General features: G+C 63.7%; 50 protein-coding genes (2 of these 50 cut by a window edge). 31 read left to right on the forward strand and 19 right to left on the reverse strand.

What is annotated here, in order from left to right; all coding sequences use genetic code 11:
* The 11 genes from CGZ66_RS19505 to CGZ66_RS19555 form a co-directional block, all read left to right on the forward strand.
* A protein-coding gene (locus CGZ66_RS19505; protein ID WP_095086947.1) for a D-alanine--D-alanine ligase crosses the window boundary here: on the forward strand, window positions 1-404 show its 3' end. The gene continues 523 nt to the left of window position 1, outside the view; only the last 404 of its 927 coding nucleotides appear in the window; its start codon lies off the left edge, out of view; it ends in the stop codon at window positions 402-404.
* Window positions 392-1,333 (forward strand): cell division protein FtsQ/DivIB, encoded by a 942-nt coding sequence (locus CGZ66_RS19510; protein ID WP_095086950.1) that lies wholly within the window; start codon window positions 392-394, stop codon window positions 1,331-1,333. The genes CGZ66_RS19505 and CGZ66_RS19510 overlap by 13 nt, the downstream gene beginning before the upstream one ends.
* The gene (gene ftsA, locus CGZ66_RS19515; RefSeq protein WP_095086953.1) at window positions 1,330-2,637 is read left to right on the forward strand and encodes a cell division protein FtsA; all 1,308 of its coding nucleotides are present in this window, start codon (window positions 1,330-1,332) and stop codon (window positions 2,635-2,637) included. Before CGZ66_RS19510 ends, ftsA begins: the two co-directional genes overlap by 4 nt.
* 66 nt (window positions 2,638-2,703) lie before the next feature.
* Window positions 2,704-4,374 carry a cell division protein FtsZ gene (gene ftsZ, locus CGZ66_RS19520; protein WP_095086956.1) on the forward strand — a complete coding sequence of 557 codons (1,671 nt, stop codon included), beginning with the start codon at window positions 2,704-2,706 and terminating at the stop codon, window positions 4,372-4,374.
* 280 nt (window positions 4,375-4,654) lie between these two features.
* Entirely contained in the window at window positions 4,655-5,605 is a 951-nt protein-coding gene (gene lpxC / locus CGZ66_RS19525; RefSeq protein ID WP_095086958.1) for a UDP-3-O-acyl-N-acetylglucosamine deacetylase, read from the forward strand.
* Window positions 5,606-5,867: 262 nt separating this feature from the next.
* The gene (locus CGZ66_RS19530; protein ID WP_095086961.1) at window positions 5,868-6,740 is read left to right on the forward strand and encodes an outer membrane protein assembly factor BamD; all 873 of its coding nucleotides are present in this window, start codon (window positions 5,868-5,870) and stop codon (window positions 6,738-6,740) included.
* A 218-nt stretch (window positions 6,741-6,958) separates the two neighbouring features.
* Window positions 6,959-8,632 carry a DNA repair protein RecN gene (recN, locus tag CGZ66_RS19535; protein ID WP_095086964.1) on the forward strand — a complete coding sequence of 558 codons (1,674 nt, stop codon included), beginning with the start codon at window positions 6,959-6,961 and terminating at the stop codon, window positions 8,630-8,632.
* A gap of 264 nt (window positions 8,633-8,896) precedes the next feature.
* Window positions 8,897-11,101, forward strand: coding sequence for an NAD-dependent DNA ligase LigA (ligA, locus tag CGZ66_RS19540; RefSeq protein ID WP_095086967.1), 2,205 nt, complete (start codon window positions 8,897-8,899; stop codon window positions 11,099-11,101).
* Window positions 11,101-11,793, forward strand: coding sequence for a DUF2461 domain-containing protein (locus CGZ66_RS19545; RefSeq protein ID WP_095086970.1), 693 nt, complete (start codon window positions 11,101-11,103; stop codon window positions 11,791-11,793). The genes ligA and CGZ66_RS19545 overlap by 1 nt, the downstream gene beginning before the upstream one ends.
* A gap of 111 nt (window positions 11,794-11,904) precedes the next feature.
* Entirely contained in the window at window positions 11,905-12,633 is a 729-nt protein-coding gene (locus CGZ66_RS19550; RefSeq protein WP_095086973.1) for an AzlC family ABC transporter permease, read from the forward strand.
* Complete coding sequence (locus CGZ66_RS19555; protein WP_027057957.1) at window positions 12,630-12,926, forward strand: AzlD family protein; 297 nt, start codon at window positions 12,630-12,632, stop codon at window positions 12,924-12,926. Before CGZ66_RS19550 ends, CGZ66_RS19555 begins: the two co-directional genes overlap by 4 nt.
* Before the next feature lie 233 nt (window positions 12,927-13,159).
* On the opposite strand, the gene CGZ66_RS19565 is transcribed toward CGZ66_RS19555, so the two are convergent.
* The 3 genes from CGZ66_RS19565 to CGZ66_RS19575 form a co-directional block, all read right to left on the reverse strand.
* The gene (locus tag CGZ66_RS19565) at window positions 13,160-15,004 is read right to left on the reverse strand and encodes an aminopeptidase P family protein (protein WP_095086976.1); all 1,845 of its coding nucleotides are present in this window, start codon (window positions 15,002-15,004) and stop codon (window positions 13,160-13,162) included.
* 146 nt (window positions 15,005-15,150) lie between these two features.
* Entirely contained in the window at window positions 15,151-16,023 is an 873-nt protein-coding gene (locus CGZ66_RS19570; protein ID WP_095086979.1) for a 50S ribosomal protein L11 methyltransferase, read from the reverse strand.
* 80 nt (window positions 16,024-16,103) lie between these two features.
* Window positions 16,104-16,682: an SCO family protein gene (locus CGZ66_RS19575; protein ID WP_095086982.1), complete on the reverse strand. Its 579-nt coding sequence runs from the start codon at window positions 16,680-16,682 to the stop codon at window positions 16,104-16,106.
* 189 nt (window positions 16,683-16,871) lie between these two features.
* Here CGZ66_RS19575 and CGZ66_RS19580 point away from each other — a divergent pair, with 189 nt between their 5' ends.
* The 3 genes from CGZ66_RS19580 (at window position 16,872) to CGZ66_RS19590 (ending at window position 18,771) form a co-directional block, all read left to right on the forward strand.
* A complete protein-coding gene (locus tag CGZ66_RS19580; protein ID WP_095087943.1) occupies window positions 16,872-17,375 on the forward strand; it encodes a CreA family protein in 504 nt (167 codons plus the stop codon).
* A 77-nt stretch (window positions 17,376-17,452) separates the two neighbouring features.
* Complete coding sequence (locus tag CGZ66_RS19585) at window positions 17,453-18,094, forward strand: DapH/DapD/GlmU-related protein (protein ID WP_095086985.1); 642 nt, start codon at window positions 17,453-17,455, stop codon at window positions 18,092-18,094.
* Between the two features lie 251 nt (window positions 18,095-18,345).
* Window positions 18,346-18,771, forward strand: a complete 426-nt coding sequence (locus CGZ66_RS19590; RefSeq protein WP_095086988.1) for a low affinity iron permease family protein — start codon at window positions 18,346-18,348, stop codon at window positions 18,769-18,771.
* 41 nt (window positions 18,772-18,812) lie between these two features.
* Here the strand turns inward: CGZ66_RS19590 and CGZ66_RS19595 are convergent, their stop codons facing one another.
* Window positions 18,813-19,679 (reverse strand): SDR family NAD(P)-dependent oxidoreductase, encoded by an 867-nt coding sequence (locus CGZ66_RS19595; RefSeq protein WP_095086991.1) that lies wholly within the window; start codon window positions 19,677-19,679, stop codon window positions 18,813-18,815.
* Window positions 19,680-19,941: 262 nt separating this feature from the next.
* Between CGZ66_RS19595 and CGZ66_RS19600 the strand changes: the two genes are divergently transcribed.
* Complete coding sequence (locus CGZ66_RS19600; RefSeq protein WP_095086994.1) at window positions 19,942-20,226, forward strand: hypothetical protein; 285 nt, start codon at window positions 19,942-19,944, stop codon at window positions 20,224-20,226.
* 87 nt (window positions 20,227-20,313) lie between these two features.
* Here CGZ66_RS19600 and CGZ66_RS19605 read toward each other — a convergent pair whose 3' ends face one another.
* Both CGZ66_RS19605 and CGZ66_RS19610 read right to left on the reverse strand, forming a co-directional pair.
* A complete protein-coding gene (locus CGZ66_RS19605) occupies window positions 20,314-20,889 on the reverse strand; it encodes a TMEM175 family protein (protein WP_095086996.1) in 576 nt (191 codons plus the stop codon).
* Between the two features lie 167 nt (window positions 20,890-21,056).
* Window positions 21,057-22,529 carry an MATE family efflux transporter gene (locus CGZ66_RS19610; protein WP_095086999.1) on the reverse strand — a complete coding sequence of 491 codons (1,473 nt, stop codon included), beginning with the start codon at window positions 22,527-22,529 and terminating at the stop codon, window positions 21,057-21,059.
* Window positions 22,530-22,671: 142 nt separating this feature from the next.
* Here CGZ66_RS19610 and CGZ66_RS19615 point away from each other — a divergent pair, with 142 nt between their 5' ends.
* Entirely contained in the window at window positions 22,672-23,460 is a 789-nt protein-coding gene (locus tag CGZ66_RS19615; RefSeq protein ID WP_095087002.1) for a L,D-transpeptidase, read from the forward strand.
* Between the two features lie 57 nt (window positions 23,461-23,517).
* Here CGZ66_RS19615 and CGZ66_RS19620 read toward each other — a convergent pair whose 3' ends face one another.
* Complete coding sequence (locus tag CGZ66_RS19620) at window positions 23,518-24,999, reverse strand: esterase-like activity of phytase family protein (protein WP_095087004.1); 1,482 nt, start codon at window positions 24,997-24,999, stop codon at window positions 23,518-23,520.
* A gap of 310 nt (window positions 25,000-25,309) precedes the next feature.
* Here CGZ66_RS19620 and CGZ66_RS19625 point away from each other — a divergent pair, with 310 nt between their 5' ends.
* The 4 genes from CGZ66_RS19625 to CGZ66_RS19640 all read left to right on the forward strand — a co-directional run bounded on the left by CGZ66_RS19625 (window position 25,310) and on the right by CGZ66_RS19640 (window position 30,511).
* Window positions 25,310-27,721, forward strand: coding sequence for a GcvT family protein (locus tag CGZ66_RS19625; protein WP_095087007.1), 2,412 nt, complete (start codon window positions 25,310-25,312; stop codon window positions 27,719-27,721).
* A gap of 12 nt (window positions 27,722-27,733) precedes the next feature.
* Window positions 27,734-29,287: a trimethylamine methyltransferase family protein gene (locus CGZ66_RS19630; RefSeq protein ID WP_095087010.1), complete on the forward strand. Its 1,554-nt coding sequence runs from the start codon at window positions 27,734-27,736 to the stop codon at window positions 29,285-29,287.
* Between the two features lie 98 nt (window positions 29,288-29,385).
* On the forward strand, window positions 29,386-30,141 hold the full coding sequence (locus tag CGZ66_RS19635; protein ID WP_095087013.1) for a bestrophin-like domain: 756 nt from the start codon (window positions 29,386-29,388) through the stop codon (window positions 30,139-30,141).
* Window positions 30,142-30,196: 55 nt separating this feature from the next.
* On the forward strand, window positions 30,197-30,511 hold the full coding sequence (locus tag CGZ66_RS19640; RefSeq protein ID WP_095087016.1) for a ferritin family protein: 315 nt from the start codon (window positions 30,197-30,199) through the stop codon (window positions 30,509-30,511).
* Window positions 30,512-30,554: 43 nt separating this feature from the next.
* On the opposite strand, the gene CGZ66_RS19645 is transcribed toward CGZ66_RS19640, so the two are convergent.
* Window positions 30,555-31,580 (reverse strand): LacI family DNA-binding transcriptional regulator, encoded by a 1,026-nt coding sequence (locus CGZ66_RS19645; RefSeq protein WP_095087019.1) that lies wholly within the window; start codon window positions 31,578-31,580, stop codon window positions 30,555-30,557.
* A gap of 198 nt (window positions 31,581-31,778) precedes the next feature.
* Between CGZ66_RS19645 and CGZ66_RS19650 the strand changes: the two genes are divergently transcribed.
* The 5 genes from CGZ66_RS19650 (at window position 31,779) to CGZ66_RS19670 (ending at window position 36,742) form a co-directional block, all read left to right on the forward strand.
* On the forward strand, window positions 31,779-32,813 hold the full coding sequence (locus tag CGZ66_RS19650) for a Gfo/Idh/MocA family protein (protein ID WP_095087022.1): 1,035 nt from the start codon (window positions 31,779-31,781) through the stop codon (window positions 32,811-32,813).
* Complete coding sequence (locus CGZ66_RS19655; RefSeq protein ID WP_206073730.1) at window positions 32,813-33,718, forward strand: sugar phosphate isomerase/epimerase family protein; 906 nt, start codon at window positions 32,813-32,815, stop codon at window positions 33,716-33,718. The genes CGZ66_RS19650 and CGZ66_RS19655 overlap by 1 nt, the downstream gene beginning before the upstream one ends.
* 105 nt (window positions 33,719-33,823) lie before the next feature.
* Window positions 33,824-34,831 (forward strand): substrate-binding domain-containing protein, encoded by a 1,008-nt coding sequence (locus CGZ66_RS19660; RefSeq protein ID WP_095087028.1) that lies wholly within the window; start codon window positions 33,824-33,826, stop codon window positions 34,829-34,831.
* A gap of 73 nt (window positions 34,832-34,904) precedes the next feature.
* Window positions 34,905-35,702, forward strand: a complete 798-nt coding sequence (locus CGZ66_RS19665) for an ATP-binding cassette domain-containing protein (RefSeq protein WP_095087031.1) — start codon at window positions 34,905-34,907, stop codon at window positions 35,700-35,702.
* On the forward strand, window positions 35,699-36,742 hold the full coding sequence (locus CGZ66_RS19670) for an ABC transporter permease (RefSeq protein WP_095087034.1): 1,044 nt from the start codon (window positions 35,699-35,701) through the stop codon (window positions 36,740-36,742). The genes CGZ66_RS19665 and CGZ66_RS19670 overlap by 4 nt, the downstream gene beginning before the upstream one ends.
* 57 nt (window positions 36,743-36,799) lie before the next feature.
* Here CGZ66_RS19670 and CGZ66_RS19675 read toward each other — a convergent pair whose 3' ends face one another.
* Window positions 36,800-39,463 carry an ATP-dependent helicase gene (locus CGZ66_RS19675; protein ID WP_095087037.1) on the reverse strand — a complete coding sequence of 888 codons (2,664 nt, stop codon included), beginning with the start codon at window positions 39,461-39,463 and terminating at the stop codon, window positions 36,800-36,802.
* An 81-nt stretch (window positions 39,464-39,544) separates the two neighbouring features.
* Window positions 39,545-40,372: a DUF2059 domain-containing protein gene (locus CGZ66_RS19680; RefSeq protein WP_095087040.1), complete on the reverse strand. Its 828-nt coding sequence runs from the start codon at window positions 40,370-40,372 to the stop codon at window positions 39,545-39,547.
* A gap of 189 nt (window positions 40,373-40,561) precedes the next feature.
* Between CGZ66_RS19680 and CGZ66_RS19685 the strand changes: the two genes are divergently transcribed.
* Complete coding sequence (locus CGZ66_RS19685; RefSeq protein WP_095087043.1) at window positions 40,562-42,880, forward strand: glucose/quinate/shikimate family membrane-bound PQQ-dependent dehydrogenase; 2,319 nt, start codon at window positions 40,562-40,564, stop codon at window positions 42,878-42,880.
* A gap of 42 nt (window positions 42,881-42,922) precedes the next feature.
* Here the strand turns inward: CGZ66_RS19685 and CGZ66_RS41360 are convergent, their stop codons facing one another.
* A complete protein-coding gene (locus tag CGZ66_RS41360) occupies window positions 42,923-43,048 on the reverse strand; it encodes a hypothetical protein (RefSeq protein WP_280952816.1) in 126 nt (41 codons plus the stop codon).
* Between the two features lies 1 nt (window position 43,049).
* A complete protein-coding gene (locus CGZ66_RS19690) occupies window positions 43,050-43,352 on the reverse strand; it encodes a hypothetical protein (RefSeq protein ID WP_245331147.1) in 303 nt (100 codons plus the stop codon).
* A gap of 416 nt (window positions 43,353-43,768) precedes the next feature.
* On the opposite strand from CGZ66_RS19690, the gene CGZ66_RS19700 reads away from it, so the two are divergent.
* Window positions 43,769-44,644 (forward strand): dienelactone hydrolase family protein, encoded by an 876-nt coding sequence (locus CGZ66_RS19700; RefSeq protein ID WP_095087046.1) that lies wholly within the window; start codon window positions 43,769-43,771, stop codon window positions 44,642-44,644.
* A gap of 86 nt (window positions 44,645-44,730) precedes the next feature.
* On the opposite strand, the gene CGZ66_RS19705 is transcribed toward CGZ66_RS19700, so the two are convergent.
* From CGZ66_RS19705 to CGZ66_RS19715, 3 genes are all read right to left on the reverse strand, one after another.
* Window positions 44,731-45,180, reverse strand: a complete 450-nt coding sequence (locus CGZ66_RS19705; RefSeq protein WP_095087049.1) for a response regulator — start codon at window positions 45,178-45,180, stop codon at window positions 44,731-44,733.
* Window positions 45,177-46,325 (reverse strand): histidine kinase dimerization/phosphoacceptor domain -containing protein, encoded by a 1,149-nt coding sequence (locus CGZ66_RS19710; protein ID WP_095087053.1) that lies wholly within the window; start codon window positions 46,323-46,325, stop codon window positions 45,177-45,179. The genes CGZ66_RS19705 and CGZ66_RS19710 overlap by 4 nt, the downstream gene beginning before the upstream one ends.
* Window positions 46,326-46,472: 147 nt before the next feature.
* Window positions 46,473-47,381 carry an EamA family transporter gene (locus CGZ66_RS19715; RefSeq protein WP_095087056.1) on the reverse strand — a complete coding sequence of 303 codons (909 nt, stop codon included), beginning with the start codon at window positions 47,379-47,381 and terminating at the stop codon, window positions 46,473-46,475.
* An 89-nt stretch (window positions 47,382-47,470) separates the two neighbouring features.
* Here CGZ66_RS19715 and CGZ66_RS19720 point away from each other — a divergent pair, with 89 nt between their 5' ends.
* A complete protein-coding gene (locus CGZ66_RS19720) occupies window positions 47,471-47,950 on the forward strand; it encodes an Lrp/AsnC family transcriptional regulator (protein ID WP_095087059.1) in 480 nt (159 codons plus the stop codon).
* A 41-nt stretch (window positions 47,951-47,991) separates the two neighbouring features.
* Here CGZ66_RS19720 and CGZ66_RS19725 read toward each other — a convergent pair whose 3' ends face one another.
* Entirely contained in the window at window positions 47,992-48,189 is a 198-nt protein-coding gene (locus tag CGZ66_RS19725) for a hypothetical protein (RefSeq protein ID WP_095087062.1), read from the reverse strand.
* A gap of 143 nt (window positions 48,190-48,332) precedes the next feature.
* On the reverse strand, window positions 48,333-48,818 hold the full coding sequence (locus tag CGZ66_RS19730; protein ID WP_095087065.1) for a thioesterase family protein: 486 nt from the start codon (window positions 48,816-48,818) through the stop codon (window positions 48,333-48,335).
* A 205-nt stretch (window positions 48,819-49,023) separates the two neighbouring features.
* Here CGZ66_RS19730 and CGZ66_RS19735 point away from each other — a divergent pair, with 205 nt between their 5' ends.
* Window positions 49,024-50,436 (forward strand): FAD-binding oxidoreductase, encoded by a 1,413-nt coding sequence (locus tag CGZ66_RS19735; protein WP_095087945.1) that lies wholly within the window; start codon window positions 49,024-49,026, stop codon window positions 50,434-50,436.
* A 77-nt stretch (window positions 50,437-50,513) separates the two neighbouring features.
* Here the strand turns inward: CGZ66_RS19735 and CGZ66_RS19740 are convergent, their stop codons facing one another.
* A complete protein-coding gene (locus tag CGZ66_RS19740) occupies window positions 50,514-50,732 on the reverse strand; it encodes a hypothetical protein (protein ID WP_095087068.1) in 219 nt (72 codons plus the stop codon).
* A 143-nt stretch (window positions 50,733-50,875) separates the two neighbouring features.
* On the opposite strand from CGZ66_RS19740, the gene CGZ66_RS19745 reads away from it, so the two are divergent.
* On the forward strand, window positions 50,876-52,363 hold the full coding sequence (locus CGZ66_RS19745) for a winged helix-turn-helix domain-containing tetratricopeptide repeat protein (RefSeq protein WP_095087071.1): 1,488 nt from the start codon (window positions 50,876-50,878) through the stop codon (window positions 52,361-52,363).
* A gap of 142 nt (window positions 52,364-52,505) precedes the next feature.
* Here the strand turns inward: CGZ66_RS19745 and CGZ66_RS19755 are convergent, their stop codons facing one another.
* The gene (locus tag CGZ66_RS19755) at window positions 52,506-53,492 is read right to left on the reverse strand and encodes a Dyp-type peroxidase (protein ID WP_095087074.1); all 987 of its coding nucleotides are present in this window, start codon (window positions 53,490-53,492) and stop codon (window positions 52,506-52,508) included.
* A gap of 178 nt (window positions 53,493-53,670) precedes the next feature.
* On the opposite strand from CGZ66_RS19755, the gene CGZ66_RS19760 reads away from it, so the two are divergent.
* Window positions 53,671-57,161: the 5' portion of an AsmA family protein gene (locus CGZ66_RS19760; RefSeq protein WP_095087947.1), read on the forward strand. It continues 424 nt past the right edge of the window; only the first 3,491 of its 3,915 coding nucleotides appear in the window; it begins with the start codon at window positions 53,671-53,673; the stop codon falls past the right edge of the window.

A 57,161-nucleotide genomic window follows, 5' to 3' on the forward strand; every position in this document is an offset into this window, starting at 1 on the left:
GCTACATCCATGGCCGCGAGCTGACCTGCGCCGTGATGGGCGATGTCGCTCTGGGGGTCTGCGAGATCATCCCGACCGGCCATTCCTTCTATGACTATGATTCAAAATATGTCGCGGGGGGATCAAAGCACGAATGCCCCGCAAAAGTTTCACCGAATATTTACCAAAAAATACAAACACTGGCGCTCAAGGCTCATCAAGCGATCGGCTGTCGGGGCGTTTCCCGGTCGGACTTCCGTTATGACGATCGGCATTCCGAAAACGGCGAGGTTGTCTGGCTCGAGGTCAACACCCAGCCAGGTATGACGCCGACGTCCTTGGTGCCTGAAATCGCCGCCCAGGCCGGGCATTCGTTTGGCGATTTGTTGAGTTGGATGGTGGAGGACGCTTCGTGTCTGCGTTGAAATGGGGACAAGGTAAGGGGAAAGGCGCGGCCGGGCCGGCGCTGTTCGGCCTGCCGTTGTCATCGGGCCATTTCGTGCTGCCGCGTGTGCTTCGCCGCCCGGTGCGCGTTCTTGCGCGACTGGGCGTGGGTGAATTCCAGGCGCCGCGCTTCTCCGCGGCCATGATGTCTGCCGTGCTGCTTGTCTCGAGCAGTGCCTATGGCGCCTATCTCGGCGGTCATGTCGACGGCATCGTGCAAAGCATCACTGCCCGCACCGGCTTTGCCGTCGATCAGGTCAAGGTGGTCGGCAATCGCCAGACCTCCGAGATCGACATTCTCGACAGGCTCGAGCTCGACGGCTGGACCTCGCTGATCGGTTTCGATGCCGAGGCCGCGCGGGAGCGCATTGCTACCTTGCCCTGGATCGAGGTCGCCGCGGTGCGCAAGGTCTATCCGCACACGCTGGAAGTGCGCGTCGAAGAGCGCGAGCCCTTCGCTCTCTGGCAGCAGGGCGATGCGCTCTCTGTTATCGAGAAGAATGGCGCCGTGATCGCGCCGTTCTCCGGCGGCAAGCAGGTGCTTCTGCCTTTGCTGATCGGCGTCGGTGCGCCGGCCAAGGCGCCGGACTTCCTGGTCAAGGTCGAAAAATATCCTGAACTCGCGAGCCGGATCAAAGGCTATGTCCGCGTTGGCGAGCGGCGCTGGGACCTGAAGCTGGACAACGGCATCACCGTCAAGCTTCCCGAGGATGGCGAGGATCAGGCGATCGCCGAGCTCGTCAAGATGGACCAGGACAAGGGGCTGTTGTCGCGCGATATCGCCGCCATCGACATGCGCCTGACGGACAGGCTGGTCGTGCAGTTGACGCCCGAGGCGGCGACGCAGCGCGAAGCCGCCCTCAACGAAAAACCCAAAAGCCTGAAGCGCAAGCCGGAGACGAAGATATGAGCTGGCTTGGCGGTCATGGCGACGCCGCGTCGCGCCGGTCCGGCACCCTGACGGTGCTGGATGTCGGTTCCAGCAAGGTCTGCTGCATGGTGGCCAAGCTGAAGCCGAGCGATGACGGCAAGCTGTTGCGCGGCCGCTCGCACCGGATCCAGGTGATCGGCATCGGCCATCAGAAGTCGCAGGGCGTGAAGTCGGGTGTCGTCGTCGATCTCGATCGCGCCGAGCATGCCATCCGTCTGTCCGTCGACGCGGCCGAGCGCATGGCTGGGCTTACGGTCGATTCACTGATCGTCAACATGACCGCCGGCCGGCTGAAGAGCGAAGCCTTCTCGGCTACCATCAACCTTGGCGGCCACGAGGCCGACGAGGCCGATATCAAGCGCGTTCTCGGCGCCGGCGCCAAGCAGGCACTGAAGGCCGAGCGCGAGGTGATCCATTCGCTCCCGGTCGGCTTTTCGCTCGATGCCGAGCGCGGCGTGCGCGATCCGCGCGGCATGGTCGGCGACGCACTTGGCGTCGACATGCATGTGCTGACGGGCGACGCCGCGCCGATGCGCAACCTGGAGCTTTCCATCAACCGGTCGCACCTGTCGGTCGAGCGCATGGTGGCGACGCCCTATGCCAGCGGGCTGGCCGCCCTGGTCGACGACGAACTGGAAATGGGCGCCGCCTGCATCGACATGGGCGGCGGCACGACCACGATCTCGGTGTTTTCGGACGGCAAGTTCGTCCATGGCGACGCCATCGCAATCGGCGGCAACCATGTCACGCTGGACATGGCCAAGGGCCTGTCGACCTCGCTCGACGCCGCCGAGCGGCTGAAGGTGATGCATGGCTCGGCATTGCCGGGCAGCGCCGACGACCGGGACCTGGTCTCGATCCAACCGATCGGCGACGATGGCGACGTGCCCCTGCAGATCCCGCGCTCGGTGATGACGCGCATCGTGCGCGCCCGCATCGACGAGACGCTCGAACTGCTGCGCGACCGGCTGAACAAGTCCGGCTACGGCAATGCAGTGGGCAAGCGCGTCGTCTTGACCGGCGGCGCCAGCCAGCTTGCCGGCCTGCCGGAGGCCGCTCGCCGGATCCTCGGACGCAACGTGCGCATCGGCCGCCCGCTTGGCGTGGCCGGCCTGCCGGAAGCGGCGAAGGGACCGGCCTTCTCGGCTGCGGTGGGGCTTCTGATCTATCCGCAGATGGCGAGCTTCGAGAGCCATCCGGCGAAAGGAATTTCCGGTCTCAGAATGACCGGAACGGGTGGAAAACTGCATCGCATGAGTCAGTGGTTGAGAGACAGTTTCTAATTGACGGGGACAGCCCCATAGGCGGCCGCGGCGGCGAAGCGGCGTGAAAGGCAAAGGACGGAGACAATGACGATCAATCTGCAGAAGCCGGACATCACCGAGCTTAAGCCGCGGATCACCGTGTTCGGTGTCGGCGGCGGCGGCGGCAATGCCGTCAACAACATGATCACCGCCGGTCTGCGCGGTGTCGAGTTCGTGGTGGCCAACACCGACGCTCAGGCGCTGACCATGTCGAAGGCCGATCGACTGATCCAGCTCGGCGCGCATGTCACCGAAGGCCTTGGCGCCGGATCGCAGCCGGAAGTCGGCCGCGCGGCGGCGGAGGAATGCATCGACGAGATCATCGATCATCTGTCTAACACCCATATGTGCTTCGTCACCGCCGGCATGGGCGGAGGCACCGGCACGGGTGCGGCTCCAGTCGTGGCGCGTGCCGCACGCGAAAAGGGCATCCTCACCGTCGGCGTCGTCACCAAGCCGTTCCATTTCGAAGGCCAGCGCCGCATGAAGACGGCGGATTTTGGCATCGAAGAGCTGCAGAAATGCGTCGATACGCTGATCGTCATCCCCAACCAGAACCTGTTCCGGCTGGCCAATGACAAGACGACCTTCGCCGACGCCTTCGCCATGGCCGACCAGGTGCTCTATTCCGGTGTTGCCTGCATCACCGACCTGATGGTCAAGGAAGGCCTGATCAACCTCGACTTCGCCGACGTGCGTTCGGTCATGCGCGAGATGGGCAAGGCTATGATGGGCACCGGCGAGGCTTCGGGCGAGGGCCGTGCGATGGCCGCAGCCGAGGCTGCCATTGCCAACCCGCTGCTCGACGAGACCTCGATGAAGGGCGCCAAGGGCCTGCTGATCTCGATTACCGGCGGCCGCGACCTGACCCTGTTCGAGGTTGACGAAGCGGCGACCCGCATCCGCGAGGAAGTCGACCAGGATGCCAACATCATCCTCGGCGCCACCTTCGACGAAGAACTCGAAGGCGTCATCCGAGTCTCGGTGGTTGCCACGGGTATCGACAAGTCGGCGGCGGAAATCGCCGCAGCGCCGATCTCGATCCGCACCGCTCCGCAGAAGCCGGTCAGCCGCCCGGCCGTTGCCGCTGTGGAAAGCCGCCCGACGCCGGTCCAGCAGGCAGCTTACGAACCGCGCGCCGTCGACCCGGTCGCAGAAGCCATCCAGTTGGCGGAAGCAAATGCAGCGGCGATGGCGCAGGCTCGTCCGGCTCCCGTTGCCCATACGGAGGATTTCCGCCCGCAGAGCAAGATCTTCCAGGCACCGCCAGCACAGCCGATGCCACAGCCCGTGGCACAGCCGGCCCCGCAGCCGCGCGAAATGCTGCGTGAAGCGCCGCAACCGGTTGCGATGGCGCCGCAGCGGATGCCGCGCGTCGAGGACTTTCCGCCTGTCGTCAAGGCCGAGGTGGATGCCAAGAACCGCCCGGCCGACCACGAGAACAGCAGCGGACCGATGGGCCTGCTGAAGCGCCTGACCAACGGCCTGACCCGTCGCGAGGAAGAGCCTGCACGGCTGCAGCCGGCGCAGCCGCGCGAACCCAAGCTGCGCCAGGCAGCGCCTGAGGTGCGCCGTCTTGCCAGCCAGGATGCGCAGCTCTACGCACCGCGCCGCGGTCAACTCGACGAGCAGGGCCGCCTGACCCCGCAGGTGAGGGCGACTCAGGACGATGATCAGCTGGAGATTCCGGCGTTCCTGCGTCGCCAGGCCAACTGATCGGTAAACGGGCTTTAAGAATTGTTAACAGGCAAGCAAGGAATTGCTTGCCTGTTAACGTTTAAAATGATGAGATTTCAATAGCTTATCGAGATCAACCGGATCCGGCTCGCAGTTACAAAGAGTAAGAAACCGTGATTTGGAGTCTCCCAGCCGCGACATTATCTTCCGGCCACCATAGTCGGTTTGTCAGGATTTCGGGGGAAGTCGCCCTGCCTGCCGATTTCAACAAGAGCCGCGCCCTCGGGCTGGAGAAGCGGACCTTAGGCATTACGGGCTTATGGGGATTGTCTTGCACGACTATCAGACGACAGTGAAGACGCGCGCGTCGCTTACCGGCACCGGCGTCCACAGCGGCAAGGAAGTTTCCATCAGCTTCGTGCCGGCAGATGCCGATACCGGCATCGTGTTCCAGCTTTTCCATAGCGCAGAACAAGGCCGCGAGGTTCGTGCCCTGGTTTCCGAAGTCGGCGCCACAGACCTGTGCACCATGCTTGGTGATCCCGCTGGTGAGCACATCGCCACGGTAGAGCACATCATGGCGGCGCTGTTCGGGCTCGGCATCGACAATGTCGCCATCGAGATCGACGGTTCCGAGGTTCCCATCTTCGACGGCAGCGCCATGGCGTTCGTCGAAGCCATCGACCAGGCCGGCGTCGAGACGCTGTCGGTCAAGCGCCGTTATATCAGGGTCATCAAGCCGGTTCGCATCGAGAACGGCGCCTCGTGGGCAGAGTTCAAGCCTTATGACGGCACCCGTTTCGAGATCGAGATCGACTTCGAGAGCCCGGCGATCGGCCGTCAGTTGTTCGCGTCCGACCTCAACGCCGATATTTTCCGCCGCGACCTCGCGCGCGCGCGCACCTTCGGCTTCATGAAGGACGTCGAGCGCCTGTGGGCCGCCGGCTACGCGCTCGGCTCCTCGCTGGAGAATTCGCTGGTGATCGGCGACGACAACCGCGTCATCAACATGGGCGGCCTGCGTTATCCCAACGAATTCGTGCGCCACAAGACGCTTGACGCCATGGGCGACCTGGCGCTGGCCGGCGCTCGTTTCATCGGCTGCTTCCGCTCCTATCGCGGCGGCCACAGGATGAATGCCGCCGCGCTGCGCCGTCTGCTGTCGGATCGCACGGCATTCGAGATCGTCGAGACGACACGGCGCGAGCGCGGCCGCAGCGCCGAGATGAACGCCGTCAACGCGCCGCTCTACGCGCCTTGGATGATCTGATTTACTTAACTTTTTTCGGATTCCTGGCAGATAGAGGTGTTGCACGAATGCATCACCTGTTGGTGAAATTGCACTGATTTTCAAGCAGCGTCCGGCTGCCACAAAAATGTGCGATTGGCCGGCGATAGCGTTGCCGGGCAAGGCGGTTATGGTTTATGGCTGCTGCCGTGGATTAGGGCATGTCGCTCAAAAGTGGGGATCAAGTTTGGGACCACGGCATGCAACACGCATTGAAATAACGCCGAAAGGGCGGAATCCAATCATGTTCTTCAAGCGAGTTGGTCAATCGAAAGCGCCGCAGCGGGCTGTTTTCCTGGCGCTTTCGGTGGTTGTTCCATCGCTCTTCCTGTCGGCCTGCATGTCGTCGGAGAAAGATATCGACCTGTCGACCTATGTCGACCAGACCGAGCCGGCCGATGTTCTCTACAATCAAGGTCTTGCCAATCTGAATGCCGGGCGCCTGCAAGAGGCGAGCCGCAAATTCGATGCCGTCGACCGCCAGCATCCTTATTCGGAATTCGCCCGCAAATCGATGGTGATGGGCGCTTTCGCCGACTATCGCCAGGGCAACTACGACGAGGCGATCGGCTCGGCCAAACGCTACCTCACGCTCTATCCGTCGACTGACGACGCCGCTTACGCGCAGTACATCATCGGCTTGAGCTACTACCGCCAGATCAAGGACGTGACGCAGGACCAGAAGGAAGCGCGCCAGACCCTTCAGACGATGCAGGACCTGGTGACGCGCTGGCCGACATCGGAATATGTCGATGACGCCAAGGAAAAGATGCGCTTCGCCAACGACCAGCTGGCCGGCAAGGAAATGCAGATCGGCCGCTACTATCTCGAGCGGCGCGAATACATCGCCGCCGTCAAGCGCTTCCGCACCGTGGTGGAGAACTACTCAAACACACGCCACGTAGAGGAGGCGCTCGCCCGCCTGACCGAAAGCTACTACGCGATGGGGCTGACCTCGGAGGCACAGACCGCCGCTGCGGTGCTCGGCACCAACTACCCCGACAGTTCGTGGTACAAGGATTCCTACAAGCTGCTGCAGAGCAATGGACTTGCACCGCGCGAGAATGCCGGCTCGTGGATATCCAAGGCCGGGAAGATGATCACCGGCGGCGCCTGACCCCAGAGCATCGGACCGAAAGGGCATTGGACCGAAGCGTGCGCAACGCTTTTTCGGATTGATCCGATGCTCAAACAAAAAGATAGTGCGGCGCTGCGACTCCTGATGGTCGCGTGCCGCCTTAAGGCGCGTCGCGCTTTAAGTCTTTTGTTTTTGTGCATGTCGTTATCCCAAAACCGGGTCCACTTTTGGGCGGCATGCAATAGGTCCGGGTTCTGATGCTTTCCAGACTGTCGATCCGCGATATCGTCCTGATCGAGAAGCTGGATATCGACTTCCAGCCGGGTCTTTCCGTGCTGACCGGCGAAACCGGCGCCGGCAAATCCATCCTGCTCGATGCCCTGTCGCTGGCGCTCGGCGCGCGCGGCGACGCGTCGCTTGTGCGCCATGGCGCGGCGCAGGGCCAGGTGATCGCCGTCTTCGACGTGCCGCGCAACCATCCGGCCCGTGCACTGCTTGCCGTAAACGCCATCGACGACGACGGCGACATCATCCTGCGCCGCCTGCAGACGGCGGATGGCCGCACCCGCGTCTTCGTCAACGATCAGCCTTCGAGCGTCACGCTGATGCGCGATGTCGGCCGCGCGCTGGTCGAGATCCACGGCCAGCACGACGAACGCGCTCTGGTCGATCCCGGCGCACACCGCGATGTGCTTGACGCTTTCGGCGGCCATCTCGGCGCTGTCCGCTCGACCGGCGAGGCGTGGCGGCACTGGCGCGCCTGCGAGCAGGAGCTGTCGCGTCACAGCGCCAAGGTGGCGGCGGCCGCGCGCGAGGCCGACTATCTGCGTGCGGCGGTGGCGGAACTGACGAAGCTCGATCCGCAGCCGGGCGAGGAGACCGATCTCGCCGAGCTGCGCGCATCGATGATGCGGGCGGAGAAGATCGCTTCCGAAATCCATGACGCGCAAGATGTGCTGTCCGGTCCGTCCTCGCCCTTGCCGCAGCTGGCGAGCCTGCTCAGACGGCTGCAGCGCAAGGTGACGGAAGCGCCGGGCCTGCTTGATGACGTGGTCAAGTCGCTCGACGAGGCAATGCTGTCGCTCGATGCCGCGCAATCGGGCGTCGAGGCCGCGCTGCGCGCCACCGAATATGATCCACAGCGGCTGGAGAAGGCCGAGGAGCGGTTGTTTTCGCTGCGCGCCGCTTCGCGCAAGCACACTGTCGCCGTCGACGACCTGGCGCAATTGCGCGACACGATGTCGGCCGATCTCGCCGACCTCGATGCCGGCGAGGAACGCTTGCATGGGCTCGAAAAGCAGGCTGCCGCGGCGCGCGAGACCTATGACATTGCCGCCGCACAGCTGTCCTCGCTGCGCCATGCGGCGGCGGTCGGCCTGACCAAGGCGGTCATGGCCGAGTTGCCGGCTCTAAAGCTCGAACGCGCCGCCTTCATCGTCGAGATGAAGAGCGAGGCCGAGGGCCGCATGGAAGAAGGCATCGACCAGATCGAATTCTGGGTGCGCACCAATCCAGGCACACGGCCCGGGCCGATGATGAAGGTCGCTTCCGGCGGTGAGCTGTCGCGCTTCCTGTTGGCGCTGAAGGTGGCGCTGGCCGACCGTGGTTCGGCGCCAACGCTGGTTTTCGATGAAATCGACACCGGCGTGGGCGGCGCGGTCGCCGACGCCATCGGCCAGCGGCTGGCGCGATTGTCGAAGGGCGTCCAGGTGCTGTCGGTCACGCATGCGCCGCAGGTGGCAGCGCGTGCGGCGACGCATTTCCTGATCTCCAAGTCGGGCAGCACCGACCGCGTCGCGACCGGCATTGCCGAGATGGACCGGCCGGCGCGGCAGGAAGAGATCGCGCGCATGCTGGCCGGCGCCACCATCACCGACGAGGCGCGCGCCGCCGCCGAGCGGCTGCTGCGCGAGAACACTGCCGCGTCCTGACGATGCACGGTTCGCCAGGCTGGCAAAAATCCCGGCTTCGCAACAGAGTCAGCTTGTGGCGCCATCCCGCTGTTTCGGCGCGGTTTTATTAGAATTTTGCTCCCTTGAATCCGAAAGCTGATCTATGGTCGCGGACCACCAAAGCGCGTCGCGCCGAATCGGATTTGCGCGACGTGCTCTGGGTCTTTGTCGCTATGCGTGTCGTTGTCCCAAAACCGCTGCGCATTTTTGGGCGGCATACATCTATGAGCCGGGTCTGAAACCATGTTCGAAAAACCAGTCGATGCCCTGACAGACAGCGAAGCCGAAGCCGAGCTGAAGCGCCTGGCGGAAGAGATCGCCGAGCATGACCGGCGCTACCATACCGAGGATGCGCCGGTAATCTCCGATGCGGAATATGATGCGCTGGCACGGCGCAATCTTGCCATCGAGCAGCGTTTTCCGGCGCTGGTGCGCGAGGATTCGCCGTCGCGCAGGGTTGGCGCGGCGCCGGCGGAAGGCTTCGCCAAGGTGCGCCATGCGGTGCCGATGCTCAGCCTCGCCAAGGCCTATACCGACGAGGATGTCGCGGATTTCATCGAACGCGGCCGGCGGTTCTTCGATCGCGACAAGGATCTCGACATCGCCTTCACGGCCGAGCCGAAGATCGACGGTCTGTCGGCTTCGCTGCGTTATGAAAGCGGCGTGTTCGTGCAGGGCGCAACGCGCGGCGACGGTGCCGTCGGCGAGGACATCACCGCCAATCTCAGGACGATCGCCGACATCCCCGCGAAGCTGAAGGGTTCGGGCTGGCCCGAAATCATCGAGATACGCGGCGAGGTCTATATGACCTACGCGGAATTCGAGGCGTTGAAGCAACGCTCGGCGGCGGTTGGCGGGCAGGACTACGTCAATCCGCGCAACACCGCGGCCGGTTCCCTGCGCCAGAAGGATCCATCCGTCACCGCCAGCCGCAACCTCAAATTCTTCGCCTATGCCTGGGGCTATACGTCGGAGGATCCCGCTCCGACCCAGTACGGCGCCGTGCAGAAGTTCAAGGATTGGGGTTTCGCGATCAGCCCGCTGATGGTGCGGGCGAAGTCGGCCGAGGAGTTGATCGCGCATTATCATCGGATCGAGGAGCAGCGCTCCTCGTTGGGCTACGACATTGATGGCGTCGTCTACAAGGTCGACCAGCTGGAGCTGCAGCGCAGATGGGGTTTCGTCACGGGCGAGCCGCGCTGGGCGGTTGCGCATAAATTCCCCGCCGAACAGGCGATGACGACCGTGCAGAAGATCGACATCCAGGTCGGCCGCACCGGCACGCTGGCGCCGGTTGCGCGGCTGGCGCCGGTCACGGTCGGCGGCGTCGTGGTCGAAAACGTCACGCTGCACAATGAGGACTATATCAAGGGCCTGGACAGCACGGGCCAACCGATCCGCGACGGCATCGACGTGCGCATCGGCGACACGGTGGTGATCCAGCGGGCAGGGGACGTCATTCCGCAGATCGTCAGCGTCGTCATCGACAAGCGTCCGCCCGACGCCGTGCCATACGAATTCCCGCACACCTGTCCGATCTGCGGCTCGCCTGCGACGCGCGAAATCAACGAGAAGACAGGCAAGGAAGATTCCCGCCGCCGTTGCACCGGCGAACTGATCTGCCCCGCGCAGGCCGTGGAAGGATTGCGGCACTTCGTGTCACGCGGTGCCTTGGACATCGAAGGCCTGGGCGCCGAGAACATAGACACTTTCTTCAATGCGGGATTGATCAAGACAGCCGCCGATATCTTCACGCTCAGGGATCGCCGTCCGGCCGTCACCAAGGCGTTGGCCGAGCGGCGTGAGGAGCAGGCCAGGCAGCGCGAGGCGGCATCGGGCAAGACGCGCAAGAATGTGCGCAGCGTCGAGGATCGCAATTACGAAGGCCTCGACAAACTGTTTGCTGCCATCGACTCGCGCCGCGAACCGGAACTGGACCGCTTCATCTTCGCGCTCGGCATCCGCCATATCGGCGAAACCACGGCCGCAGTGCTTGCCAAAACCTTCTCGACCATCGAGGAACTGATCCGCGTCGGCAAGGAGACAGCGGCGGCCGACGATCCGCACAGCGTTTTCCCATCGGTCAACGGCATCGGCGACACGGTCATCGATGCGCTACGCGACTTCTTCGGCAACGAACGCAACGACGACGTGCTGGACGCGCTGCTCAAACAGGTCAAGCCGAAGCCGTATATCGTGACCATCTCGGCCGACAGCGCGGTGGCCGGCAAGACGATCGTGTTCACAGGCACGCTGGAAAAGATGACCCGCCCCGAAGCCAAGGCAATGGCCGAACGCCTCGGCGCGAAGGTCGCGGGTTCTGTTTCGGCGAAGACGGATCTGGTGGTCGCCGGGCCGGGCGCCGGCTCGAAGCTCAAGCTTGCCAGCGAGCTCGGCGTCGAAGTGATCGACGAGGACGCCTGGCTGGTGCGGATCGGCAAGGCGTGATGGAAGGTGCATTCAAGGGTTTCGGGCCGAAGGCCATTCCGTTCCTGAAGGCACTGGATTTCCATCAGAGCCGGGAGTGGTTCCTGGAAAACCGCGACCTGTTCGAGAAGGAGTTGCGCGACCCCTTCGGCGATCTGGTCGAAACGCTCACGGAGCGTTTCACGCAAGCTGGGCTCGGCCTGCGCGGCGATCGCAAGAAGTCGCTGTTCCGTATCAACCGCGACGTGCGCTTCGCCAAGGACAAGCGACCTTACAACCGGCATCTGTCGGCGATCCTGTCGCCCGACGGCACCAAGATGGCGCACGGCGTGTTCTACGTTCATGTCGGGCTTGAGGGTTGCTTTGCCGACGTTGCCTGGTGGCAGCCGGAGCCGGCACTGCTGCTGGCTATGCGCAAAGCCATCGCGACGCAGCCTGACAAATTCCGCGCCATGGTAAAGGCGCTGAAGAAGAACGGCCTTGAGCTTGAGACGGAAGGCCGCATGAAGCGTACCCCACGCGGTTTCGAGCAGATCAGCGAACCCGATCTGACTGACGCCATCCGCAACCGGCATTTTGTCGTCCAGCATGTGATCGACCCGGCGGGGATCCATGGTGCGCAGCTGGTCGGCGAACTCGTCGATTTCACCTTGCGCGCCAGGCCGCTTCTCGACTGGGGCAGGGCGATCGAGGGCAAAGCCCTCGCCGCCTAGCCTTCGACAAGCATCACGACGATCATTTCCGCTGATCATTTGGCTCAAGCAAATTTGTGTGACAGACCGGGCTGCGCCACCTACATACCGCCCTTCGCAAGGGAGTGATTGATGGCGACGGACGCAATCTCCGAGAGTGGTGCAAGGAGCGATTTCTGGCAGGGCGTACGGCTCTCGATGCCTGTCGTGGTGGCGTCGGCGCCATTCGCGGTGCTGTTCGGGGCGCTTGCGGTCGACAATGGCTTCTCGGTCCTCGACGCCTTTCTGATGAGCGCGCTGGTCTATGGCGGCGCCAGCCAGATGGTCGGTATCCAACTGTTCGGCCAGCATGTCGCGCCTTGGCTGATCGTGCTGTCGATCTTTGCCGTCAACTTCCGCCATGTGCTCTATTCCGCCGGCATCGGCCGGCGCATCGCGCACTGGCCCATCATCGAGCAGGCGCTCGGCTATTTCATCCTCACCGATCCGCAGTTCGCGGTGGCCGAGGCGAGGGCGCAGTCTGGCCAGACGGTCGGCTTCGCCTGGTATCTCGGGCTCGGTCTTCCGGTTTATGTGTTCTGGGTGATCGAAAGCGCGCTTGGCGCGGTGTTCGGCAAGCTGATCCCCGACACGCATGCGCTGGGCATCGATTTCCTGCTGCCGATCTATTTTCTTGGTCTTGTCCTGGGCTTTCGCAAGCGGCCACTGTGGCTGCCGGTGGTCATTGCCAGTACAGCTGCCTCCATCATCGCCTACAAGACGGTGGGCTCGCCCTGGCATGTCTCGATCGGTGCAATTGCCGGTGTGCTGCTTGCGGTCATCCTGCCGCCCCACCACTCAGGCGTGAAGGCCCGGCCATGAGCACGACATTCTGGATCATCATCGCCGGTGCGATCGCGACCTATCTGACGCGCATTGGCGGGCATCTGGTCATCTCCCGTTTCGACAACATCCATCCGCGCGTCGAGGCCGGCCTCAATGCCGTGCCGGCGGCGGTGCTGACGACGCTGGTGGCGCCCGAACTGTTGAACGCCGGACCGGCAGAATGGGCAGCACTGGTCGTCACCGCCGTGGTGTCGCTGCGCGGCGGGCTGATGGCGATGTTTCTGGCGGGAGCGGCGGTGCTGATCTTGGCGCGGCAGTTCGTCGGGTAGGAATTCTGCCGCGCGGTCCTTTTCGTACGGTTGGCGCCGCCCCTCATTGCCCTGCCGGGCATTTCTCCCCGTATAGAGACGGGGAGAAAGACGCTGTCATTGAGGGTTTCGCCAATCGCCAGCGTTGCAGAAAAGGGCGCCGAGGTCGCAACGGCCCCTTCTCCCCGTCACTATACGGGAAGAAGATGCCGGCAGGCAGATGAGGGGTAGCGCCAGCTTTCCAAGACCAGCCCCTAAATCTTCGCGTCGTGCGGTAGCGGCGCGGTCGCCTTTTCCAGCCAGGCCAGCGTTTCGCCGTCGATCATCGGTCCGATCTCAGCCAGCACGCGGGCATGGTATGCGTCGAGCCAGTGCAATTCGTCGCGCGTCAGCAGATCGGTGCGCACCAGGCGGATGTCGATCGGCGCCAGCGTCAGCGTCTCGAAGCCGTGCATGGCGATGTCGCCGCCCTCGACCTGTTCCGCCGGCGTCACCAGGATCAGGTTCTCGATGCGGATGCCGTAGGAGCCTTCCTTGTAGTAGCCGGGCTCGTTGGACAGCATCATGCCTTCGAGCAGCTTTTCGGTGCCGGTGCGGGCAATGCGCTGCGGCCCCTCATGCACGGCCAGGTACGAGCCGACGCCATGGCCGGTGCCGTGGGCAAAGTCGCAGCCGTGCTTCCACAGCGCCATGCGGGCGACGGCGTCGATTTCCGAGCCGCGCGTGCCGGCGGGGAAACGCAGCGTCGAAATGCCGATCATGCCTTTCAGCACCAGCGTGAATCGTTCGCGCATTTCCTCGGTCGGCTGGCCGATCGGCACAGTGCGGGTGATGTCGGTGGTGCCGTCCTGATACTGGCCGCCGGAATCGAGCAGGAACAACTCGCCGGCCTGCAGCTTGCGGCTGGTGGCGCGTGACACACGGTAATGCATGATGGCGCCGTTCGGGCCGGCGCCGGAAATGGTGTCGAAAGAGATGTCGCGCAGCGGCATCTGGGTTTCCTCGCCCGTCTGCCGGCGCGTCTCTTCAAGCCTGGTCACCACGGCAATCTCATCGAGCGAGCCTGGTTTCTGGCGCTCCAGCCAGCACAAAAGCTTCGCCACTGCAGCGCCATCGCGCCGATGCGCGGCGCGGGAACCGTTGATCTCGGCCTGGTTCTTGGTGGCGCGCGGAATGCGGGCGGGGTCGGCTGCGGCAACCACCGTGCCGCCATTGTCTTCGAGCAACATGCGCAGCCTGTCGGCCGCCAGCACCGGGTCGAGCGCGATCTTCGCGCCACCCTTGGCAAGGGCCACGATCGCCGCTTCGAATTCGCTGGGCTCATGCGGCTCGGCGAGCTGCGTGAGATAGGCCTCGACCTGGCGCGAGAATTTGCGCCCGTCCATGAACAGCTGATGCGATCCGTCGGCTGCGAGGATGGCGAAGCCGAGCGCCAGCGGTGTATGCGGCACGTCACCGCCACGGATGTTGAAGGCCCAGGCGATGGAGGAGGGGTCGGTCAGCACCGCATGGGTGGCGCCGTCCTTGGCGATCGCCGTTGCCAACCGCGCCAGCTTGTCCTTGGCGAGTTCGCCGGCAAAGCCGATCGGGTGGAGCTCGACCGGCGCCACCGGCGCCTCGGGCTGGTCCTTCCAGATGATGTCGATCGGGTTCTTGTCGAGCGGCACCAGCACAGCGCCGGTCTTGTCGGCCGAAGCCTGCAGTGCCTTGACCTCACTGATGGTGTGCAGCCACGGGTCAAATCCGAGCCGTGCGCCCTTGCCCAGATTGTCCCTGAGCCAGGCGGCTGGCGGGTTGTCGACCAGGCTTTCGATCGAAAAGATGTTGAGATCGACCTCGTGGCGCACCTGCAGGGTGTAGCGCCCGTCGACAAAGACGAAGGCGCGGTCGCGCAGCACGATGGCGACACCGGCCGAGCCGCTGAAACCGGTCAGCCATTTCAGCCGCGCCGAGCGATCGGCGACATACTCGCCCTGATGTTCGTCGGCGCGCGGCACGATGAAGCCGTCCAGCCCGTTGGCGGCCAGCCACTGGCGCAGCAGCGCGACGCGCGGCTTGCCGACTGCCGGATCGCCCGCGGAATCGAAGGTCTGGAACATCGTGGCCCTCCCTGAATTCCGCGCGACCGTAGCGCACGGGCTTGAAAATCGGAATCGATTTCCGGCTGGCGCAACCTGCTACAGCATCGCTTGACTGACAACCGGCCGGGCTTGGTCCAAGCTGGGTCGTTGCCGGCGTGTCGGCCTCAATGCTTGAGGTGGATCGTCACCCAGCCCTCGCGGTGCAAGGTGCGCACGTGGCGGAAGTTCTGGCCGACATAGGCCGAGACGACGGCGTCGCGCTGGCGCTCGAGGATGCCTGACAGCACGATCGAGCCACCAAGTGCGATGTGATCGGCCATTTGCGGTGCAAGCCGCATCAGCGGCCGCGCCAATATGTTGGCGACGATGAGATCGAAGGGCGCGCGCTTGCCAAAGATCGGGTGGTGAAAGCCCGGCGCGGTCACCGTCTCCACCAGCGCCTTGACGTGGTTGAGCCGCGCGTTGGCGGCAGCCACTCTCACCGCCACCGGATCGATGTCGGTGGCCAGCACCGGAATGTGCGCCAGCTTGGCGACGGCGATGGCCAACACCGCGCTGCCGGTGCCGAGGTCGAGCGCATTGCGCGGGTGCTCGCGGCGCATGACCTTTTCCAGCATTTCGAGGCAGCCGGCGGTGGTGCCGTGGTGGCCGGTGCCGAAGGCAAGGCCCGCCTCGATCTCGATCGCGAGTTCGCCGCTGTGGCGCTTCCTGCGGTCATGTGCGCCGTGGACGAAGAAACGGCCGGCGCGCACCGGCTTCAAGCCTTCTAGCGAGCGCGCCACCCAGTCGATGTCGGGCAGGGCCTCGCGGCCGATTGGCTTGGCTATGGAAAGGCCGGCAAGGATGTCCTTGGCCCGCGCCTCGACGGCATCGACGTCGCCATCGGCATAGAGCGACACTTCGTAAATGTCGCGATCTTCATCGACCTCCAGCACGGCGATCGGCAGGCCTTCATCCTCGAAGGCCGCCTCGAACGCCGCGAAAATGCTGATGGATTCGAGCTTTCCGGTAATGAAATGAAGCCGCGTCTGGGTCATCGATTATGTGTCTTGCTTGAGCATGATCTTGTTCGAAAACCGGTTCCCACTTTTCGCTGACGCGGTCCTTCGGTTCGGGATCATGCGCCCGCGGCCAGTCGCTTCAACTTGGCGACGGCCGTGTCAGGGCTTTCGCCATAGGCGATGGTGCCGGCAAAGTCGCCCTTGGCGTTGAGCAGCAGCACCGAGGCGGTATGGTCCATCGTATAGTCGCCGTCGCCAGTGTCGACTTTCTTCCAGTAGATGCCGAACGATTTGGCCATGGCATGGACCTTGTCCGGATCGCCGGTGATGCCGACGATGCGGTCGGAGAAATTGCTGACATAGGCCTTCATCACATCGGGCGTGTCGCGCTCCGGATCGACCGAGACGAAATAGGCATGCAGGTTCTTGCCGTCGTCGCCGAGCGTCTTCAGCCAGCCGGCCAGTTCAAACAGTGTGGTCGGGCAGACTTCGGGGCAATGGGTGAAACCGAAGAAGACGACGCTGGGCTGGCCCCTGAAGGCGGCCTCGGTGATCGGCGCGCCTTTCTGGTCGACCAGCGTGAAGGCAGCGCCAAAGGGCTCGCCGCCATAGTGGCCGCGGTACCAGTCGAAGGTCAGCCAGCCGATGCCGGCCGCCATCAGGACGAGAATGCCGACCAGAATAGAACGCATCATCAGTAAGGTCCGTCCGCAGAATCATCGGGGCGCCGGCCCATCGGCCGCGCCAGTACGACAGTCTTACCGGTTCGACCCCGTCCAGGCAAAGTGCCGCGTTGCCGCAACCGCAGTGGTGTTGACGTATATGCTTGCAAAGCGGGGTTCGTCGCCCCACCTGTGACCGGCAACTCGAAGCAGGAGGCTCCCTTGCAAGCACTGATTGGGCGGAAACTGATCGGCGGCGCGTTGGCCGCGTGCGTTGTCCTTGGCGCTGGCACGGCCTTGGCCGAGGAAGTCGGCAAGGTCGGTGTCGACTGGCTGGGCAACGACATCATCGTCGAGGCGATCAAGGATCCGAAGGTGGAGGGCGTCACCTGCCACGTCGCCTATTTCGATCGCGGCATCATCGACCGCCTGCACAAGGGCAACTGGTTCGAGGATCCGTCCGACTCCTCGATCTCCTGCCGCCAGACCGGCCCAATCACCATCGGCGACATCGATATGAGCGAAGGCGGCGAGGAAGTGTTCAAGCAAGGCATCAGCCTGATCTGGAAGAAGCAGGTGGTGAACCGCATCTACGACAAGGCCAACGAAACGCTGATCTACCTGTCGCATTCGCGCCAGGTGCAGAACGGCTCGGCCAAGATGTCGGTCACCACCGTGCCGCTCTACGGCCAGAACGTGGTGTGGACCAGCGGCAAACCGAAATAGGTGGGTCGGTGGAACCGAGCTTACGGACGGGTTGGTCCCGCTTGCGGGACCAACCGCCTGGGGGTAAAGCCGCCCGCATGGACCGTTCCGAAAATCTCGTCCCCAAGGATTCCGAGCCGCGCATCCATCCGACCGCGGAACTGAAGGCCTGCAAGCTCGGCCGTTATGCCTCGATCGGCGAGCGGGTCGTGCTGCGCGAGGTGACCGTCGGCGACTTCTCCTATTTCGAGCGCCACGCCGAAGCGATCTACACGACGATCGGCAAATTCTGTTCGATCGCTTCAAACAGCCGCATCAACGCGCTGGAGCATCCCATCGAGCGGCTGACCCAGCACAAGGTCAGTTACCGGCCGAACGAGTATTTTCGCTGGCTGGGCGTCGACGCCGCATTCCGCGAGCGGCGGCAGGCGAAAGCAGTGACCATCGGCCATGATGTCTGGATCGGCCATGGCGCGGTGATCATGCCCGGGGTCACCATCGGCAATGGCGCCGTCATCGGCGCCAATGCGGTGGTGACGCATGACGTACCGTCCTACGCCATCGTCGCCGGGGTGCCGGCCAGACCGCTCAGATCACGCTTCTCGGCCACTGTCGCGGCTCGGATCGAAGCGCTCGCCTGGTGGGACTGGCCGGTCGAAAAGCTCGCCAGGGCGGTTCCCGACATGCAGGCATTGCCGATCGAGGCGTTCCTCGACCGCTGGGAAAACGACGCCGCCTGACCGGACTGAAACCCCTTCCGCCATGCGGGGGTGGCGCGGCGGAAGGGGCTGGAGATAACCCGCTGGGTAGCGGAAGGAACAGGCACTCTTGCCTGTGCCGCTATTGTGGCATTGAAGCCATAAGGCGTGTTTTCCGCCTTGTTCTCTTTATGCGTGTAGCCAATTGCGCCTGGCGTATTTGTTTGCGCCGGGAACCTGAAGCGGTCGCCGGTTGTTTCTCATCGCGCCGCTGCGTTGAGGGATTTCGACACATGGAAAAGCTTTTCACCAAGATCGCCAACTGGGTCGCCCACGTCACCGGCCTGCCGCTGACATTTGCCGCCTGCTGCCTGATCGTCCTCGTCTGGGCAGTGACCGGGCCGTTCTTCGGCTTTTCGGACACCTGGCAGCTCGTCATCAACACCGGCACGACCATCATCACCTTCCTGATGGTCTTTCTCATCCAGAACACCCAGAACCGCGACGGCGCGGCGATCCAGGCCAAGCTCGACGAGCTGATCCGCGTCAGCGAGGGCCACAACAACTTCATCGGCATCGAACATCTGACCGAATCGGAGGTCGAGGAGATCCGTGACAAATGCGAGCGTGCGGCCAGGCGGCATGACGAGAAGATCGCTGCCATGGCGGCAAAGAAGGCCGTGGCCCAGAAGCGCGGACCGAAAAAGCACATGGCCTGAAGCGTCCGCGGTTTAGTTCGGGATCAACCGTGCGGTCATGCTCATTGCTTCATGAACGCCGCGAAATTCTCCTTGTAGTCCGGATGCCAGCGCGACAGGGCCGGGCGGTTCTCGATGATGTCGCCGATCGCCCAGGCCATGCGCTTTTCATCCAGCGGCCGCGCCGCCTCATTGTCCGGGCACAGGATGTAGAAATCGCCCCTGGTCAGGGATTCCAGCATGAAATCAATGACCTGTTCGCCGCTCCAGGCGCCGGCGGGTTTTTCGGTCGCGCCCTCGGTGAGGCCGGTAAAGGTGAAGCCGGGGATCAGCAGATGGGCGGCGAGATGGGCGCCGGGTTCGTTGCGCAGCGCGTGCGCCAAGCCTTCGGTGTAGGTCTTCACCCCGGCCTTGGAGACATTGTAGGCGAGGTTGCCGGGCGGCGTGGTGATGCCTTGCTTGGAGCCGGTGTTGACGATCAGGCCGGGCTTGGCCGAGGCCAGCATGCGCGGCGCGAAGGCCTCGACGCCATGCACGACGCCCCAGAAATTGATGTCCAGAAGCCGCCTCCAGGCATCGCGGTTTTCCCAGGGCTTTCCGGGGTTGTTGCCAACGCCGGCATTGTTCATCAGCAGCGACACGTCGCCGAAGGCGCCGAACGCTCTTTCGGCGAGACGGTCCACTTCATCCGCGTTCGAAACGTCGGCGGCAACGGCAAGCACGGCATCCTCGCCCGCAATCGCGGAAACGGCGCGGGAGGCGTCGTCAAGGCGTGCGCTGCCGATGTCTGCCAGCACGATCTTCATGCCCATCAATGCAAGCCGCTTGGCGGCCGCAAGACCAATACCGCTGGCGGCGCCGGTGATGACGGCGGTGTTGTCCGGGCCAAGCGCGGGCAGGGCGGTCTGGATTTCGGCGTCGGTGATCATGGGCTATGGGGTCCTTCTTTCGATGGCGCAGAACTTAGCGCTGGAACGGGCCAGCGCAAGCCTCACTCGCACGTAAAGCGTATTGGGTTTGAAGGGATTTATGCGGCGCGCTTCGGGCCTTGTTTTCATGCATGTCGTCGTCCCAAAGCCACTGCGCCCATTCGGGCGACATGCATTGGCCCGGGTTGACCAGCCCGGCCGAGGCTGCGCATGTTGCCTCGGCAAAAGGAGACTTTTGCCGTGAGAGATGGAGATTTCCTGATTGACGGACTGGGTCGCAATTCTGAAGGAACAGACCGCCACCGGCGATCAGATGAGCCGCGAGGTGCCGCAGATGCTGGCCAACCCCGACATCAGCGAAGCGCAGGTGAAAACGCTCTTTTCCGCCCTGGAGAAACAAGCCGAGTTCGTCGAGAAGCTGCGCATGGCGCTGGAGAAATTTGGCCATGATTTTTCGATCATCAAGGCGGCGGAACGGCTGGAGGAGCGCTATGCCGACCTTGCCGCCTCGGTGGCGGAAAAACTGAAGGCGATGCGTAAGACATAAGTAGAGCAATTCCAGGAAAAGTGTGAGGCGGTTTTCCCGGGAAAAGCGCGTAGCGCTTTCCCTGGGAATCGCCTCAGACAAAAAGCGCTATTTTTCGATCACCCGGGCGAAGCGCCTGTCCGGCACAAACCAGATCATCGCAACCAGCACATAAAGCGCGACGCCGATCCACTGACTGACGAAGGTCAGCAGGACGCCTGCGATGTAGAGGCTCAGCGAGATCTTGCCCTTGCGGTCATTGCCCAGCGCCTTGGCAAACGCGGTCTCGTTGCCATGCAGGCGATGCAGTGCTGCGGCCAGTATCGTATAGGCGACGGCGCATAGCACGAGATCGATGCCATAGACGGCGACCGGCACCGGTGCGAAGTGGTTCTCGCCCATGAAGGCCGTCGTCACCGGCATCAGCGACAGCCAGAATAAAAGATTGAGGTTCGCCCACAGCACGCGGCCGTCGACGCGCTGCACGGTGTGGAACATGTTGTGCAGATTGTTCCAGTAGATGCCCACGTTGATGAAGGACAGCACATAGCTGAAGAAGATCGGCCACAACGGCAACAGGGCGGAAACATCCTCGCCATGCGGCACTTTCAGCTCGAGCACCATGATGGTGATGATGATGGCGACGACGCCATCGGTGAATGCCTCGACCCTGCCTTTGCCCATAAGTCCGCCCCCCACTGTCGGCGAAATCTACGCGATGGCGGGACGGGCGGCTACCCGCCATGTGGCTGGGCGACCACCTCTGAGGACGGAACAGATCGGGGCGGTTCGGATGGAAGAAGATCAATACGCCGCCGTTGCCGGCGAAGTGCGGAGGTATCGCCTATCTCTCACCCGTTCGGCGTCTCGGGCGCCATATACGCGCGCTGGCGCGGCACGCCAAGGCCGGTATCCGGCGGCTCGCCGGCAGCCGGCCTGCCCTCGATCATGTGGATGGTGCGCCAGCGGCCGAAGCGGTAGTAGGCCGCGGCCAGCACCAGCGAGGTGATCGAGCCGGCCGGGAAACTCCACCACAGCGCTTCCTCCCCGATTGCGCCGCGCATGAAATAGGCAAAGCCGGTGCGCACGACCAGCACCGAAATCACCAGGATGATGAGTGGCGGCATCACCGCGCCGGTGGCGCGCACGGTGGCGAACAGCACGATGGTGATGCCGAACAGGATGAACGACCATGACGCGACATTGTTGATGTGGGCGGCGATGTCGATCGCAGCGCTGTCGCTGCTCAGGAACAGGCTCAGCACCGAACGGTCGAAAAGCCAAAGCACGGCGACCAGTGCGCCGGTCAGCATCAGGTTGAAGCCGACACCGGAGGCGGCGATGCGGCCGATCCGGTCCCAGCGGCCGGCGCCGACATTCTGCGCCGCCATCGAGGAGACCGCCGCACCGATGGCGAGCGCCGGCATCTGGATGTAGGTCCAAAGCTGCGCGGCGATGCCGTAGGCGGCGGCGACCTGCGAACCGTAGGAGTTGACGATGCCCATCACCGTCAGCGCCGCCACCGAGATGACGATCATCTGCAGGCCCATCGGCACGCCCTTGAACACGATGATGCGCAGCAAGGTAGGGTCGAGCCGCAGCAGAGCGAGGTTGGCGCCGGCCAGCCGCAGCGGGTGCTTGCGCACATAGAGCACGATCAGAATGGCGATTGCGCTGACCGTCTGGCCGATCAGCGTCGCGGTGGCGGAGCCGGCGATGCCGAGTTCCGGGAATGGCCCGATGCCACGGATAAGCAACGGGTTGAGCACAATGTCGAGGACGACGGCGAGCGCCATGAACAAAAAGGGCGTGCGTGAATCGCCGGCGCCACGCAGCACGGTCATGACGAAGGACAGAAGGTTCATCATCGGCACGGCGACAAAGATGATGCGCAGATAGGAGCGCGCCAGCGGCAAGGCATCGGCCGGAGTGCCGAGCGTGTTGAGGATGGCGTCGACCCATATCCAGCCGCAGACCGCGAAGATGACCGAGACGAAGAAGAAGAAGGTCGCGCTGGTGCCGACGATGCGGCGCGCCTCGGGCAGGTCGCGGGCGCCGACCGACTGTGCCACCAGGATGGTGGCGGCCATCCCGACGCCGAACACCGTGCCGAGGATGAGGAACAGGACGAGGTTGGCGTTGGAGGTGGCAGTCAGCGCCGATTCGCCGAGAAAACGGCCAACCCAGACGGCGTTGATCGAGCCGTTGAGCGACTGCAGCACGTTGGAGCCGAGCACCGGCAAGGCGAACAGCAGCAGCGTGCGCGGGATCGGGCCACTGGTCAGGTCGCCGGTGCGCCGGCGCGTGGGCATCTTGTCGTCCATGGCAAGGCAACTCGGCGAAGGCTTATTCAGGTCCGGTCCGTGCCCTGATCTAATCATGTTCTCAAAGCTTCCGTAATCGGATAGTGGTTCTGGGCGCGTGGGGCGCGTTCCTTACTTGATCAAACTCGTAAGCCGGGGGTTCATGTCCGATATTCCGCTGTTTTTTGAGCGCCTGAACAGGCGCGCGTTTCTCGGTGCCTCCGCTTTGGGCGCGGCCTCCGTGGCTCTTTCGGCGTGCACCACGACGGAGGTGGTGACGCCGCCAGTGGCAGCGCCGCCAAGCGATCCGGCTTTCGGCGATGTCGCAAGCATGTATGCGGCGCGCGTCGACGAGGGCTATCAGCTGCCGGCGATCCCGGTGGCCAAGATGGATCCGAAGTTCGTCCGTCAGATCGTGTCCGACCCGACCGGAGAAAAACCCGGCACGATCGTCGTCGATGTCTCCGAGCACTTCTTCTATCTGGTGCACGATGGCGGCAAGGCTATCCGCTATGGCGTCAGCCTCGGCAAGGCCGGTTTCGGATGGACCGGCAGCGCCGTGGTCCAGGCGAGGAAGAAGTGGCCGGTCTGGACGCCGCCGCCGGAAATGATCCAGCGCCGGCCGGAACTGGCGAAATACAAGGACGGCATGCCGCCCGGCCCGCAGAGCCCGCTAGGCGCCCGCGCGCTGTATCTCTTCCGCGACGGCAAGGACACGATGTACCGGCTGCACGGAACGCCGGAGTGGGATTCGATCGGGAAGAACGCTTCGTCCGGCTGTGTGCGCTTCATGAACCAGGACATCATCGACCTCTACGGCCGCGTCAACGGACCCGCGCCGGTCTTCGTGCGCGCGAACCTGTCGGCCGCCGCAAAGAACACCGCCGTGTCGAACAGGACGGCCGAGCCGATCGACGCGGGCGTACCGAAGGACGCGGAGATGTTGCAGTAAGTGTGCCTTCACGATCTGTAGGCGGACGCGCTCGGCGCGTCCGCCTGGGTGGTGGCATTACTTCTTGGCGAGGCCGGGAAGCGTGACCTGATAGACCGTGAACATGGTGTCAACGTCGGCGCCGTCCTCGGCCTTGTAGGGTGCGCCGACCTGGAAGCCGTCCTGGGTGAGGAAGTCGTTGTCATTGGCGACGAACAGGAAATAGTCGTCGGGCAGCTTGGGATCGAGCACGCTGACCACCGACATCGCCTCCCACTTTTCCGAGAGGTTGTTCTTGTCGTTCGGCGCGCCATTGTGCAGGCCAAAGCGGCCAAGTTCGCCCTTGTCGTTGAGGTCGATGAAGGGCGTCAGCTTGGCCGGCGTCACCGATGGGTCGAGCACGCCCTTGGGCGCCACCGGCTTGTCGGCGGCGTCGAAGGCGCCACCGGCGATGTCGGTCGCGGCAGAGAGATCGACGATGTTGATCTGGCGAAGCAGCGAGGTGTCGCCCTTCAACCCCTGGCCGTTGCCGCTGTCGCGGGTCAGCATCAGGAAGGTCTGGTCGGACAAGGCGACGATCTCGCTCTGCGCCGCCACCTTGGTCTTGCCCTTGGCATCCTTGAACACCGGCAGCGGCACAACATATTCGTGCGCCAGCTTGAGATGGGCGAGGTCGGAAGCGTCATAGACCAGCGCGCGGGTGTTCTGGCGCGTTGCGCCGGAATCGCCGCCATCCTGCCGGGGCGCCGACTGCAGCACGGCGATCAGGAACTTGCCGTCCGGCGTCATCGCCATGCCTTCGAGGCCCTGGTTGTTCTGTCGGCCGGTATCGGGATCCTTCGGATCGGGCTCGGCAGCACCCGGGCCTGGATTGTCCGAGGCGAAGTTCGGCGCGCCATGGCGCATCGGCACGAGGGCAGCCGGCGGCTGGGTCGCCGACAGCAGGCGGCCTTCGGCGGAAAACCGATAGATGTTCGGGCCGTATTCGTCGGAGATGAACATCGAGCCGTCGGGTAGCCGCACGATCGCCTCGTTGTCGAGCGCCAGCTTGCCGTTGGCCTCGGGCAGGATCGGCATGTCGCCGCTTGCTGCGCGCACGCCGTTGAGCGGGTCGAGGCCCGTGGCATCAGCGCCCTTGTCGTCGGTCAGGAGCATGGTGTCGGCGAGTGTCGCCTTGACGCCGGACTGCTCCTGGCCGGCAGCGGGTGCCGCACCAGGCGCGGTTGGCGCGAACTCGATGCCGATCGTGTTGAGGCGCGGCCGGTAGTCGGTGGTGCCGACGACGTTGTAGCCGCGGTCCGGCAGCAGCCAGAGCGAACCCTTGTAACCGTCGGCGCCATGCGTCCAGCCGGCGGTGTCGATCGCCATGCCGGAACCTGAGCCGAACGTCTCGCCGAACTTGTCCTTCTGGCTGGCCGGGATGCGGCCGACGCCGACCAGTCCCTTGTTGACGAAGCTGGTGCCGCCGACGGTCGCGGTGCTGTCGGCCAGCGCCGGCGTCAAGGCGGTGAACATTGCCAGCGCGACGCTGAGCGACACGGTTCGGTACAGGTGTTTCATGGATGATCCTCTTTGTGACAAAGCGTGCCGGAGCGGCCGATGGCGAAAAAGCTGTAAGAGGTGCGGCATCGATGATGCCGCGCGCGCCTCCCCGAAAGCGGTCTACGGCGCGAACATGATGCTTGCGTGACAGCGCGCAATGCCCGCCCGTCGGCTTCTTCACACGCCGATAAGAACGTGTGGTCGCACGAAAGAATTGATCACTCCCTTCTGGCTCAAGTCGACAAAGCGTGGTGTGTGCGCATCGTACTAGACACATATGTCCAGTGCGTATATGGTGCAGCCTTCGGACGAACCTGGGAGGGAAGCCTTGAAGTCGCACTACCGCGCAGTCGTCATCGGGGGTGGCGTGGTCGGAGCCTCGGTGCTCTATCATCTGACACGGTTCGGCTGGAGCGATGTGGCGCTGATCGAGCGGGCCGAACTGACCGCCGGTTCGACCTGGCACGCGGCGGCCGGGTTCCACGCGCTCAATGCCGATCCCAACGTCGCGGCGCTGCAGGACTACACCATCAAGCTCTATCGCGAGATCGAGGCCGAATCCGGCCAGAACGCGGGCCTGCACATGACGGGCGGCGTCAACATGGCCAGTGATCCCCATCGCTGGGAGTGGCTGAAATCGGCCTGGGCCGTGTTCCAGTCGGTCGGCATCGAAACGGCTCGCCTGGTGACGCCGGAGGAGATCAAGGAGATCTGCCCGATCGTCGATGTCAGCGACGTACTCGGCGGCCTCTATGATTCCAATGAAGGTCATCTCGACCCCTACGGAGCGACGCATGCCTATGCCGGCGCCGCGAAAAAGCGTGGTGCCGATGTGATCCTGCGCAACCGCGTGGTCGCGTTGAAGGCGCGTGCCGACGGGCACTGGGATGTCGTCACCGAGCAAGGCACGATCGTGGCCGAGCATGTCGTCAACGCCGGCGGGCTGTGGGCAAAGCAGCTCGGCCGCATGGCCGGCGTCGACTTGCCGGTGACGCCGATGGAGCATCACTATTTCATCACCGAGGACATTCCGGAGGTTGCCGCTCTCGACAAGGAACTCGGTCTTGCGGTCGACCTCGACGGCTTTTCCTACCTCAGGCAAGAGCGCAAGGGCGTGCTGCTCGGCGTCTACGAGCAGAACCCGAAGCACTGGAACATGGATGGCGCGCCATGGGATTACGGCATCGAGCTAATCCCGGAAGACATCGACCGCATCAGCCCGGAACTGTCCAAGGCCTATGAGCGCTTTCCGTGCCTGAGGACGGCCGGTATCCGCAAATGGGTCAACGGCGCCTTCACTTTCACCCCCGACGGCAATCCGATCGTCGGGCCGGTGCGCGGGCTGAAGAATTACTGGCTTGCCTGTGGCGTCATGGCCGGCTTCAGCCAGGGTGGCGGCGTCGGCAAGTCGCTGGCCGAGTGGATGATCTATGGTGAGCCGCAGGCCGACATCTTCGGCATGGATATTGCCCGCTATGGCGCCTTCGCCGCCAACCGCGAATATCTCAGGCAGACGACGCGCCAGTTCTATTCGCGCCGCTTCGTCATGACCTTTCCCAATGAGCGGCTACCCGCCGGCCGGCCGCTGAAACGCCCCGGCGCCTACGACGGCATGACGGCGGCGGGTTGCGAATGGACGGCGTCCTGGGGTCTGGAAATCCCGGCCTATTTCGCGCCGATGGGGTTTCGCGAGAACACCACGCTGCGGCGTTCCAACGCCTTCGACATCGTCGGCGACGAGGCGCTGCAGGTTCGGCGTGCCGCCGGTCTCGTCGATATCTCGGCCTATGCGCGCTATGCGGTTTCCGGGCCTGGGGCCGATGCATGGCTTGACCGGCTGCTTGCCTGCAAGCTGCCGAAACCGGGGCAGGCGAGGCTGGCGCCGATGCTCGGCCATGACGGGCGGCTGAAGGGCGACCTCACGGTCATCAACTGGGGTGGCGGCGACTATTGGCTGATGGGCTCGTACTATCTCAGGGAATTCCACATGCGCTGGTTCGAGAGCCATGCGGCGGAGGGGATCACTGTCACAGACCTTTCCGACACGATGAGCGGCTTCCTGCTGACCGGGCCGAATGCACGCAAGATCCTGGCGCGCACGACGCATCAGGACGTGTCGGGCGCGGCACTGCCGTTCATGGCCTGCGGGGCATTCGACATCGGTATGGTGCCCGCGCGGGTTACCCGCCTTTCGATCGCCGGTGAGCTCGGTTTCGAGATCAGTTGTCCGGTCACCATGCATGCCAGCTTGCGCGAAACGCTGCTGGCGGCCGGCGAAGACCTCGGCCTTGCCGAGATCGGCTATTACGCGCTGAACGCGCTGCGGCTGGAGAAGAGTTTCGGCATCTGGTCGCGTGAATTCACCCAGGGCTACACACCCGATCAGGCCGGGCTCGACCGCTTCGTCGCGTTTGGGAAGGGTGACTTCACCGGCCGCGAGGCGGCATTGAAACAGCGGGAGGCCGGCAGCGGCCAACACCTGGTGACGCTGGAGATCGATGCCCTCGACGCCGACGCCAGCGGCTTCGAGCCGGTCTGGCATCAAGGCCGGCGCGTCGGCTTCGTCACTTCGGGCGGCTATGGCTATACGGTCGGCAAAAGCCTGGCGCTGGCGCTCGTCGACCGTGATTTCGCAGGCGAGGGCACCGCGCTCTCGGTGCACGTCGTCGGCACGGAGCGGCCGGCGCGCGTCATCGCGGCCTCCCCCTACGACCCCGGAGGCAAGGCGATGCGGCAATGAGGAGGATTTCTGATGGTCGATGAGGCGGCACGTGATAGCAGGCGCGAGCGCCGGCGTGGACGGACGGGCGAAGCCGGCTCGGAAACCAGCCGCCGCCCCAATTACCGTTCGCTGAGGAACCCGTTCCTGCCGCAGCCGATCTTTTCGGATGATCAGGTTGCCGCCATCCATGACACGGCGCTGCGTGTGCTGGAAGAGCTCGGCATCAAGGTGCTGTTGCCACAGGCGCGTGAGCATTTCGCCCGCGCCGGCGCCCTGGTCGATCCGGACACCGACATGGTGCGCATCGGCCGCGATATGGTGACGGCTGCGCTGGCCTCGGCGCCGAAGTCGATCCATGCTCATGGCGGTGCCCACGCCCGCGATCTGACGCTCGAACTCGGCTCGATGACTTTCCTGGCCGGATGCGGGGCGCCGAACGTCACCGATCTCGAGCGCGGCCGGAGGCCGGGCACACTGGCCGATTTCGAGGATCTGATACGGCTGGTGCAGCATTTCGATGTGCTGCATATGCTGGGACCCTGCATCGAGCCGCAGGACGTCGACAACCGCTTTCGCCACTATGCGGTCAACCGTGCCCAGCTGACGCTCTCCGACAAGCTTCCGTTCGTCTTCGCGCGCGGCACGCCGCAGGTCGAGGACGGCTTCGAGATGCTGCGACTGGCGCGCGGCCTGTCGCAGGACGAATTCCTTGCCGGCGCGCACTGCTACACCGTCATCAACACCAACTCGCCGCGCCAGCTCGACATCCCGATGGCGCAAGGCATCATCGATTTCGCCAGGGCCGGGCAGATCTCCGTCATCACGCCGTTCTGCCTTGCGGGCGCGATGGCGCCGATCACGGTCGCCGGTGCGCTGACGTTGCAGCATGCCGAAGCGCTGGCGGGACTGACGCTGGCGCAGATCGTGCGGCCCGGTGCACCGGTCGTCTATGGCTCCTTCTCCTCCAATGTCGACATGAAATCAGGCGCGCCCGCCTTCGGCACGCCGGAGCATGTCAAGGCGACGCTTGGCGCCGGCCAACTGGCGCGTTTCACCGGGCTGCCATGGCGGTCCGGCGGCGGCAGCGCGGCCAACATTTCGGACGCTCAGGCGGCGCACGAGACGCAGTTCGCGCTGTGGGGCTCGGTGCTGGCCGGGGCGACGATGTGCATCCATGCCGCCGGCTGGCTGGAAGGCGGCTTGAGTGTTTCCTTCGAGAAGCTGGTCACCGATATCGAGGCGCTGCAGACGGTGGCTGAACTCTGCGCCCCGACGCCCGGCGACAGCGAGTCCATCGGCTTCGAGGCAATCGCCGAGGTACAGCCGGGCGGTCACTTCTTCTCGGCCGGCCACACCATGACGCGCTACCGCACCGCCTTCTACGAACCGCTGGTCGCCGACTGGTCGAATTTCGGCAATTGGACGCAAGGCGGGTCGAAGACGGCGAGCGAGCGCGCCACTGGTGTCTGGAGACGGGCGCTGGCCGATTTCGTGCCGCCGGAATCGGCTGTCGCGACCGCCGGCGTTCTCGACGCGTTCATCGCCCGGCGCACGCAAGAGGGCGGCGCAGCACCGGTGTCCTGAGGGCGGGAGCCGTCGCGCAAGACGCGTGACGCAGCTTTCGCGACGTGATCGGTGCCGGGGTCATTGGCAATCGGCGCATCCCGTGCAGAAATGGGCGCATGCGCGAAGCTTTGATCGCAGTGATGATCTTCCTGTGCCTGACGGCGGCGCCGCTGGCCAGCATGGCCATCTGGCCCAGGCTGCCGGTCAGACATCGCGACGAAGATACGAACAATGTGGTTCGGCTCGCCGCGAACCTGTTTGGGGTCATGACCTCGCTTGTGCTCGGCCTGATGATCAACTCGGCCAAGAACACGTTCGAATCGATTGATCACAACGTGCACGACTATGCGACGGAGCTGATCCTGCTCGACAGGACCATGCGCGAGTATGGCCCGGAGACCGACGAGGCGCGCCAGCTGCTGGTCGTCTATGTGCAGAGGGTGGCGGGCGACGCTTCGCCGACCGGTGAAACTCCGGTCGTCGCCAACCGGCTGTCCGAACATCTGCTGACGGAGATCGGCACCCGGCTGAGGGCGCTGGAGCCGGCCGACGCGGCGCACAGCGCCCTTCTGCAGGATGCCGGTCAGCGTCTGCAGAAAGTGGTGGAGTTGCGATGGATTCTGATCGAGCAGTCGGAGGGCACGATCCCTGCGCCGCTGATCGCCATGCTGGTTGCGTGGCTGGTGCTGATCTTCGCCAGCTTCGGGTTCAGGGCACCGCGCAACGCCATCACGGTTTCGACCTTCGTGGTTTCGGCCGTGCTGATCGCCGGTGCGATCTACCTCATCCTGGATATGGACATACCGTTCTCCGGCCCGATCCAGATTTCGCCGGCGCCCCTGCAGAGGGCATTGGCGGAATTGCAGCGATGATACGGAACCGGCGTCGATCCCGGGCATTCTGTGAGATGGCTCCACGGAGGACGACATGGGATTCGACCAGTATCACGAACCGCCTGAAGAACTGTCGCAGAAGGTGCGGACCTTTGCCCGCATGATCACCTCGCTGATCGAGGAGGCGGAAGCGATAGGCTGGTACGAACAGCGCATCTCGGTGGAGAAGGACCCGCAGGCCCGCGCCATCATGAAGAACGCGCAAGGCGAGGAGTTCAAGCATTTCGGCATGGATCTCGAATTCCTGTTGCGCCAGAAGAAGGACTGGCGGGCGGAACTGAAGGAAATCCTGTTCACCACCGGCGACATCGTCAAGGCCGGCGAGAGGGGTGAGAAGAAGGTGGATTGAGGCCTGATAGGTCGCGACTGATCTGCCTCTGCTTTCGGCCAGATCAATCGCTGTCGCGCGCCACAAGCTCCAGCGGCCAGACCTCGCGCATGATCCGCGGACCCTCCGGGCCGGCAAAGGCCGGGATCGAGGCCAGCAGCATTTCGGCGAGCCGCTGACCCATCGGCTCCAGGGCCGGGCGGAAGGCTGTCAGCGCCGGCGAGAAGTAACGGCAGAGCGGCGTGTCGACGATGACGGTCACCGCCATGTCGTGGCCTGGCCTGATCCCCATTTCGGCCAGCGCCTTGCAGCCGCCAAGCGCCATCGCGTCGTTGTTGAAGATGATGGCGGTCGGCGGATCCTTGGAGCGCATGACCTGCGGCGTCACCTCGTAGCCGCCGGCCTCGTTGATGAAGCCGGACGCTATCAGCTCGGGGTCGACCTCGATGCCGTGCCGCCGCAAGGCCTTGCGATAGCCATCGAGGAACAGGTAGCCAAAATTGAGATTGAGCGACGGGCGGATGGCGGCAATGCGGCGGTGGCCGCGCGCCACCAGGCGGTCGACCGCGTCGGCACCGGCCTTTTCGAAATCGAGGTCGAGCGAAGGGTAGGACTTGGCTCCGGAGCGGCTGCGACCGAGCGTGGCGAACGGGAAGCCGGCCTGGGTGAGATAGTCGATGCGCTCGTCCTCGCGCCGCGTCCAGGCCAGCACCACGGCATCGGCGCGGCGCGTCTCGACGACACGGCGCAGGCGTTCCTGCTGGTAGTCGCCCGGCGCGCCCATGACCACGATCAGGTCGAGGCCGCTCTCGGCGAGCTTCGCCTGCAGCCCGATCAGGAACGGAATGAAGAACGGCTCGCCATATTGCTGGTCGCCCGGATGCGGCTGCAGCATGAAGGCGATCGAATGGGTGGCGCCCTGCCGAAGGCTGCGGCCGGACTGGTTCGGCGAATAGTTCAGCGTCCTGGCCGCCTCGAGCACGCGCTGGCGCGTGTCGGCATTGACGTCGGCGCGGCCGTTGAGGGCGCGCGACACGGTGCCGATCGAAATGTTCAGGTGACGGGCAAGGTCATGAATGCTGGACGCCAAGTGACTGTTCTCCCCCTTGTTTGGCTAGCACCGGTAACCGCTCAGGCCAAGGCGACAAGACAATTTTTTGCGAGCGGCCAATTGACATTCTACACCTTCGGGTGTGTTCTCGTAAACGTTTACGGAAAAACGTTTACGGCCATGCCGTGAATGCCGTGACGATCGGTCTGGAGGGACCGAGCGGAGGAGGAGTGCTGGATGATCAATGTCGTCCTGGCCGGCTGCGGAGCGATGAGCAAGCAGTGGCTCGATGCCGTGAGGCAGATCGATGGGCTTGCCGTCGTCGGCCTTGTCGACCTGGACGCCGACAGGGCGAGGGCGAGGGCGCGCGAATACGACCTCACCAGCGCCGTCATCGGCACCAGCCTCGATGTGGTGCTCGACCAGACCAGGCCCGACGCAGTGTTCGACGTGGTGGTTCCCGCCGCCCGGCGCGAGGTCGCGTTCTCGGCCTTTGCCCATCATTGCCATCTCCTGACGGAAAAGCCGCTCGCCGACAGCCCCGAGAATGCGCGCGCAATCGTCGAGGCCGCCCGCCAGGCCGGGCGTATCCATGCCGTCGTCCAGAACCGCCGCTATGTCGCCAATGTCAGGCGTATCCGGCGCTTTCTCTCTTCCGGCGCCATCGGTGCCGCGACCAGCATCCATGCCGACTTCTTCGTCGCGCCGCATTTCGGCGGTTTTCGCGAGGAGATGGCCCACGTCCTGCTGCTCGATATGGCGATCCACACATTCGACGCCGCCCGCTACATGGTGAATGGCGAGCCGGTCGGCGTCTACTGCCAGGAATGGGAGCCGGCGAGTTCCTGGTACCGGCAGGGATCGTCGGCCAGCGCCGTCTTCGATCTCGGCGGCGGCAAGGTCTTCACCTATGCCGGCTCCTGGTGCGCCGCCGGCTTCCGCACCAGCTGGGAGAGCACGTGGCGCATCGTCGCCGAGCGCGGCAGCCTGGTCTGGGACGGCAGCGACGAATTGAAGGCAGAGGTTGTCCTGGCAGCGCGTGAAGGCCTGTTCGACCGTACCGAGCCGATCGCCGTGCCGCCGCTCGATCCCGCCGACCGCGTCGGCGGCCATCTTGGCATCATCCAGGATTTCATGCGCGCGATCGAGACCGGCACCCAGCCGGAGACGCACGGCGCCGACAACATCAAGAGCCTGGCCATGGTCTTCGGCGCTATCGAAAGCGCCGAGACCGGGCGCCGGGTGACGATCTCTTCGCAGGAAGGACAGTGATGCCAAACCCGCTTCTCGACATCAGGATCGGCACCATGGTGCGGGCCAATCTCGATGACCCGGCCGCCTATATCAAGGCGATCCTGCCGCTCGGTTTCGAGTGCATCCAGCCCTTCTTCTGGCAGACGCTGGGCGGCAAGGATCTGCCGCGGCTTGCCGGCCAGATCCGCGAGGCGATCGGCGATGCCGACGTCACGGTCTCCTCGATCGGCGTGTTCGGCAATCCGCTGGAGAGCGGCGACGTCGATCGCGGCGTGCTCCAGGCCTGGGAAACGGTGATCGACAACGCGCATCTGTTCGGCACCTCGATCGTCAGCGGCTTCACAGGCCGCCTCCGTGGCAAGCCGTTGCCCGACAGCCTGCCACGCTTCAAGGAAGTCTGGGGTCCGCTGGCCAGGCGCGCCGCCGACAAGGGCGTGCGCATCGCTTTCGAGAATTGCGCCATGGACGGCAACTGGGCTGGTGGAGACTGGAACATCGCCCACAACCCGGACGCCTGGGAGCTGATGTTCAATGAATTGCCAGACGATAATCTCGGCCTCGAATGGGAGCCCTGCCACCAACTCGTCTACCTGATCGATCCCCTGCCGCAGATCCGCAAATGGGCGCCGCGCATCTTCCATGTCCACGGCAAGGACGCGACGGTGCGCTGGGATGTGATCCGCGAACACGGCGTGTTCGGCCGGCTGCCGTTCGTACAGATGCGCACGCCGGGCTTCGGCGACAGCGACTGGACGAGGGTGATCAGCGAACTGCGGCTGGCCGGCTACAAGGGCGCCATCGACATCGAAGGCTGGCACGATCCGGTCTATCGCAACGAGCTGGAGATCACCGGGCAGGTACGCGCCCTGGACTATCTGAAGCAATGCCGGGGAGGTGCCAGCTACCTGCCTAACCCGGTGTGAGAGCGAGCCGGCGGGAGGTGCCGGCTGGCCAAGATTGCGGCGCACTGCCGAAGCGATCGTCGAAAACCCCTCGGCCTGGCCAGGGAAAAAAGGGAGGATAAGTGCATGAGCATGACGATGAGAAGGACACTTCTGCGCTCGACCATCGTGGCCGCCGCCACGACGCTCGCCGCTGCGATCTCGACCTTGCCGGCGCAGGCGCTCGACGCCCAATGGTGCAAGGACGTCCACATCCGCTTCTTCGTCGGCGGCGCCGAGGGCGACGCCTTCGGCACCATCGTCTACAACGGCGCCAAGCAGGCGGCAGCCGACCTCGGACCCAAGGTCGATTACATCTTCTCGGGCTGGGACGTCGAAAAGATGGTGCAGCAACTGCGCGAGGCGGTCGCGGTGAAGCCAGGCGGTATCGCCATGATGGGCCACCCGGGCGACGCGGCGATCATGCCGCTGGCCGAACAGGCGCATAAGGACGGCATCAAGATGATGTACCAGAATGTGCCGGTGCCGACGGTGACGGCGGCGTTCGGCGGCGGCTATGTCGGCGCCCAGCAGGAGCAGCAGGGCCGCGCGCTCGGCGCCGAGGCGTTCAAGCTGGCCAAGCTGAAGGCCGGCGACAAGGCGATCATGATCGGCCCGTTCGAAAATGAGAGTCGCGGCGCGCGCGAGCGTGGGACAGTCGCCGCGCTGAAAGAGGCCGGCATCGATGTCATTCAAATCAATTCTCAAACCGAGTGGGCAGCCGATCCGAATCTCGCGATCCCGTTGATCACCGCCGCGTTGCTCAACAATCCCGACGTCAAGGCAGTCGGCTATCCCGGCGGGCAGATGCTCGGCAACGTGCCGACATACATGCAGGCCGCAGGGAGGAAGGCCGGCGACATCTTCAACTTCGGCTTCGACACCAGCCCGCAGATCGTCGAGGCCTTCAAGGGCGGCTGGGTACAGCTGACGGCCGACCAGCAGCCGTTCCTGCAGGGCTATCTGCCGATCCTGAGCCTCTGCCAGCAGGTGGTGCTCGGTCTGGCGCCGATGAATGTCGACACCGGCGCCGGCTTCGTCACGGTTGAAAATTACGAGATCGTCGCCGAACTCGCCAAGCAGGCACTGCGCTGACCTCCCAAGCTGCCGGCCGGGGCTGAGCCCGGCCGGCAGAGACGCCGGCAGCGACAACAGAGGTGAGGATCCGATGGCCGAACGCATCATCGAACTGCGCGATATCAGCAAGTCCTATGGCCAGGTCTATGCACTGGGCGGGGTCAATCTCAGCGTCGATCGTGGCGAAGTGGTTGGCCTGATCGGTGACAATGGCGCCGGCAAGTCGACGCTGATCAAGATCCTGTCCGGCGTGGTCAGGCCGACCAGCGGCGAGATCCTCGTGCGCGGCAAGGCGGTGACGGGATGGAGTGCGGCGCGTTCGCGCGACGCGGGCATCGAGACGGTGTTCCAGGACCGGGCGCTGGCCGTGCAGCAGACGATCGTGCGCAACATCTTCATGGGCCGAGAACTCACTGGCTTTCTCGGCTGGCTGAAGGTCAACAAGGAGATCGAGGAAGCCAGCCGGCTGATGCGCGAGATCGGCTTCACCTCGAAAGTGTTCACGCCGCAGTCGATCGTCGGCCAACTGTCGGGCGGCGAGCGCCAGGGCGTCGCAATCGCGCGCGCCATCTACAAGCAGGCGGAACTGATCATCCTCGACGAGCCGACGACGGCGCTGTCGCTGACCGAAACCGCCAAGGTCTTCCATTTCGTGCGCCAGGTGCGGGCGAGCGGCCGCTCGATCCTATTCATCGGCCACAACATCCACCATGTCTTCGACATCGCCGACCGCTTCGTGGTGCTCGACCGCGGCAAGGTCGCGCTCACCGCCGACCGCAGCGAGGTCAAGTCGGCCGAGGACCTCATCAACTTCATGGAGGATGTCGCACATCCCGGCGGGTTGGCCGGGTTGCACGACACCGGCGACGCCGAAAGGGCAGTGCGATGAGCAAGACCATGGAACCCGATCTGCACGAGCCGTCCACCGCCATTCCCCGCCCACAGAAAGAGTGGAAACACCCATCCGATCAATGGCTGCGCGGGTTCATCCTCGACAATCGTGCTTCGCTCGGCACGCTCGGCGTGTTCATCGTCATGATGGCGGTGTTCATGATCGCAAACCCGACCGTGTTCACCACCTGGTATCTCTACAGTTCGGTGCTGACCACGCTGCCGGTGGCGCTGTTCGTGGTGGTGCCGCTGGTCTTCGTCGTTACCTGCGGCGAGATCGATCTGTCGTTTCCGGCGACGATGGGTTTTGCCTCATGGGTCTTCGCGCTGGTCGTGCAAGCCGGCTACGATCCGTTTCTCGGCATTGCCGCAGCACTCGTCACCGGCATACTGCTCGGCTTCCTGGTGGGCTCGCTGGTGGTCTATGGCGGGCTGTCGTCGCTGATTGCCACGCTCGGCATGAATTTCCTGCTGCGCGGTCTGATCCAGATCATCAACGAAGGCAAGTCGATGGCGCTGACCAACCTTGCCGACAGCTGGGCATATAAGATTTTCTCCAGCCAGGTTTATGGCATCCCGGTGCAGATCTTCTGGGCCATCGCCTTCGTCGTGCTGTCGGCGATGCTCTACAACCGCCACCGCTTCGGCGCGCAGGTGAGGGTGGTCGGCGACAATCCCGACAGCGCCCAGCAGATGGGCATCGACGTCAAGCGTGTGCGGGTGAAAGTGTTCGTCTTCGTCGGCATCGGTGCGGCGATCGCCGGCACCTTCTCGGTGATGATCAACTTCACCTGGTGGCCGACTGCCGGCGACGGCTATCTCTTGCCGGTGCTGGCATCGGTGTTCGTCGGCGGTACGCCGACCTGGGGCGGCATCGGCACCGTCGTCGGTGGCGCCATCGGTGCCGTCACCGTGTCCTTCATCCAGACCGGCGTCGTGGCGGCCGGCCTGAGCGGCTTCTACGTGCAGTTCTTCAACGGGCTGATCATCATCCTGTCGCTGCTCGGCCACAAATGGAACCAGGCGCGGTATCGGTGACGGGTGGAGATTTCTGGCTGGGGCAGTCGCTTGTAGGACAACGGGACAAGCGGGCGCTCAAACCGCCGCGACAAACCCGTCCAGCACGCGCTTCTGGCCAGCCTTGTCGAAGTCGATCGTCAGCTTGTTGCCTTCGATGGCGGAAATGTTGCCGTTGCCGAATTTCTGGTGGAAGACGCGATCTCCGACGCTGAAGGCGGATGGCGTATCTGAGACGGATTTGGCGACCAACTCACCGTCGATGGTGCGGCCTTTGACGCTGGTGCGGCCGGCGCCGTAGCCGGAGTCGGTCTCGCCGTAGCCGATGCGCTCGACCTGATGGCCGGAGCGCGAGCCCCAGTTGCGGTCGGTCGCTTCGGTGCGGTTTTGTTGCGCGCGCTGCCAGCCCGGCGTCGCGTAGGTGTTGGAGAAGGCGCCGGATTTTTCGGCATTGGCGCCGACATTGTCGAAGCGCGAGGCGCCATAGGGATTTTGCCGGCCACCGCGACCGGAGGCGAAAGAACCGCCGCCATAGGAATTGCCATAGCCACCATAGGAATTGCCGCTCTCGGCGACATCGACATGGGCTTCCGGCAGTTCTTCGAGAAAGCGCGACGGGATGGTCGACTGCCACAGGCCATGGATGCGACGGTTGGAGACGAACCACAAATGCAGGTTCTTCTTGGCGCGGGTCAGGCCGACATAGGCCAGACGCCGTTCTTCCTCCAGCCCGGAGCGGCCGCCTTCGTCGAGCGCGCGCTGGTGCGGGAACAGGCCTTCCTCCCAGCCGGGCAGGAAGACGGTCTCGAATTCGAGGCCCTTGGCCGAATGCAGCGTCATGATGTTGACGGCGTCGAGCTCGGCATTCTGCTCGGCGTCCATGACCAGCGCGACATGCTCGAGGAAGGAGCGCAGCGACTCGTATTCCTCCATGGAGCGGATCAGCTCCTTCAAATTTTCCAACCGGCCGGGCGCTTCGACCGAGCGGTCGTTCTTCCACATGTCGGTGTAACCGCTCTCTTCCAGAATGGTCTCGGCGAGTTCGGTGTGTGGCGTGGTCTCCAGCGCCTTCTGCCAGCGCTCGAAATTGGCCGCGACCTCGCGCAAGGCGGCGCGCGGCTTCGGCTTCAACTCGTCGCTTTCGGCGAGCTTGGCGGCGGCTTCCAGCATCGGCACGCGCAGCGCGCGCGCCGTGTCGTGAATCTGGCGGATGGTGGTTTCGCCCAGCCCGCGCTTCGGCACGTTGACGATGCGTTCGAAGGCGAGGTCGTCGGCGCCTTGCGCGACGACGCGGAAGAAGGCCAGCGCATCGCGGATTTCCATGCGCTCGTAGAAGCGCGGACCGCCGATGACCCGGTAGTTGAGGCCGAGCGTGACAAAGCGGTCCTCGAACTCGCGCATCTGGAACGAGGCGCGGACCAGAATGGCCATGTCGTTGAGATTGTGCTTCCGGCGCTGGTAGGCCTCGATGGTCTCGCCGACGGCGCGGGCTTCCTCCTCGGAATCCCAAGCGGCGTGGACATGCACCTTGTCGTCCTCGGGCTCGTCGCGGTCGGTGAACAACGTCTTGCCGAAGCGGCCCTCATTGTGGGCGATGAGGTGGGAGGCAGCCCCCAGGATATGCGCCGTGGAGCGGTAGTTGCGTTCCAGCCGGATGATGGTGGCGCCCGGAAAATCCTTGTCGAAGCGCAGGATGTTGTCGATCTCGGCGCCCCGCCAGCCATAGATGGATTGATCGTCGTCGCCGACACAGCAGATGTTGACTTTGTTGTCGCTCACGGGCTGTTCCGCGCCTACCGGCGCGGGCCCTCCGCGGGGGCCTCGCAACGGCTCGGACGGACGGTCGTCCTTGCGGCCTTCGGCCGACTGCAGACCGGCGGTCGACGAAGATTGGCGCGACGGTTGCGGCCGCTGTGCCAGCAGGCGCAGCCACATGTACTGGGCGGTGTTGGTGTCCTGATATTCGTCGACGAGGATGTATTTGAAGCGCTTGTGATATTCCTTCAGCACATCCGGATTGGCGCGGAAGATGCGGATCGGATGGCACAAAAGGTCGCCGAAGTCGCAGGCGTTCAGCGTTTGCAGCCGCGCCTGGTAGGCCTTGTAGAGTTCGCGGCCCTTGCCGTTGGCGAAGGCGCGGGCGTCGCCCTCGGCGATGTCGGCCGGGCCTTGTCCCTTGTTCTTCCAGCCGTCGATCATCTGGGCGAACTGCTTGGCCGGCCAGCGCTTGTCGTCCAGGCCCTCGGCCTGGATCAACTGCTTGATCAGCCGCACGACATCGTCGGTGTCGAGGATGGTGAAGTCGGACCGCAAGCCGGCAAGTTCGGCATGTCTGCGAAGCAGCTTCACTCCAATCGAGTGGAAGGTGCCGAGCCACGGCATGCCTTCGACGTTGCCTTCGCCGATCAGGATGCCGATGCGCTGCTTCATCTCGCGCGCGGCCTTGTTGGTGAAGGTGACGGCGAGAATCTCCGAAGGCCAGGCTCTTTTGGTGTCGAGGATATAGGCGATGCGGGTGGTCAAGACGCGCGTCTTGCCGGTGCCGGCGCCGGCCAGCACCAGAACCGGACCTTCCGTGGTTTCCACCGCCAGCCTCTGCTCGGGGTTCAGCCCCTTCAGATAGTCCGGCGCATTGTTGTGGCCGCTGCGGGCAGCCATGGCGCGCGCGGCGATGCCCGACGGGGCAGTTGGCCGCGCATTGGGTTCATCGAAAAAGGGCATGTCTTCGGAAAAGCCGGACATCTCCCCCGAATGTAGTGATTCGGCGGCGAAAGGCCAGAAGTGTCTACGTTTTGTTCCGCTAAAGTGCCTGATATGGGCTGTTCAGGCCTTGCGGTAACCGAGGGCGACGAAAAATCGATGTCCGAATGAGCGCGCCTCGTTCGTCATCACGGCGCCGAGAGCGACCTGCATCTGGTCGTAATAGTGGCTGCCGGCGGGCGATGTCAGGAAAGTCTTGTAGAGCTTGAGATCGTCAAGCGGCAGATCCCGGTAGATGTAGGCCACCGATGCCATGACGTCCGTTTCGATGTCATGGCGAAGGCCTTCGGATCGTTGACGCAGCAGGGCCATGATCTGGTCGTCGGGCAGGGGCTTACCGGCCGCTCCAAGCATCTCGGAAAGCATTGCATAGCCCATGTTCAAGGCCACGGCTTCTCCGGTGTCGACAGCGCTGAGATCGTCCACGAGCTTCTTGTACAGTGCGAGCCGAGCCGGATCCCTGGATGGAAGTTCGCCCATGATCTTGGGACCTTCGATCGTCTTGCGTTGCCTTTCTTCCGGAGTTGAAGCCTGGATTTCCAGCGCCGTGACATGTTTGCCAAGGGGCGACGCATAGAACGAGGCCAGGTCGGACAGGTCTTGGGCGGGCAGTTTGTCCGCCATGCGCGATTCGATGGCTGCCTCCATCTTGTTCGCGTCAAAAGCGCCTTCCATGGCCGCCGCCAGGGCGTCCTGGACTTTTTGCGGCGGCGTTTCCGGCGCCGATTTCACGGCTGCGATGAAACCCGGGCCGATAGCCATCAGCATCTCGTGAAAGCCGTTCGCCTTGTTGATCTCATGCAGCGTCTGCGCAGGCGCAGCCACGGCGACAGAGACAAGGCAACAGAGTGCAAGCATCAGGCGCGTCAGCGGCGGAACGAATGACGTCATTTGCTTGCTCCTCGGAGAGATGATTGAGACTGCTGGAAAACCCGGCCGCAGGCAAGATGGATTGCCACCTTGGCGTGTGCGTCGCCTTGACAGGCGGGGCGGGCGGGAGAAAGCTGTGCGGAGGGCAGGAACGGGTGCATCGGGCTGTCCTTGGGCGTCGCAAAACGCAACAGTCGAAGGAGTATCATCTTGGCTGTCACCATCACCTCCCTCATACTTTTTCTGATCGGTCTGGTGCTTGGCGGCGGCGGCATCCGCTTGGCTTCGCTGGGCGGCAGCTGGTACTATATTGTCGTCGGCCTCGCCTTCCTGATCGCCGCCTGGCTGCTCTACCGGCGCCGGTCCACCGCGCTGTGGCTCTACGCGGCGATCGTGATCGGCACACTGGCCTGGGCAGTCTGGGAAACCGGCTTCGACTGGTGGGAACTCGGCCCGCGCGGCGGCATCATCGTGCTGGTTGCACTGTGGCTGCTGACGCCGTGGGCGCGGCGGGGGATTACCGGCCCTGACGCACGCGCGCCGCTGATCCTTGCCGTGCTGGCGTCGCTGGCGGTCGCCGGTTATTCAATGACAGCGGATCCGAAGGACATTGCCGGCGAGCTCGACACCGACAAGGTGATCCCCAATGCCAATCTCGGCAACGATGTGCCGGCCGGTGAGTGGCACTATTACGGACGCACGCAGTTTGGCCAACGCTATTCGCCGCTCGACCAGATCACGCCTGACAATGTCGCCAAGCTGCAGCCGGCCTGGACCTATCGCACCGGCGACGTGAAAGGGCCGGACGATATCAGCGAGACAACGTATCAGGTGACACCGCTGAAGATTGGCGACACGCTCTACATCTGCACGCCGCACAATTTCGCCATCGCGGTCGATGCGGCGAGCGGCAAGGAGAAATGGCGCTACGATCCCAAGATCAAGCTCGACAAGGACCGCCAGCACCAGACTTGCCGCGGCGTGTCCTATTATGCCGACGCCGCCATCGCCGCCGGCCAGCCCTGCGCGACCCGGGTCTACCTGCCGACCTCGGATGCGCGGCTGATCGCGCTCGACGCCGCCAACGGGCAGGTCTGTCCGGCCTTCGCCGAGGGCGGCACGCTGAACCTGCTGACCAACATGCCCTATCCGAAGTCGGGCTATTACTATTCGACCTCGGCGCCGTTGGTATCGGGCGGCAAGATCATCGTCGGCGGCGCCGTCAACGACAATTATTCGACGCAGGAGCCGTCCGGCGTCATCCGCGCCTACGATGTCAACACCGGCGCCCTGGTGTGGAACTGGGATTCCGGCAATCCGGACCAGACGACGCCGCTGGGGGCGGGCCAGACCTATACCGCCAACTCGCCCAACATGTGGTCAACGCCCAGCGCCGACGAGAAGCTCGGCCTGCTCTACGTGCCGCTCGGCAACCAGACGCCGGACCAGCTCGGTGCCGGGCGCGGCGACAATGTCGAGAAGTTCTCGTCCTCGATCACCGCGCTCGACCTCAACACCGGGCAGTTGCGCTGGGTGCGGCAGACCGTGCACCACGACCTGTGGGACATGGACGTGCCGGCGCAGCCAAGCCTGATCGACATCACCAAGGCCGACGGCACGGTGGTGCCGGCGCTGGTCGGGCCGACCAAGCAGGGCGACCTCTATGTGCTTGACCGCCGCACCGGCGAGCCGGTGGTTGCGGTCAAGGAAGTGCCGGCGCCCGGCGGCGCCGTCGAGGGTGACCACAGCGCGCCAACGCAGCCATCTTCGGACCTCTCCTTCAATCCGAAGCCGCTGACCGACGCTGACATGTGGGGCATCACCATGTTCGACCAGCTGGCCTGCCGGATCGCGTTGCACAAATTGCGCTATGAAGGCCGTTACACACCACCTTCGGTGCAGGGGTCGCTGATCTATCCCGGCAATTTCGGCACCTTCAACTGGGGTGGCGTCGCGGTCGATCCGGTGCGGCAGGTGCTGTTCGGCATGCCGACCTATCTGGCCTTCACGTCGAGACTCGTCCCGCGCGCGGACGTGCCGCCGCCCGGCAGCGACACCAAGGGCAGCGAGCAGGGGCTGAACCGCAATGACGGCGCTCCCTATGCCGTGGTGATGGGGCCGTTCCTGTCGCCGCTCGGCATTCCCTGCCAGGCGCCGCCCTGGGGCTATGTCGCGGGTGTGGATTTGCGGACCGGCACCATCGCCTACAAGCATCGCAACGGCACCGTCTACGACATGACGCCGCTGCCATTGCCACTGAAGGTCGGTGTGCCGGGCATTGGCGGACCGATGATCACCGCCGGCGGCGTCGCCTTCCTGGGTGCCGCGGTCGACGATTATCTGCGCGCCTATGACCTGACATCGGGCAAGCAGCTCTGGCAGGCGCGGCTGCCGGCCGGCGGGCAATCGACGCCGATGACCTACACCGTCGCCGACGGACGCCAGTTCGTGGTCATCGTTGCCGGCGGCCACGGCTCGGTCGGCACAAAGCCGGGCGACTATGTGATGGCCTACGCGCTGCCGAAGTAGGGGAGACTACTTCAGGACGGTATGTCTTGACGGATCGACGCCTCAGCTGATCCCGAGATGGCTCTTCAGGCTGGGCACCGAGCCGAGCACCTCGTTCGTCAGGTCGGGGCCGGCGGCGGCCTCGGCCTGCTGGATCAGGGTCGCACCCGCCTTCTGGATCTGCGCCATGTCAAGGCCGGATGCCTTGAGCGCCGCAATACCGTTGACCAATGCGCCGGCTTTCTCGCCGAGAACGCCGCCGAGCGCGCCCTGCAGTCAAAAAGCCGCCACCGCCGGCCGGAGCGGCGGCCATGACGTCATACTTCTGGGCCAATGCATCGGCGCCGGGGATCTTGGCGAAGAACGAGGAGGCGCTGGTGCCTTCCGCTTCGTGCTCGAGCACCGAGAAAATGGTGCCGACGACCTTTTCCGTCGTCGCCTGGTCGAGACCGGCCTTCTGCGAAACAGTGTTCACAATGTCCTGTACGTCCATGACTTCACCTCAACCGTGAGTTTTCGTGTTTGCCGGATGGCGCTGATGGCTGCGAACCTTGATCATGGACCTTCGACTTGCGGCAACGATCGTCGCACGCAACGCTGGAATGGCGGTCGCGGCAAACAAGAAGGCGGTAGGATTGGCGAGGGCATGGTCATCGGCGTCGTTCCTTTCCAGATCGGGCCTTTCAGATCAGGACCGTGACCGCGCCAAGGCGCGGCCGACGTCTGTCAGTTTCCCCCACTATTGTGGCAGCGCCATCAGGATTTGTGGCCGATGACCAAAACGTGATGATGCTGGAAGCCTCCAGGGCATTCGCGAGGGAGGACGAGGGTCACCGAGCCGTGACTGGACGACGGGAGCCTCGCCCCTATCTTGCGAACGATGCCAAAGCGGATCGAAGGAGCGCGCCCATGACGAAACCAGCCATCACCCAGGCTATGATCGACGCCTATGATGAATACACCCATCTGACGCTGGACCGCCGCCGCTTCATGGAGCAACTGACCCGGCTTGCCGGATCGGGTGCTGCCGCGGCCGCGATCGCACCGCTTTTGGCGGCAAATTCGGCGCAAGCGGCAATCGTTGCCGACAACGATCCACGCGTGAAGGGCGAGGACATCACATATGCCGGCAGCAGCGGTGAGATGAAGGGCTATCTGGTCAAGCCTGCGAACCTGCCCGGCAAGCTCGGCACCGTCATCGTCATCCACGAGAACAGGGGGCTCAACCCGCATATTCGCGATGTGGCGCGGCGCGTCGCGCTGGAAGGGTTCGTGGCGCTGGCGCCGGACTTCCTGTCGCCGTTAGGCGGCACGCCTGACGACGAGGACAAGGCGCGCGACTTGTTCACCAAACTGGATTCCGCGCAGACCGTCGCCAACGGCGTGGCAACGGTCGCTTTCCTCAAGGCCGAAAAGGACGGCAACGGCAAGGTCGGCGCCGTTGGCTTCTGCTGGGGCGGTGGCACGGCAAACATGTTGGCCGTGAGCGCGCCCGACCTCAGCGCCTCCGTCGCCTATTACGGCATGCAGCCGAAGGCTGCCGATGTGTCGAAGATCAAGGCTGCATTGCTGCTGCACTATGCCGGGCTGGACGAGCGCACCAATGCCGGCACCGACGCCTTCAAGAAGGAACTCGATGCCGCGCATGTCGAATACACGGTCTATGTCTATGAAGGTGCCAACCACGCCTTCAACAATGACACCTCGGCAGCGCGGTACGACAAGAAGGCGGCCGATCTCGCCTGGGGGCGCACGATCGCTTTCCTCAAGGAGAAGCTGGCGTAGAGCGTTTCATCGCGGTAACGCCGCTCCGCTCGGATTCCCTTAGGGAAAGCGCTACGCGCGCTTTTCCCGTGCTCCAGCTTTTGGAGTCAGGCACCTGAGGACGCCCAGACGGTTTCGAAGGCCGGCGACAGCGTGAAGCCGGACGGCAGCACCGAAACGGGCGGCGGACGGCGCACGCCTTCCTGCAGATAGCGTAACGCGGAGGTCAGCCCGTTCATCGTATAAGGCTTGGCAATCACGCCGATCGCGCCGGCGAAATGATCGGGAATGCGTTTCGGGTTGGCAGTCATGAACACCACCATGGCGTTCTTCTTCTGGCCGATATATTCGGCCACTTCGACGCCGGTCGGCCCGTCGGTCAGATGAATGTCGACAAAGGCGATGTCGGCGGCCGTTGTATCCACCATGGTCCTTGCTTCAGTCAGGGAGGTCGCCCAGCCAACGACGCTGTGGCCGGCGTCCTCGACAAGGCCTTCCAGTTCCATTGCCAGCAGCGCTTCGTCTTCGACGATCAGGACCTTGAGCGGTTCAATCATGACACATTCCCTTTTTGCTGCGGTTCGTTCGGCATCGAGATGATAACTTTGGTGCCGGGGCCGGCGTCGCGCCATTCGATGTCGGCGCGCAGCTGACGGGCGAGCGACTTGATCAGCCGCATGCCGAAAGACGCGTCGCCGCTGGCATCAGCCATGCCGACCCCATCATCGGACACCTCGATGTTGAAGTGGCCGTCAGGCTGGCTCATCTTGATGCCGATGCGTCCCGCCCTGGTGCCGTCGGGCTTTTCCTTGAAAGCATGTTTTAGCGCGTTGGTGACAAGCTCGTTGACCATCAGGGCGACGGGCGTTGCCTTTTCAGCCGAAATGACGATGGGTTCGAGGTCGAGGGTCGACTTGATCTCCGAACGTCCCGAAGCCGTCAGCAGGTCGGATACGAGATCCCTGGCGAAATCCGAGACGTCGAACCGGCTAACGTCCTTCGACTGGTAGAGCCGGCGGTGGACGGTGCTCAGCGCCTCGATGCGCGCCAGCATGGTAGACAGCGACTGCTTGGTCGATTCGTCCTTCATGGTCCGGCTCTGCATGATGATCAGTGAGGAGATCATCTGCAGGTTGTTCTTCACCCGATGGTCGACCTCGTGGAGAAGGGTTGTCTGCGCCTCGAGTGCGGCTTCAAGCTCGCTGGTGCGTTCCTGTACTGCCTTCTCGAAGCGGTCCTTGTCCGCTTTTACGCGATGCTCCGAGCTCTTGCGGTCCGAGACGTCCAGTTGCGAGGCGAAAAAGAACTGCAATTCGCCTTTGTCGTTGGAAACCGGACTGATGTAGAGCGCATTCCAGAAGCTGGAACCGTCCTTGCGGTAGTTCAGAAGATCGACGGCGATGTCGGCTCGATCTTCGATCGCGGCGCGCACCTTGTCGACGGCGGCCTTGTCGGTCTTGGGTCCTTGCAGGAAACGGCAGTTCTTACCCATGACCTCGTCGCGCTCATAGCCGGTCAGGCGCAGGAACGCGTCATTTGCAAAGACGATCGGATTGTCCTGTTGCCGGGGATCGGTGATGATCATCGACATGCGGGTGGCGCGAATGGCGGCGGCGAACGGATCGCCCTTGCCGTGTTCTGCATGCAGATCGTCTGTCATGCGCCAGGCGTCAGCCGGTTCCCTGGTCCGTTTCCAGTCCATTTCTTTCTAACTCCAAGCCGTTTCGTGGGGACCAACGGCTCAGGAGTGGAAATAGTTCAATCTTGAGCCGTTTTATCGCGGTCTGGCGAATCGCGGAACTCAAGAGTTGTTGATTTAAGTCTTTGATAATAAACTGTTTTATTCAGCTTATCTGACGCCTGCGGGTTTATGCAAGGCAACGCCAGCGACGACCAAAATGATGCCGAAGCAGTCAATGAGGCTCGGAATCTGGCGCAAGACGATGACGCCGATCAGCGTCGCGGTAACCGGCAGCAGCGACAGCATCAGCGCAAAGCTGGCGCGCGGCAGCCGCGACATGGCGAGCTGGTCGCAGATGTAGGGAATGACCGACGAGCAAATGCCGACGCCGATGGCGGCGAGCAACAGCAATGGTGAGAAAAGAGCGGGCAACGCGTCGGTGAGGCCGATCGGCAGCACGACGATGAAGGCAATGGCCATCGCCGCGCCGAGGCCCGCGATGCCGTCGCCTGCGCCGGCGCGGGCGACGCGGTGGCCGAGCACGATGTAGCCGACGAACAGCGCGCCGTTGAGGAAGGCCCAGAACAGGCCAAGCGGATCGCTCGACCACTTGACGTCGATGAGCAGCAATGTGCCGGTGACGGCAATGGCAAGCGCTGCGAGATTGCGCGAGCTCCTGAGGCCGATCAGCGCGATGCCGATGGTGCCGACGAATTCGATTGCCGCGACCAGCGAGATCGGCAGGCGGTCGAGCGCTAGGTAGAACGAACAGTTCATCACCGCCAGGCAGGCGCCGAAGGCCAGCAACAGCAGCCGCGTCGAGCGATCGGCGCGGGCGAAGGTTCGCCATGGACGGGTCAGTGGCGCGAAGACCAGGGCCGCGGTGGCGATGCGCAGCCACGCCATGCCGAGCACGCCGACATGCGGAAACAGCAGCACGGCGAATGCCGGCCCGAGATAGTGGAAGACGGCGCTGATGCCGAACCAGACATGTGGCGGCAGTCTCGTCGCCAGCCCGCTCTGTGCTGAGTCGGCAGGGGCAGGGCTTGCCGCAAGAGATTGCGTTTGATCATCCATCGGATCAGTATCGCAGGCGGTTTTGTCGATTTATATGGGTGATGATTGGCTCCTCTGGATAGCTTTCGCCCGGAAGCAAGGAGATTTCCTTGAAACGCCTTCGAACTGAAAGCGCCGACCTCGATGCGGCGGACATGAAGATCCTGCGCCTGCTGGAGAAGGACGCGCGCATCAGCACGGCGGAGCTTGCACGCTCGGTCGGCCTGTCGGCACCGAGTGTCGCCGAGCGGATCAAGCGGCTGCAGGAGAGCGGCGTCATCGAGGCCTATTCTGTCAGGATCAACCCTGCCGCACTTGGCCTGCCGCTATCGGCATGGCTGCGCATCCGTCCGGTGCCAGGGCAACTGGCTGTGGTGGCCGAGATCATCCGCGAGCTGCCGGAGATCGCGCAATGCGACCGGGTGACCGGTGAGGACTGTTTCATCGCGCTGGCGCATGTCGGCTCCGTGGCCGAGCTCGAACGGGTGATCGACCGCATCATTCCCTACGCGATGACCAACACGGCGATCATCCAGTCGTCGCCGGTGGTGCCGCGCTCGCCGCTGGGAGCGGTGAAGCGCCAATCTTGAGGGCGAGGCAGTCTTGAAGGCGAGGATGTCGGTCGAAGGCTCTAGGCGTGGCCGCGCTTCATGCGCGCCTGCTTCAGGATGGCGCGCCAGCGGATCATGTCGAACGGGATCGGCTCGTTGTTGTTGGCGATGTGGAAGATCTCGTTGTTGACGTTCTTGAGCGAGCGCCAGAAATCATAGTCGGTGATGCGTGGATCGGCTACGAGCCTGTCCACTTCGACCTTGATGTCGGTTTTCATGCACGTCCCTCGAACCGGCTTCGCCCGCCGCCCTATCGCAACCCATGAGCATCGTTCTCGACCGCTCCGCTGAGTCGTTCAATGGCTCAATTGGCTTGTTCCCGTTAAAACCTCGGTAAGGTTAACGTGGCCGTCGAGTCGCTTCAAGCGGTCTTGCGGCGAATCCCGATCGAACGGCCGGCGCGCTCCGGCATCGGCAGTGCCGAATGGGCGGCGCGCATGGCTTCGACCTTGGCAAGCACATCGGCGGGAAAGGGCGCCACCTTCGGCCCGGACATGTCGACATGCAGTGAAAGCGATTCCGATGTCGCGGCCAGCCAGCCGTCGACGTGGCGGATTTCCTGGTAGACCCGAAGCCGCTTGTCGTCATGGTCGATCAGCTGGAAGGTGACGGTGACCTTGTGCTCGAGGTGCAGCTCCTGCACGTAGCAGACATGGACTTCCGCCGTGTAGATGGTGAGGCGGCGGTCCCTGGCGTAATTCGGCCCCATGCCCATCGCCTCGAAGGCGTCGTCCGAGCAGCGGTCGAACAGCACGTTGTAATAGGCCATGTTGAGATGGCCGTTATAGTCGATCCAGTCCTTCTCGATGTCCATGGGTTGGGAGACGAAGGGGGCGGGAATAGGCATCGAAACTTCCTTGTTCTGGTGCTGGACAGACTGTTGCCGGTGAGACTAGATCGGTTCATCGTTTCACGGAAACGCCGAACTGCTCTATCTCCTTGTTTGACGCAATTCCGATGGAAAGCCGCTCCACGCCTTTCCTGGGATTGCCGAGCGCATCATCCATAGATGCACAACAAGGGTGCGCGCTGGTCCATTCGCGGAGGAATTCATGGCTCTGAGCGACCTCAATCCGGTCGAACGCAACGAGGAAGGCATCGCGGCGGTGCTCGGCATCCTCAAGCAGCGGTTCGGCGAGCGCTTCCATACCGGCCAGGCCATTCGTTCGCAGCACGCGCACACCACCACCTATATCCCGACGCAGGCGCCGGATGGTGTCGCCTTCCCGGAGACGACGGCCGAGGTTCAGGAGATCGTGCGCGCCTGTGCCGTGTATCGGGTGCCGGTGATCGCCTTCGGCGTAGGCTCATCGCTGGAAGGCCACACCAATGCGCCGGGAGGCGGCATCTCGGTCGACACGTCGCGAATGAACCGCATCCTTGCGGTCAATCCGCAGGATCTCGACTGCACGGTCGAACCCGGCGTTACCCGCGAGGATTTGAACCGACATTTGCGCGACACCGGTCTGTTCTTTCCGATCGACCCGGGCGCCAACGCCTCGCTCGGCGGCATGGCGGCGACGCGAGCGTCAGGCACCAATGCGGTGCGCTACGGCACGATGCGCGAGAACGTGCTGTCGCTGACCGCGGTCATGGCCGACGGCGAGACGGTGACGACCGGCAAGCGCGCGAAAAAGAGCTCGGCCGGCTACGATTTGACGCGATTGCTGGTCGGCTCGGAAGGCACGCTTGGCATCATCACGTCGCTGACACTGAAGCTGCAAGGCATTCCGCAAGCGATCTCCGGCGGCGTTTGTCCCTTTCCGAGCGTCGAGGCGGCCTGCAACACGGTCATCGCGACGATCCAGATGGGCATTCCGGTGGCGCGCATCGAACTCGTCAACGCGCTGCAGATGCGGGCGATGAAGAATTATTCGAAGCTCGATTACCCCGAAAGCCCGTGCCTGTTCGTCGAATTCCACGGCAGTGATGCCGGCGTTGCCGAGCAGGCCGAGACTTTCGGCATGATCGCCGAAGAGAATGGCGGCGGGCCGTTCCTGTGGACCAGTGTCGCCGAAGAGCGGACGAAACTGTGGAAGGCGAGGCACGACGCCTACTGGTCGTCACTGACGCTGCGGCCGGGCGCCAAGGGGCTGTCGACCGATGTCTGCGTGCCGATCTCGCGCTTTGCCGAATGTGTCACCGAGACCGAAGCCGACATCGCCGAGATGGGGCTGATTGCGCCGATCGTCGGCCATGCCGGCGACGGCAATTTTCACGTGCTGGTCCTGATGGACGTCGACGACCCCAAGGAGATCGCGCTGTCGGAAAAATTCGTCGCGCGGCTCAACATGCGGGCGATCGCCATGGATGGCACCTGCACCGGCGAGCACGGCATCGGCCAGGGCAAGATCGGCTTCCTGCGCCATGAACTCGGCCACGGCGTCGACATCATGCGCACCATCAAGCAGGCGCTCGATCCGCTTGATATCATGAACCCGGGCAAGATATTGCCTGGAAATTAGGGCGCGGACTTGTTAGCGCGTAGTTGGCTCGACCCAGCGCGAAGCTTGCGCTGAACCACTCGGCGAGGACTTGCAGGTCACCAGTTGGGATCTCGGCCTTCAAGATCTTCGTCTGGGACGATCGGCGGTTGGCGACGAAGACCGGTGTATGGGTCCAGGTAGGCCATTTTGAATGCGTCGCCCATCACACCGCATATGCCATTGAGAGTTGCGCCGATTGCAAGCCTCGGAAAGCCTAGCCGAGGCAGTTTAAGGCGTCGGATGTTAATCAGGACGGTGGTGGAGATGTCGGCCATGGTGTCCTCCAGTGACGGTGAGAATGACACCGTGTCCCACTCAGGTCCTTGGCTCGGACCTGAAAGGTTCTGAACTACCCTGAAGTTCGCCTTCAGGACCGTCTTGGGTTATCGTTGCCCTCGAGGGACGGGTTCTTTTGCAAATGGACTTGGAGTTTGGGAATTATCGTCTGAAACGCGCCGAACGGCTTCTGCTGGGACCCAAGGGGCCGATGGAGCTGTCGACGCGATCCTTTGACATCCTCGCCACGTTGCTGGAAAGGCCGGACGAGGTGATCGGCAAGACCGAACTCTTCGATGCTGTCTGGCCCGGCGTGGTGGTGGAGGAGAACACGCTGCAGGTCCACATTTCGGCGCTGCGAAAACTGCTGCCCGCCGAGATGATCGTAACCGTCGATGGTCGTGGCTATAAATATGCTGGTCCCAAGCCCTTTGTGGCTATCGCAGAGGCTACAGCGCCGGCCAGAGCGTCCATCGCCGTTCTTCCCTTCGACAACATGAGCGGCGACCGGGAGCAGGGCTATTTCAGCGACGGGATAACCGAAGACATCATCACCGAGCTTGGCAAGTTCAGGGAGTTCCTGGTCATTGCGCGGAACTCTTCCTTCCAGTTCCGCGGCAAGGCGAATGACGTGGCCGAGGTGGCGAAGAGACTTGGCGTCCAGTATGTCGTCGAAGGCAGCGTGCGGAAGATCGGCAACCGGGTGCGGGTCACCGTGCAGCTGATCGACGCATCTTCAACAGCTCACATCTGGGGCGAGCACTACGACCGCGAACTCGATGATATTTTCGCCATCCAGGATGAAATCACCCAGGTGATTGCAGCCCGCCTGGCCCGGCAGGCCAGAACCGCGATTGCATCGCGCGCCAGGGCCCGGCCGACGGACAACATGTCGGCCTATGAGTTTTACCTCCGGGCGCTGCAATTGGCGGCCGTCTATGACGCCGCGCACGAAGCGGAACCGTTTCTGCGCCAGGCGGTAAAGCTCGATCCGCGGTTTGCTGCTGCCCACGCCATGCTCGGCGTTGTCGAGACCCTCAAATTCTTCTGGGTCTACTACAATTCAGATTATCTGCATTCAGCGCTGGAGATGGCAAAAACCGCGTTGCAACTCGACCCCGACGGGGCGTACGGCCACCTCGCGACCGGCTTTGCTCTCTTGTACTTGCGCCAATTCAGGCAGGCTGAAATCAGCCTTGACCGCGCGGTTGCCCTGAATCCCAACGACCCGTTCATTCTCAGTATCCGTGCCCTTTTCCTCAACTACACGGACAGGCCGGATGAGGCGCTTGTTGAAATAAACCAAGCCCAGCGCCGTGACCCATACGCTGTGGGATGGTATGAAGACTTTCGCGGCATCATACTGACCACTGCTGGACGATATCGCGAGGCAACGGCCTGCTACGCGAAAATGGCGAGCGTACCGCGGTGGTCGCTCGTTCGTCTTGTCGTCTGCCATTGCGAACTCGGCGAAATCAAGCAAGCGCAAGACACCCTGGCAAAAGTCAAGGCACATTACCCTGGACTAGGCCTTGACGAGATCGTCGATGCGGAATTGGATTTCTTTGAGGATCCCGCTGTGTGCAGCCGTTACCGCGCGATCCTGGCCCGTGTCGACAGACAAGAATAAGCGTCTCCCAAGCCGCAGCCCACTGTGAGCTGTGAGTACCATCGACCCGTCTTAAAACAACGTGCCGCGTCGGACGGCCCTGCCTTCAACTCGCGCACCGCGCGCAAGGCATGCGGTCGGTGGCGAACCAGAGGGCGCCGGATTAGCGTGCGGCCGCAGGCTTCTCCTGCGCGCCCTGAACAAGCGTTTGCAGCGTGGGGCGGGTTGGCGCGAAGAACGTCGTGCCGGTGTGCGGCGTGGAGAAATCGAGCAACCGGTCGTAAGCGCCCGGCGGGTCACCGATGTACATTCGCTGCAGCATCTTCTCGATCACCCAGAGATACCTGGTGTAGCCGATAAAATAGGTTCCGAATTCCCGTCGCCCCGGCTGGCCGAAGGGCATGTTGTCGCGCAGGATATCGTATTCGTTGCCATCGGCATCCTCGATGGTGGCCAGCGACTTGTGCGATTTGCGCGGCGCGTCGTCGTCATCGATTTCGATGTTGTCGATCTTGGTGCGGCCGATGATCTCTTCCTGGAGGGGTGTTGGCGTTCGCGCCCACGCATTGAGATCGTGCAGATATTTCTGAACGACGACATAGCTGCCGCCGGCGAAGTCGGCATCTTCGTCGCCAACGAGCGCCGAGGCGGGCAGATCGAGGCCGGTCGGGTTGGCCGTGCCGTCGACAAAGCCGAGCAGGTCACGCGCATCGAAATAGCGGAAGCCCGAGACCTCGTCGACGACCGTCACGCCGTCGCCAAGGCTGTCGAGCAGGATGCGCTCGAACTCGAAGCACATGTCGGGGCGTTCGGAGCGGATGTGGAAGAGAAGGTCGCCCGCTGTCGACGGCGCCGAATGAACCGCGCCCTTGATCGGCGCAAACGATCTCAGCTCCAGCGGCCGCCGGTTTGGAGAGAGGCGATCCCAGAGCTCGCGGCCGATGCCGGCAATGCAGGACAGGTGGCCGGACAGGTCACGGAATCCGACAGTCTTGACGAGATCGTCAAGCCCGCCGAGCACGGCCGCGACCTTGGCCAGAGCGCTTTGCTCGCTGGCGACGGTGACGACAAGAAAGACCGCCGACAACGACAGTGGAGCATCGACGCTCTGCGCATCGATCGGCACGCGGTCCCAGTTCTTCCCTGACATCCGAAAAATCTCCGCTTTTCCAGGATTTGTTTCAGATCATCCGGCTTCACGCAACTGCGGATGAGACATCACGCAACCTGCGGATGAGGCATCACGCAACGCTGGACGAATTGCCTCTTTATCGACACGCGGATGCAGGTAGAGTGCGGCAGAATTTCAATCAACCCGTTTGGAGCTGATGCTCGCACGCCTGTTCGTGATCTTCGGTGGCCTGTTCGTGCTGGTGCTCTGTGCGGCGCTAGTGGTGCCGTATTTTGTCGACTGGACCGGCTACCGCGCCGAATTCGAGCGCGAGGCCAGCGCCATCCTCGGCCGCAAGGTGACGGTGCAGGGCGATGCCACGGCGCGGCTGTTGCCGTTTCCCTCGGTGACCTTTTCCAACGTTACCGTCGCCGGTGGCCCGAATGGCCAGCCGGCCATGACCGTCGAGACGTTTTCGATGGATGCGGAGCTGGCGCCCTTCCTGCGTGGCGAGGTGCTGATCTTCGACATGCGGCTGGTGCGGCCGCAAGCGACCATCGATATTGCCAGCAACGGTACCGTCGACTGGGCGATGCGACCGTCCTCGCCCTTCGACCTCAACCAGATTTCCATCGAAAAGCTGACGGTGACGGAAGGGCAGATCAAACTCAGCCATGCCGCCGGCGGACGCAGCCATCTCATCTCCGAGATCAATTCGACGATCTCGGCCAAGTCGCTGGCCGGGCCATGGCGCATGGACGGCACACTGCGGCTCGACGGCCTTCGCACCACGGTCGTGGCGTCCACCGGCAAGGTCGAAGGCACCGGGCAGATGCGGCTTCGGCTGAAGGCCGATCCCGATGCCTATCCGCTGGTCATCGAAACCGACGGCAATGCCGGCATCGTCAAGGGTGCCGCCGTCTACTCCGGCCAGTTCAAGATCTCCGGTGCCGACAAGAACAGCGCCGCGCTGCGCGGCAACGACGGGGAGACGGTGAAAGTCAGTGCTGGCAAGCCCGATCCGGGCTTTCGGCTGAACGGCAAGTTTTCGCTCGACCACCAGAAGCTCGGTGTCGACGAATTCCGCTTCGAGACCGGGCCGCTCGACAACCCGTACACCGCCGACGGCAAGGCTTCTGTCGATCTCGGCCTGAAGCCTTGCTTCGCCATCGAGGCCAGTGGCGCGCAGGTGCAGTTCGACGAGGCGGTGGGCGCCGAGGCCGGCGCCGGCGCGACGCTCGACCAGCGCATCGCGGCGCTTGAACAGGCGTTGCACGAGCTGCCGAAGCCAACCATACCCGGCACCGTCGAGGTCAAGCTGCCGGCTGTGGTCGCCGGCGATACCACGGTGCGCGACGTCCATCTTTCCGCCCAGCCGACCGATGGCGGCTGGTTGGTGGAATCGCTCGCCGCGACACTGCCTGGCCGCACCACGTTGGAAGCCAACGGCATGCTCAGCGTCGAGGATCATTTCGGCTTCACCGGCTCGCTGCTGCTGGCTGTGGCGCAACCTTCAGGCTTTGCCGCCTGGCTGTCGAAGGATGTCGACGAGGCGATCCGCCGTCTGCCGGCCGCCGGTTTCAAGGCCACGGTCGATCTCACGGAAAAGCGCCAGGCCTTCAGCGATCTCGAATTGATCCTGGGCAAGGCGAAGTTTTCGGGCAGTATCGATTCCAGCCAGCCTGACGATGCCAAACCGTCGGTGCTGATGCGGCTCGAAGGCGGTGAGCTCGATGTCGACGGGCTGGCAGCCTTCGCTTCGATCTTCGTCAGCGACAAGGGCGCTAACCGCTTTGCCGACCGCGACCTGGATTTCCAGATCAAGGCCGGGCCGGTCAGCGCCGGCGGCCTGACCGCCGACACGGTCGACACGGCGCTGAGGCTGCGCGACGGGTTGCTTGAAATCGACCGACTGTCGTTGGGCGGGTTGGCCGGCGCCTCGATCAGCGCTACCGGCCGGATCAAGGATTTTCCGGCAAGTCCGACCGGCAAGCTCGACGCTTCGGTGGTTGCCGTCGATCTCAAGCCTCTGGTCGATGTCGCCGCCCAGCACTATCCCGACAATGCCGTGCTGAAGGGGCTGGCAAGCCGTGCGGCGGCCTATCCCGAGCTGTTCCAGGATGCACGCGTCGACCTTGTGGCAAGTGCCGCCGACAATGGCGATGGCACTACGGGGCTGGCGGTGAGCGGCCAAGGCAAGGCCGGCGGCTCGGCCTTCTCGGCATCGCTGTCGGGGAAGGGAGCAGCGGACAAGCTGCTCGAAGCACCGGTGACGCTGACCTTCAACGCCAGGAACCCTGACGCCACCGCGCTGCTGGCGCTCTACGGCCTGCCGGCGCTGCCGCTCGGCATGCTGGGCGAGGCGAGCACGGACGTTCAGGCCAAGGGTACGCTTGGCGGCGGCCTGGCGACGACTTTCAGCCTCGCCGGCAACGACTTCAAGGCCGGTTTCGAGGGAACCGTCGCGGACACGCCGCAAGGGGCTACCGTCAAAGGCAAGCTCAGCCTCGATGCCGCCGACATCGAGCCGTGGCTGATGACGACCGGCATCGGCCTGCCCGGCATGGGCGCTGGCATGTCGGCGTCACTCGCGGCGCAGGGCGACTATGGCAACGGCCTGTTGGTGCTGGACAATCTCAGCGGCGCCCTAAACGAGGCGGCGGTGTCCGGCGACGTTAATGTCGAGGTCAAGGACGGCGTGCCGCATCTGGCGGGCGCGCTGGTACTCGACGAACTTGATCTCGATCCGATGGCGGTGGCGCTGTTCGGCGATTCCGCTTTCCTTGCCAATAAGAGTGGGGGCGACAAGAATGGTGGTTGGCCGGCTGCTCCGTTCAGCCAGAAATCCAGTCTGCCGTTCACCGCCGATCTCGACCTGACGACGGCGGCACTTGCCGCCGGGCCGTTCGCCACCGCCTATGACGCCGGATTCTCGCTCAAACTCGACCAGGAAGGCATCCGGGTTTCGGATCTCAAGGCAAAATTCCTCAATGGTGCGCTGACAGGCCTGTTCGAATTGAAGAACAATGACGGCACCGGACTTTTCACCGGCCAGATGAAACTGGCCGGCGCCGATCTGGCGACCGTGCTGCCAAATGCCGGCATCAGCGGCAGTGGCGACTTTTCGACGGCGCTGTCGACCAGCGGCAAGTCGGTCGATGCGATGGTGGCCGCTCTGTCCGGCTCCGGCACGGCGGCGCTGAAGGGCTTGCAGGTCGCCGGCGTCAATCCCGATGCGTTTAACGCGTTTCTTGCCAAGGCGGATGCGATAGGGCGCGACATCGACGCGGCCAAGACCGCCGCCTTCGCGCCGCAAATTGCCGCCGATGGCAGTTTTGCCGCCAAGGATACATCTGTCGCCTTCACGGTTGCCGGCGGCACGGTGCGGGCACCGCCGATCAGCCTGGAGAATCCGACGGCGACCTTGTCCGCCGACATTATTGCGGACCTCAACGCAGCCATGGTTTCCGCCAAGGGGGTGATTACCTATCGGCCCGGCGACGACGCGCTGGTCGGCTCCGAGCCGGTCGTGAATTTCACCGCCGAGGGGCCGTTCGGCGCCGTGAAACGGCAGTTCGACAGCGAGCCGCTGGCACAGTTCCTGACCCAGCGCGCGCTGGAAAGGGAACAGCGGCGCGTCGAGGCGATGCAGGCGGCGCTGCTCGAAAAGCAGCGGCTGCGGCGCGAGGTGCGCTACTACGCGGCGTT

This window comes from Mesorhizobium sophorae, from assembly GCF_002270415.1.
In the GTDB taxonomy this organism is placed as follows: domain Bacteria; phylum Pseudomonadota; class Alphaproteobacteria; order Rhizobiales; family Rhizobiaceae; genus Mesorhizobium; species Mesorhizobium sophorae.

Coding starts and splice junctions, on each gene's coding strand:
- CGZ66_RS19675 (WP_095087037.1), bottom strand. CDS start 39,463: ATGTCCGGCTTTTCCGAAGACATGCCCTTTTTCGATGAACCCAATGCG.
- CGZ66_RS19710 (WP_095087053.1), bottom strand. CDS start 46,325: ATGGACTGGAAACGGACCAGGGAACCGGCTGACGCCTGGCGCATGACA.
- CGZ66_RS19585 (WP_095086985.1), top strand. CDS start 17,453: ATGGACCGTTCCGAAAATCTCGTCCCCAAGGATTCCGAGCCGCGCATC.
- CGZ66_RS19715 (WP_095087056.1), bottom strand. CDS start 47,381: ATGGATGATCAAACGCAATCTCTTGCGGCAAGCCCTGCCCCTGCCGAC.
- CGZ66_RS19545 (WP_095086970.1), top strand. CDS start 11,101: ATGGAAGGTGCATTCAAGGGTTTCGGGCCGAAGGCCATTCCGTTCCTG.
- CGZ66_RS19555 (WP_027057957.1), top strand. CDS start 12,630: ATGAGCACGACATTCTGGATCATCATCGCCGGTGCGATCGCGACCTAT.
- CGZ66_RS19670 (WP_095087034.1), top strand. CDS start 35,699: ATGAGCAAGACCATGGAACCCGATCTGCACGAGCCGTCCACCGCCATT.
- CGZ66_RS19590 (WP_095086988.1), top strand. CDS start 18,346: ATGGAAAAGCTTTTCACCAAGATCGCCAACTGGGTCGCCCACGTCACC.
- ftsA (WP_095086953.1), top strand. CDS start 1,330: ATGAGCTGGCTTGGCGGTCATGGCGACGCCGCGTCGCGCCGGTCCGGC.
- CGZ66_RS19665 (WP_095087031.1), top strand. CDS start 34,905: ATGGCCGAACGCATCATCGAACTGCGCGATATCAGCAAGTCCTATGGC.
- lpxC (WP_095086958.1), top strand. CDS start 4,655: ATGGGGATTGTCTTGCACGACTATCAGACGACAGTGAAGACGCGCGCG.
- CGZ66_RS19660 (WP_095087028.1), top strand. CDS start 33,824: ATGAGCATGACGATGAGAAGGACACTTCTGCGCTCGACCATCGTGGCC.
- CGZ66_RS19705 (WP_095087049.1), bottom strand. CDS start 45,180: ATGATTGAACCGCTCAAGGTCCTGATCGTCGAAGACGAAGCGCTGCTG.
- CGZ66_RS19630 (WP_095087010.1), top strand. CDS start 27,734: ATGGTCGATGAGGCGGCACGTGATAGCAGGCGCGAGCGCCGGCGTGGA.
- CGZ66_RS19650 (WP_095087022.1), top strand. CDS start 31,779: ATGATCAATGTCGTCCTGGCCGGCTGCGGAGCGATGAGCAAGCAGTGG.
- CGZ66_RS19735 (WP_095087945.1), top strand. CDS start 49,024: ATGGCTCTGAGCGACCTCAATCCGGTCGAACGCAACGAGGAAGGCATC.
- CGZ66_RS19550 (WP_095086973.1), top strand. CDS start 11,905: ATGGCGACGGACGCAATCTCCGAGAGTGGTGCAAGGAGCGATTTCTGG.
- CGZ66_RS19595 (WP_095086991.1), bottom strand. CDS start 19,679: ATGATCACCGACGCCGAAATCCAGACCGCCCTGCCCGCGCTTGGCCCG.
- ligA (WP_095086967.1), top strand. CDS start 8,897: ATGTTCGAAAAACCAGTCGATGCCCTGACAGACAGCGAAGCCGAAGCC.
- CGZ66_RS19680 (WP_095087040.1), bottom strand. CDS start 40,372: ATGACGTCATTCGTTCCGCCGCTGACGCGCCTGATGCTTGCACTCTGT.
- CGZ66_RS19635 (WP_095087013.1), top strand. CDS start 29,386: ATGCGCGAAGCTTTGATCGCAGTGATGATCTTCCTGTGCCTGACGGCG.
- CGZ66_RS19610 (WP_095086999.1), bottom strand. CDS start 22,529: ATGGACGACAAGATGCCCACGCGCCGGCGCACCGGCGACCTGACCAGT.
- CGZ66_RS19700 (WP_095087046.1), top strand. CDS start 43,769: ATGACGAAACCAGCCATCACCCAGGCTATGATCGACGCCTATGATGAA.
- CGZ66_RS19690 (WP_245331147.1), bottom strand. CDS start 43,352: ATGGACGTACAGGACATTGTGAACACTGTTTCGCAGAAGGCCGGTCTC.
- CGZ66_RS19745 (WP_095087071.1), top strand. CDS start 50,876: ATGGACTTGGAGTTTGGGAATTATCGTCTGAAACGCGCCGAACGGCTT.
- CGZ66_RS19565 (WP_095086976.1), bottom strand. CDS start 15,004: ATGTTCCAGACCTTCGATTCCGCGGGCGATCCGGCAGTCGGCAAGCCG.
- CGZ66_RS19620 (WP_095087004.1), bottom strand. CDS start 24,999: ATGAAACACCTGTACCGAACCGTGTCGCTCAGCGTCGCGCTGGCAATG.
- CGZ66_RS19725 (WP_095087062.1), bottom strand. CDS start 48,189: ATGAAAACCGACATCAAGGTCGAAGTGGACAGGCTCGTAGCCGATCCA.
- CGZ66_RS19740 (WP_095087068.1), bottom strand. CDS start 50,732: ATGGCCGACATCTCCACCACCGTCCTGATTAACATCCGACGCCTTAAA.
- CGZ66_RS19530 (WP_095086961.1), top strand. CDS start 5,868: ATGTTCTTCAAGCGAGTTGGTCAATCGAAAGCGCCGCAGCGGGCTGTT.
- CGZ66_RS19575 (WP_095086982.1), bottom strand. CDS start 16,682: ATGATGCGTTCTATTCTGGTCGGCATTCTCGTCCTGATGGCGGCCGGC.
- CGZ66_RS19640 (WP_095087016.1), top strand. CDS start 30,197: ATGGGATTCGACCAGTATCACGAACCGCCTGAAGAACTGTCGCAGAAG.
- CGZ66_RS19755 (WP_095087074.1), bottom strand. CDS start 53,492: ATGTCAGGGAAGAACTGGGACCGCGTGCCGATCGATGCGCAGAGCGTC.
- CGZ66_RS19730 (WP_095087065.1), bottom strand. CDS start 48,818: ATGCCTATTCCCGCCCCCTTCGTCTCCCAACCCATGGACATCGAGAAG.
- recN (WP_095086964.1), top strand. CDS start 6,959: ATGCTTTCCAGACTGTCGATCCGCGATATCGTCCTGATCGAGAAGCTG.
- CGZ66_RS19570 (WP_095086979.1), bottom strand. CDS start 16,023: ATGACCCAGACGCGGCTTCATTTCATTACCGGAAAGCTCGAATCCATC.
- ftsZ (WP_095086956.1), top strand. CDS start 2,704: ATGACGATCAATCTGCAGAAGCCGGACATCACCGAGCTTAAGCCGCGG.
- CGZ66_RS19615 (WP_095087002.1), top strand. CDS start 22,672: ATGTCCGATATTCCGCTGTTTTTTGAGCGCCTGAACAGGCGCGCGTTT.
- CGZ66_RS41360 (WP_280952816.1), bottom strand. CDS start 43,048: ATGGCGCAGATCCAGAAGGCGGGTGCGACCCTGATCCAGCAGGCCGAG.
- CGZ66_RS19655 (WP_206073730.1), top strand. CDS start 32,813: ATGCCAAACCCGCTTCTCGACATCAGGATCGGCACCATGGTGCGGGCC.
- CGZ66_RS19605 (WP_095086996.1), bottom strand. CDS start 20,889: ATGGGCAAAGGCAGGGTCGAGGCATTCACCGATGGCGTCGTCGCCATC.